Origin of the sequence: Desulfobaculum bizertense DSM 18034, from assembly GCF_900167065.1 — a bacterium.
GTDB classification, from domain to species: domain Bacteria; phylum Desulfobacterota; class Desulfovibrionia; order Desulfovibrionales; family Desulfovibrionaceae; genus Desulfobaculum; species Desulfobaculum bizertense.
This window is the reverse complement of record NZ_FUYA01000008.1, coordinates 77489-135159: the sequence shown is the minus strand read 5'-3', so window position 1 is coordinate 135159 and position 57671 is coordinate 77489. Positions and strand designations below refer to the sequence as shown.

Below are 57671 nucleotides of genomic sequence, written 5' to 3'. Positions count from 1 at the left end.
GACTCCCGAAGCTCGGAAACAAGCTCTTCGGGCGGGGCGCCGCTTTGCAGTTTTTTCACGGTTTCGTCGCCAAGATTCACGACCTCGCCAGTGCGGCGATGGTACAAAAGTTTCACTTCGGACAAAAGCGCAGCAGATTCTGTCAGCGCAAGCTTAAGCCGCCTGCGGTACGGGGTACTGACGATCTCCTCCTGCCGCCGTGATATTTCGACGAAGGCTGCATCGCTAAAATTCTTTTTTTCGATGATTTCCCGAAACAGCTCATGAATACAGCATTTTTGGTCATCAGTAAGCGCATCGTTGTATTCAAGGCTTCGCATGTAAAAAAACAGGGAATACCATCGTGGCTCGACCGGAACACCAGCCTCAGCCAGCAGTTCACACAGCTTCCTTTGCGTGGGAACAAGACATTCCATGCTCGTGAGTGTCTCCATGTGAAGCACTCCGTGGCTGTGGTTCTGACACTGTTGCAGCACCGTGCAGGTTGCTGCGTTGCGGGAATACAATACAGAACAAGTCGCATTCCATCCAGCTTTTTAACGCGGTCCCGTGCGCGCAAGCACACAGGCCTCCAGCTGGCGAACTCCGGCCCGCAGCAACGCCTTGCCTGCGGCCTCAAGAGTTCCTCCCGTGGTCATCACATCATCCACAAGAAGCACCCGTTTGCCCATCACCTGCGACGCATCCGCAGCAAAGGCACCGCGCAGATTTGTGCGACGCTCTCCTGCCGAAAGCTCCAGCTGGGGGCGAGTTTTAATAATTCGCTCCAGCGCTCCGCTACACACGGAAACACCAAAAGCACCAAGTCCCCGGGCCAGCTCCAGACTCTGGTTAAATCCTCGCCACGCAAGGCGGCTTGCATGAAGCGGCACAGGCACAACAATCCAGTCATCGCCATCTGGCCAGCCATCCCTCAGGCAGGCCATAACAAGACAGTGCTGTAAAACACGACCAAGCCCAAGCCGTCCAGAAAATTTATAGTCCAAAATAAGCTGACGCAGCACATCATCATACGCCGCAAAAAAATGTAGCGCGGACCACGGCCGAGGGCTTCGCCGACACGCTCCGCAACTCCACGGCTCGCGTTCGGCATCGGCATACATTTCACCACACACGGGGCAGTAGCCCCCAAGTCGAATACGTAGCCGGGCCTGACACTCAGAGCACAGCAGTCCTCCCCAAAGCTGGGAAAAACTCGGTGCAGCTTCAGTCGCAGAGGCCCCAAATCCCTCCGATGTCAGGACAAGCGGAGAACGCCCCTGCACTCTGCCGGGCCATTGCCCAGCCAGCTCGGTACAGTCTTTCCACCCGTCAGTTGTCTCCAGTGTTTTTTCCAGAGTCTGCCACAGGTGGAGTGCAGGAGATTCGTCAGTATTTCGAAAAAAAACACCAGTCTCTCCTGCCCTCTCCCCACAATATCGTTTTTTGACAGAGTACACAGCATGCGCAAGGCGTCTGATCCCATTTCTCTGGGCCAGTTCCTGACGCAGCACAGAACAGCAGTGAGGCTCTCGTGGAAGCACGCTCCCACAAAGCACGCAACGGGTACCAATAAAGTCCCGCAGCCCCTGCCCTATGCGCTGGAACACTGTTTTTCCAGTCTCCGTCTACAAAGACTCCTGCCAGGCTCTTTCCCCAAGTGCCTGCATCTCCTGCCGAATCGTATCCGCCAGCTCAGGGTCTCCTGCATCACTTCCGCGATACAAATACGGTTCCTGAAGTTCAAAGTTAAAAATTCGCAAAAAGTATTTCAGGGTCAGCAAAGTCCCCTCAAAGAGCTTTTCCCCATCCTTTCGCCCCGCACAAAGTGAAACATACGCCTTGCGACGAGGCAACGCGTTCAGGGTCTCATCACCGTCTTCCTTGCGGAGGAAATAGCACTGGCTTCGATCTATCCATGCCTTAAAGTGGGCAGGGACATGATAGAAATAAATCGGGGCAGAAAAGAACGCAAAAGGGGCGTCGTACAAACGCTGAAACAGGCTGTCACTGTGGTCTATCTTGGTCAGATAACACGCACGGTTTCGGTCATGTTTGCAGCGGTAACACCCCTGACACGGTTCAATCTTGTAACGCCGGAGAAAATCTCCCCGAAGCGCCCCACCAGCAGCCTGCACTCCCTGAGCAAAATTATCGGCAGCAATGTCACAACACCCATGAGCGCTTGGGCTACAGGAAAAAATGGCGCTCTGTCGAAGAGATTCAGAAGTATCAGTCATCATGCTCCTTTGCTCTTGCGCGTAAAAATAGCCCGAAGAAACTCCCCCTCTTCCGTCAGCGTCATTGACCACGCCGGATTCATCTCCGCCTGATCAACAATGGACGGCTGAAGTTTCTTCTGGACCACAACCTCAAGCGTTGAGGCACGCGATAAACGGAGGTACCAACCTACCTCCTGTCCCACGCCTCAACACTTGTCCCGAAGGTCCAGAACACTATGCTCTGGAGTCTGCATACTTAGAATCCCCGGATTCCAAACCCAGACTGAAAGTAGGGATTATGCAGCTTTTCGTTTCCAATGGTCGTGGAACCACCATGTCCGGGAAAGACCTTGGTCTGCTCCGGCAGGGTAAAAAGCTGCGTTTTGATGGACGTCAGCAGAGTCTGCATGTTGCCACCAGTAAAGTCTGTACGGCCAATAGCGCCATCAAAAAGGGCGTCTCCCACAAACACACTGTCAATTTCCGGGAAGTACAGAGACATGCCACCCGGAGTATGCCCAGGAGTCAAAAGCACCCGGCATTTCAGGCCCGCAAACACTGTCTTGCCCGGCTTCAGAAGTTCATACTCGAACTCAGGCACTTTGGGCAGTCCCATTTCAAGACCAGAAACCAGCTCTTCGTCAAAGAGACAAAGGTCGCCTTCCGGAACCAGAATAGTGGCTCCAGTCTGACGTGCCAGCTCTGCGCAGCCAAGCATGTGGTCAAAGTGCACATGGGTCACAATAATATGTTCAAGCTTCAACCCTTCACTTTTGACCAGCTCTGCGACCTCGTGCGGAGAGCCGCCCGGATCAACAAACACGGCTTTGTCATCATGTGAAATCAGGTATCCGTTGGTCTGATAGGGACCAAGTACAAACTGCCGAATCTTCATTAAAAATCCTCCAGCATCAGCTCTTCCAAAGGCTTGCGGACGCATTTCCCTGCCTCGGCAGGCTGCCCCACAGCCAGAAAAGCCATCAATTCATATTTCGAGTCGTCAACCCCAAGCACAGAGCACACATCCTCTGGCCTGTTGACGATTTCACCTAGCCACACGGCTCCAAGATCCTGAGCATGAGCAGCCAGCCACATATTCTGGAGGCAGGCACCAGCGGCCTGATAATCCTTCATCTCTGAATACTTGGACGCCCGATCCAAAAACACACCGAGCATCACTGAACAGGATTTCACAATCCTGGAGTAATGCGTGCACTCAGCCAGCTTTTCCATGCGCGGGTCATCGGCACCGACGCAAAGAAAACGAAACGGCTGGTTATTCTTTCCACTGGGAGCACAGCGCCCAGCTTCCAGCATACGCAGGATTTTCTCCCGCGGCACCGCTTCGCCAGTGTATTTTCGAATGCTTCGACGGGTCGAAATCAGCTCAAGCAATCCGCCGTCGTTCATATCAACAGTTTTTTCTGCCATTGCTGCGTTCTCCTCTTCTTTTGCGTCAGGCATTCATGGCGTAAGAGCATACATCTGTAAACCCTTGGCAGGAGTTCCCTGCACAAGTCACAAAGAGACTTGCCCCACACCTCCCAAGCACGTACCATCTTTATAAAATGAGGAAAAGACTTTACAAATAAACACCACAAACAATTGCATATACAGGAAAAGCCATGCACAAGCCTGCAAGCTCCCCCTTGCGCCGACTCATACTAAAGGCCACACTTATACTGCCTTTCCTTGTCGGCATTCCACAAAAAATCTTTGCATCACTTCAAAAACGTTTTCCAACCCGGACAGTGGATGACCACGTCCCTTCCTTTTCTCCTGAAACTGGAAATCTCCGCACCAGAGACGGAAAAAGCTTTCCCTATGAACTGCTCCTTGACGGTCTGGTCAAAACTTCTGTCACCTTCAGATATTCTGAACTTCTTTCGCTTCCCCAGCACGAACAGACCTCGGATTTTCACTGCGTCGAAGGCTGGTCTGTTGAGGATGTCATCTGGCAGGGAATAACTCCAGCCGAACTGTTTTCACACCTTGAAATTTTGCCCGAAGCGCAATTCTGTGTCTTTCATTCTCTTGGGGCAACTCCCAACGGTCCCGGCGGTCTCAAGTATTACATAGAATCGCTCCCCCTGAGCACACTTTTGGACCCCAAACAGGAATGTCTTTTTGCGCTCAAAATTGACGGAGAGCCTCTGCTCCCGGAGCGTGGCGCCCCCCTTCGTGTTATTGCCCCATATCAGCTGGCCTATAAAAGCAGTAAATTTGTGCACCGCATAAGTTTTAGCGAAAAGAAGCAGGACGGGTGGTGGACTGTTGCCAATCCCATTTATCCATGGGATGCCCCTGTGCCCAAAAGCAGGCTTCGAAAACGCAATCCAGCATGATTCTTGAACTCCTCAGGCGCACAGGATATATCTGATTCATGAGTGAACACACGACCCTGTTGCCAGAAAACAGCCCGGAACTGACCCGGCGCGACCTGATCACCTTTGAGCATCTTTTGCAGGAACAGATCGCTGCCTTTCTCCCCTTCTCTTCATACAGCCTGTTTTTTCCCCGCTCTCTCGAAGGCGACGGGGCTTTTGCAGGACTTCGCGGCGGGCTTGCCGTCCATCTGCCCGATGAAGAAAAGGTCTTTCTCCCCCTCGCCTTTCATGGCCGGATGCTTGGCGTCTTTTCGGCCAGAGGCGTTGACCTTGAAGCCTCAGACTCTTTGCCCGGCTATCTTGCGGCCATGTCTGGGGCCTGCATGGAAAAACTCGCGCTCTACAAGGCCAGCATCACAGATCCGCTCACCCACTGCGCCAACCTCACCCATTTCTCCCGCACCATTGCCAGCGAGATACGCGCCATTCGTGACTGCATTCTTCCCGGCTCCAGCTCCTGCCTCAAAAACGGCAGCCCGGCCCAGAGTGCAGGCTTCGGCATTTTGCACATTGAACTGGCCAGCATGAAAAAATGGCAGCAGCGTTTTGGGTTCAGTTTTGGTGATCGCGCCCTCTGTCATGCGGCAAAAGTGCTCCAGGAACTGGCCCCGGAAGAAAGTGTCTGCGCCGCGCTCTCGGACCACTCTCTCGCCCTTTTTTGGCCCGGTGGAAGCAGTGTGGCCTGTCGCGAACTTGCCAGCACCCTTGCCTCCCGCCTCGCCTCTTTCAACATCACAGATACAATTTTAGAGCAGGAAGTCACCATCAGCGCCAGCGTTGGCTTCATTCAGTATCCAACCGACATGACCGGCAATGTTTTGCGTCAGACGGTTCGCGAACAAACAGGAATTTTGCTCACCCACGCCCGGCATGCCGCTGCGCACGCCACTCCCGGCGCCCCCTTTGCCTTCCCCCAGATTGTCAGTGAAGGTGGTCGAGTTCGCGCCTCTCTGCCCCTCAACCGGATTCAGACCAGCCTTGGTGCCGCTGTCGGCGCGCTCGAAGGCCAGCGTTTTCTTGTCTGGTCCAGTGACCACGGCGGTGAACCCGGCACTCCGTCCATGTACAAAGGCGAGATCATGCTCGTCGAAGTTCGCTCAGATTTTTCCATTGCCGACATCATGAACCTTTCCGACCCCGCATGGAGCATTGCCCCCGGCGACAGGCTTACTCTCGCCCCAGAACCGGAAGCAAGCCCCGCCCCACGTTCCGAAGACGGGCAGCCCCACACAGATGTTTTGACTGGTCTCCTCCAGTACAGGGACTTTCTCGATGCCTTCACGCAGCAGCGGGACGAGCATGACAAATTTGCCCTTCTCGTTTTACGTCTCCCTGACCCGCCAGAAGGCATTGCCACGGACAACACGGAAACCCAGCTTCGGGAACTCTCCGCTGTCTGTTCAGAAGTTTTTGGCGACAAAGGCCTTGGTGGACGTTTCACTGTCGGCAGTCTTATCTGGTTTCTCCCGGATTTCACCAATCGCCGCGCCCTTTCTCTCGCAAAAAAGCTTCACGAGCGTCTCTCTCACACGGATTTGCCCCTTCCCGCCATTGGCATCAGCGCATTCCCCTATTTAACTTTTTCCCGCGCCGACGCTCTGGAGAATGTGCAAAAGGCCCTGCATTACGCCCAGCTTCTCCCGGACCCGCATCGTGCCGTTCTCGACTCTGTTGGTCTCAACATTTCTGCGGACCGGCTTTTTGCCCAAGGACGCCTTTTCGACGCCATCGAAGAGTACAAGCTCGCCCTTCTCTCCGACCGCACCAACACCACCGCCCGAAATTCTCTCGGTATTTGTCTCGCCCGCATTGGTGAGCGGTCCAAGGCAAAACGACAGTTTCAGACCGTTATCAAGCGCGACAGCAAAGACCTTTTCGCGCAGTACAACTTTGGCTACGTCTGCCAAAAAATGCGCCAATTCCCCGCGGCTCACGACGCCTATCTCGCCTGCATCAGCATTGACCCCAAGCACATCTTCTCGCACATTCGCCTCGGTGAACTCGCACAGCGTGAAGGCAAGTACAAAAGCGCCCGGTCCTGGTTCAAGAAAGCCTCCCAGATCGCTGGCGGTGAGAAGCTCACCCGGCGCTATCTCGCCCGCCTCGCCCTCGCTCAGGGAAAACCCGACGAGGCCCGCGAGCATTTACATCAGGCTCTTATTCACGACCCCAAAGATGCCGTCTCTCTCCATCTCATGGCCAGACTCTATCTCGACAACGGCGAAGACCCGCAGATCGCCGAGGCTCTCGCGCGGCAATCCGCTGCACTCGCACCGCAGCAGCCCGCCTTCTGGAAGGAACTCGCCCGCGCACTCACCGCTCAAGGAAAAGCAGAAGAAGCTCACGTCGCTCTCGGACGCGCTCGCGCTATTGGATAGTGGGGAGAGAGGGCTTACGAGACTCCGTCTCGTGCTCTGCAAGGGGCGCGAGGGCGGGCGGGTGTTGTTTTATTGGGGCGCTGCCCCAAACCCTGCAAGGGGCGCTGCCCCTTGACCCCGCCCAAGGACGAGGCCCTTGGGAATCCCGCTATCGCCCAAAATTTAAGGGCCGGATGTGTGAAAGCCGCTGGCTTTCCCTTACATCCGGCCCTTAAATTTTGGCCTAGTGGGCGTCCCGTGTGTTCTTTTTCTTTGCGCCTCAACCCTTTCTTTCTGAACGCTCGCGTTCAGAAAGAAAATGGTGGCAACACGCAGAAGAGAAAGAAGCCGCTTTAGGCAGCCCCAACAAGTTTAAAAGCCGTGCAAGCGAAGCTTGCACGGCTTTTAAACTCGATGAGGATACGTAAGGGAATCATTCCCTTGGGCGGGGGTTTGGGGGCGGCGCCCCCAATTTTCTCCCTCCCATCCATCCAGCACTTCCGTGCTGAGGCTGGTCCCGGTTCTCTCCCCTCCCACCAATCCAGCCCTCGCGGGCTGGGGCAGGCCACAATCTTCTATAATTACTCAGTAGGAGCTTCCATCCACTGATTCACTTTGCGCAGCAGGAATTCATTCTGCTGCAAATCAGGGAGGATAGCGAGGATAAGACGCATGGGGTTAACATACTTCACACGCCAGTCAAAACGGAGAACGAGGGTTGTCGGAGCTGGTGACTCAAAACGGCCAACGATCTTCCTGATGTCGACAGTGCGTGGGCCTTTCTTGGTCTCGCGAGTCCACAAGATTTCGTCCTGCTCCATAGCCTTGTTCCACTGCTGAATCCACTGCGAGGCTTTCTCAGCATTGAGGAAATTCAAAACAAAGTCCTCGACAACGGGCTGAGGCTGCTTCTTGCCGAGAGAGAGCGGCTCAATACGAACAACATCAAAGCCTGCGGGCAACTCGGAAGAGAGACGGCGAGCAAGCTCACCAGCTTCCATAGGCTCACGCAGGAAGAGGTTGAACCACTCCTGCTCACTCTCGACGCCAACGGGGAGCGCCATGCCAAACGACATACGCGGAAGCGGATGGAACCCAGCAGAAAAACTCACTGGAATACGAGCACGACGCATCACACGCTCAAGCATGAGCTGCATTTCGACCTGCGAAACAAAACGGGAAAGTCCGAGCTTGGTGTGCCAGATGCGATAATGCGCTGCTTTTTCAGCGAGCTTTCCAAGAGACGGCGGCTTGGGCTTGCCACCCTTCTTGGACTGCTGCTGCACAGGCACCTCGTCGCGAACCGGCTCAACGCCATGAGGAGAAACCTGCGTTGTCGCATGCGTGTTGGACTCGGCAGTAGCGTCACACTGGTCACGATCCTTAAACACGACGCGCGGGTGAATTTCTTTCAGCTTGCCCTGACGCTCCAGCTCAGTCTTGCGGCCGTCCATGTTGCAGACGCCACAGTTTCGGCAGGCGTGATAGCGACAGTCAGGAGTCAGGCGAACTTCCCTGGCGCGCTTGAGTTCAGTCTGGAGATACTTCTTGCGTACACCGGAATGGAGATGATCCCACGGAAGCGGAGCGTTCTCGTCGCGAGCAGCAAGGAAATCCAAAGGCTCAAGCCCTGCGTCTTCCATTGCTTCAAGCCACGGCTCAAGGCGGAGCTTGTCCGTCCAGCTCGCAAACAGAGCACCCTTGCGATACGCAGCCTCAACAACCGGAGCGAGACGACGGTCACCACGAGAGAAAATACCTTCGAGGAAGCTCATTTCTGGCATGTGCCAACGCAGCTTGATGCGCTTGGTGCTGGCGATCTTGTCGCGCAGGTACTGCACACGCTCACGGACTTCGTCCATAGTCAGCTGCCGTTCCCACTGGAACGCGGTGTGCGGCTTGGGCACAAACGGAGAAACAGCGGCAGTCACCTGGAGGCGCTTCATATCCTTGCCTGCAACGTCACGAACCTTTTCACACAGCTCAACAATCGCGTCGAGATCTTCAAAGGTTTCTGTGGGAAGGCCAAGCATGAAGTACAGCTTGATGTTCTGCCAGCCGTTGTCGAAAAGTTTCTTGGCGTGAGTCAGAAGGCCCTCTTCGGTAACGCCCTTGTTGATGACGTCACGAAGGCGCTGGCTTCCTGCCTCTGGCGCAACAGTGGCACCAGTGCGGCGAATGCTTGCCATCAGCTCCATGATGCGCTCACTCACGGAACCAACGCGTAGGGACGGAAGGGAAATAGCGATCTGCTCACGGCGACAGCGGCTAAAACTCTGCTCGAACAAATGCTCAAGAGCAGAGTAGTCACCAGTAGAGAGTGACAGGAAAGAAAGATCTTCAAAACCAGTGGAGGCAAGGCCTTCCTGAATCAGGGCATCCAGAGTGTGCGGGTCGCGCTCACGTGCGGGACGGTACAGCACACCAGCCTGACAGAAACGGCAGCCACGGGTACAGCCACGAGCAATTTCAATAGCAAATCGGTCATGGATAGGCTGAGCAAAAGGCACAATGTGCTTTGTTGGGAATGGTGTTTTTTCCATATCCTCAACGATAGCCTTCTCCACAAAAGTATAGTCCTCAAAAAGAGGCTTTGGCTCAGTGTCTCCGCCCGGGCTTTCAAAGAAAGCAGGGACGTACACGCCCGGGATGTGGCGCATTTCTTCCAGCACTTCGCGACGGCTCATGCCCTGTCGCTTGGCTTTGCCCACGAAGTCCAGAACAGACATCTGCACTTCTTCACCATCACCAAGGATCATGAAGTCCATGAAATCTGCAATTGGCTCAGCATTGAAGGTACAGCCACCACCAGCCATAACAAGCGGAGCCTCGGAAAGCGGCAGCTCTGCGCGCTCGGCAGCCTTAATCGGAATGCCTCCAAGCTCCAGCATGAACAGGATATTGGTGTAGCACAGCTCGTGCGTCACGTGAAAACCAACAACGTCCATGTCTTTCAGAGGAGTATCGGACTCCATTGTACACAGCGGTTCGTCGTGATCGCGCAGGATCTGTGCAACGTCCTCGGACGGGGTAAAGACGCGCTCGGCCCAGAACTCTTTACGGTCATTGATAATACCGTACAGAATTTTCTGTCCAAGGTAAGACATGCCAACCTCATAAAGGTCAGGGAATGCCAGCGCCATACGCACCTCGACCAGCTCCGGCTTTTTATGAACAGAACCGGGTTCGGAACCAAGGTAGCGGCTAGGGCCGTTAAACAGTGGGAGTAAAGCTCGCATGAATTGCGCCTCCGGCAAAGAAATCGTCATCCCCGCAGAGTACCTGCCAAGGACAGCATTTCGTGGCTTTGCCACATAAAATATAAAAGAAAAAGGGCGACCTCAAGGTCGCCCCACATGCTTTCAGCTCAGGGCTGCTACTTTTTCAGCAGCTGAGAAAGATCGCTGACGTTGCCGCCACCCAGACCATTCAGGTCGCCGGGCTTTGCGAGTGTCAGGCTGGAAGTTGCCTCAATGTATTTGTTCTTCAAATCTTCGGGGCAATTCTTGTATTCGTAAATGACGTGATCCAGAGAAATCTCTGCATCAATCTCGTTATCAAAAGGATAACCGAACGGCAGAAGCATCATCTGAACGCCCTGCTGTGCAGGAACGGTCTGCAATACAGCAGCGTCTTTCAGAATGTTTGCCTCGGCATCGTATTTGCCGATAATCATCTCGCCGCTGATAATCTTCATAAGTCGGATATCATATGCCATGGGGAATATCTCCTTGGTGAAATTTCATGTGGAAAGTAGGGACTGCCCCCTACCCTGTCAAGAGCAGGAAATGAATCACTGCCAGTGCTCTGCCTTTCGCCCCGGCAAGCGCGACAGTTTATTCCGCTTTTGCCGCAAGCTGGTGCAGAAGCCTTTTTGCCAGCACAAGGTGCTCATCGCACTCAAGCGCCTTTTCCGCGCATTCACGCGCCCTGGCCTCATCCTTGGCCGCCGCGTAAAGTCGCGCCTCTCCAAGAAGTACCTGCGCCGTATCTCCAGACTCCCGCTGCACGCGTTCAAAGTATTTCATACCGCGTTTCACGTCTTTTGTCTGAACTGCCGCATCAAACAGCAACTCACTCGCTCGGCGGCTATTGGGATCAACCTCAAACGCCTTGCGCAGGTGTTCGAAGGACTCTGAATAGTACCCAGCACCCTGCAAGCGCTCCGCGATCAGCATAAACAGCGCGTCTTCATCAACATGCACGCTCACCGCCTCACGGAACAGCTCCTGCGCCTCCGCAATCTTTCCGTGCTCAAGTGCGTTGCTCCCGTTTATAAGCGCCCGGTCAATCTTCAACCGACGCTCTCGCGTCGCTTCAAAATCTTCCTTCTCTCGCTCATCACGCAAGGTCTTGAGCAATGGAAGAACCGCCATCAGCAGCTCCTTCTCTTGCCCCGCACTCCACGTCAGCGGCGAAGGATGAATCGTATTCACTTCACCTAGGCGGTTCAGCGTCGCTAAATTCTCGCGCAGCATGTTCCCTATCCGCTGCATATCAACAGAATGGATCTTATGCTGCATCATCACTTTTACACCTGCAACAAGTGCAGAAAGCCCCGCCAGCACTTCGTTTTTGCGCAGCGCTACCCGACAACGATTTAAATTCTGCTCAACAAGCTTCGAAGCCTTTGTCATCTCTCACCCTTTTTCGTCCATTCACCGCGCTCCGAATATCGGCCCGCTATCTGTTCGTATCTCCGCTCCATATCAACTTTACTCTATGTTTTACAAGTCATGGGTTACGAGACTCCGTCTCGTGCTCTGCAAGGGGCGCGAGGGTGGGCGGGGTGTTGTTTTATTGGGGCGCTGCCCCAAACCCTGCAAGGGGCGCTGCCCCTTGACCCCGCCCAAGGACGAGGCCCTTGGGAATCCCTTTTTTTTCGGCCTAATTAACTGGGTGTGTATTCTTTTTCTTTGCGCCTCAACCCTTTCTTTCTGAACGCTCGCGTTCAGAAAGAAAATGGTGGCAACACGCAGAAGAGAAAGAGGCTCTCGACGCTAGCCCCAACAAGTTTAAAAGCCGTGCAAGCGAAGCTTGCACGGCTTTTAAACTCGATGAGGATACGTAAGGGAATCATTCCCTTACGCGGGGTCCGGGGCTGGCCCCGGTTCTCTCCCCTCCCACCCATCCAGCACTAACGTGCTGGGGCTGACCCCCAATTTCCCGCTCTCATCACCAGTTCGCACGACACAAAAAAAGGCGCTTTGTGAAGCACAAAGCGCCGTAGGAAAATTTAAGGTCAAGGAATCCGGTGCAGCGGATCTAAAGGAGAGAGCTAGATTTTAGATTCTCTCATTTCGAGGATGTGATTGCACAACGTGTTGAGCATGCGAACGAGTTCGCGCTGGTCATCGTCCGAAAGACACGAGAAAGCGCGATCTGCGAGGTCCATGACAAAGGGCATAATTTCGCCACGAAGGGCGCGGCCTTTGGGCGTCAAAAAGATTTTGTACGTCCGGCGGTCTGCGGGATCTTTTTCTCGATGGACAATCCCCTTTCCTTCGAGCACATCGATCATGCGGGTAATGTTGGCAGTATCCTTAAAAGAAAGTTCTGCAAGTTCTTTCTGAGAGCGCCCCTCCTGCTCCCAGAGGTGACAGAGCAATGCCCACTGCTCACTTGTCACGTCAATGCCAGCTTCGCGCAGATAGCGTCGCAACTCAAATTTGATTGCCTTTCCAGTTCTGGCAATCACATACCCTGGATAATTCGCCAAAAAATATTTTTCATCGGCAGACATCATAGCTTTGCCCCCTACAGTGAGTGCTCACCCGTTTCCCGTGCAGAAACGGAAGAAGCTCCAACGCTCTGGCGGAGCTTTGCGCACTCTTTCTTCTTTAAAAAATGTGGAATGCTCGACAGATATGTTCTTGTGAGCAGAATAAAAATCCCCAAATTCTCCTAAGAAAGTCTCTCTATCAAATAATTATTGCGCTAACAACTGTAATAAACATACTTTATAAGGTCCTACCAAAACAGATACTTAGCTCACAAAGAGTAAAAATCTCTAGTAAACTGATATAGCTTCAACGTATCCATTGGCAAAAAAGAAAAAAGAAGACGTAGGAAAAAAAAATTCCGTGTTTGCAGAGCACTTCTCATTTAGAAGAGGCCCCAAAAAAGACGGCAATACAATAAAATGAAGTCATACTGCGGTGGGAAAAGGAAAAAGAAGAGAAAAACACGAGAACTGAGGAGTTACTCAAAAGCTCAAAAATTCTTCACCATTCAAAAAAATTCTTAATATTTTACACCAAGGTCCTCATTTTTTTTCATTCTCTTGACAGCAGCGCTTTGAGAATTAGTTAGTTTTCAAAATTTGTGTTGCTTTTGGAGGAGATAATGGCAAGTCAGGAAACAACTCATAGCTTTAAAGCTGAAATCACTCAGCTTCTCGACATCATCACCAACTCTATTTACACGAACCGCGACATTTTCCTTCGGGAACTCATTTCCAACGCATCCGATGCAATGGATAAGGTTCGTTTTCTCAGCTCCAAGGGCACCGAGCTGCTTGCTCCCGAAAAGGAGCTGCGGATCGATGTTGCCTGTGACAAAGACGCTCACAAAATTACCATTACAGATTCCGGCATCGGCATGAACGCCGAGGAGCTGGTCGCAAATATTGGCACCATCGCCCACTCCGGTTCTGCGGCCTTTATGAAGGAAGCAGCCGAGGGCGGCGAGCAGGCGGACTCTATCATTGGCCGCTTTGGTGTCGGCTTCTACTCTGTGTTCATGGTGGCAAAAAATGTTGTGCTGACAACGCGCTCCGCGACTCCCGGTTCCAAGACCATTGTCTGGGAATCCACGGGCACGGGTGAATATTCCATCACCGATGCTGGAGATGAGATGGACCGCGGCACCAAGATTGAGATTGAACTGAAGGAAAGCGCCTTTGAGTTCGCCAATCCAGAACGGCTCCAGAGCATCGTCCGCGAACATTCGAATTTTGTATCCTTCCCGATCTACGTGGACGGCGAGCAGGTGAATACCCAGCCTGCCCTGTGGCGCGAGCCAAAATTCCAGATCACTAAGGAACAGTATGCTGATTTCTACAAGTTCCTGACCTATGACAGCAAAGAGCCTCAGGACACCCTGCATATCAATGTTGATGCACCTGTGCAGTTCAACGCTCTGCTGTTCATCCCTGATTCCGAATCTGGACAGATGTTCTTTAATGATCCGGAAGCCTACGGTCTGGACCTGTACTCTCGCCGTGTACTGATTGACCGCCGTCACCGCGAACTTCTGCCACAGTACCTCGGATTCATCCGAGGCGTTGTAGACACCGAAGACCTTCCGCTGAACATCTCCCGCGAGACCTTGCAGGAAAATCTGCTCATCGGAAAAATCAGAACCACCATCACGAAGCAGATTCTTTCCCGCCTCGAAAAGATGGCCAAGGACGAGGCAGAGAAGTACACCACTCTGTGGAAGAACCATCACCGAGTCTTTAAGCTGGGCTACAGCGACTTTATGAACCGCGACCGCTTTGCAGGCCTGCTGCGCTTCAATTCTTCCGTGCATGAAGATGCTGAGGGCCTGTGCTCCCTGGAAGAGTACATTTCCCGCATGAAGGAAGGCCAGAAAGAGATTTATTATCTCTCTGGCAACAGCCGCGAAGCAATCCGCCTGAACCCGCACGGCGAAATTTTCCGCCGCAAGGGCATCGAAGTGCTGTACCTGTACGAGCCGACCGATGAGTTCATCATGGATTCACTGCGAGAGTTCAAGGAATGCAAACTTGTCTGCGCAGAACAGGCAGACCTGAAAAAGCTGGGTGAATTTGCTGACGCAGAAACGGCAGAGAGCGCACCAGAGGCTCTGTCTGACGACGACGCCAAGAACTTTGATGATCTGCTGAAAGCCATCAAGGATATTCTCGGTGAACGCGTCAAGGACGTCCGCGTCTCCGAGCGCCTGAACGATAGCCCGGCCTGCCTTGTCAGCCCAGACGGTTCCATCAGCTCCCAGATGCAGAAAATGATGCAGTACATGGCGCAGGACAGCACTCCGCCGGTCAAGGACTTTGAAATCAACCGTGACCACCCGCTGTGCCGCAACCTGCTGAAGATTTTCAAGGGCAACAGCTCTGACGACTTCCTGCAAAAAACAGTTGAGCAGCTTTTTGAGTCTGCACTTCTGCAGGAAGGCTACCTGAGTGACCCACATGCTCTGGTATCCAGAATGAATGAGATTCTGGAAAAGTCGAGCGACTGGTACACCGAAATCAAGCACCTCTAAGTTCTCTATAATGCATACAAAAGAGTCCCCAGCATCATATCTGGGGACTTTTTTTTGATCTTTAACGGCCGAAAGTGCGCACCAGTTCTTGATCTTCTGCTCTTTTTCGACAAAAGATAAAAAAAATTGACCTCCGTCTCTTCCCTCTGAACCATTTCGGACTTATAATATCGGAAATATTTTTGTTGCTGAGGAATCAACCTCAGAACCAAGCTCATCCGGGAGGTACTCCCATGTGGGATTACACCGATAAAGTGAAAGAATACTTCCTGGAGCCCAAGAACGCTGGGGCTCTTGAAGACGCGAATGCTATTGGTGAAGTGGGGAGTCTCGCTTGCGGCGATGCTCTCAAGCTTTACCTCAAAATAAATGACGAAGGTGTCATCGAAGACGCCTCTTTCCAGACTTTTGGTTGCGCAAGTGCCATTGCATCCAGCTCCGCTCTGACCGAGCTGCTCAAAGGCAAAACCGTTGCGGAAGTCGAACACCTGACCAACAAAGACATTGCAGAATTCCTCGGCGGCCTGCCCAAGGAAAAAATGCACTGTTCTGTCATGGGTGAAGAAGCCCTTCAGGCCGCCCTCGCCAACTATCGTGGCGAAAAAGCCCCAGAAAAAGAAAACGAAGGCGAAATCGTCTGTCACTGTTTCGGTGTTACAGACGTAACAATCCGTCGCGCCATCATGGAAAATGACATCAAGACAGTTGAAGACATCACCAACTTTACCAAGGCTGGTGGTGGCTGTGGCGAATGCCAGGGCCGTCTTGCTGAAATTCTTCAGGAAGTCCGCGGCGACATGGCAGCCTGCACAATGCCCGCAAGCGACGAGCCAAAAGCTCTGAGCAACGTGGAACGCATGCAGCGTGTGCTCATGGTCATCGAAGAAGAAATTCGCCCCAGCCTCAAGCAGGACGGCGGCGATATTCAGCTCGTTGACATTGTTGGTTCTGTGGTCAAAGTTTCCCTTCGCGGCGCATGCAGCAACTGCCCTGCCAGCAAGCTGACCCTGAGCGATTTTGTTGAGCGCACTCTGCGCGATCAGGTTGATTCTGAAATTACCGTTGAGGAGGTCTCCGCATGAGTGCCCCAAAAACCATTTACCTCGACAACAATGCAACATCTCAGGTCGCTCCCGAAGTCCTCGAAGAAATGCTTCCGTACTTCTCCGAGTTCTACGGCAACCCCTCCTCCATGCACCACTTTGGTGGACAGGTCGGCAGCAAGCTCGACGAAGCTCGCCAGCGTGTAGCTGACGCTCTGGGCTGCGAACCCGGTGAAATTATTTTTAATGCCTGCGGCACAGAAGGCGATAACACCGCCATCTATTCCGCACTGGAAGCCAATCCAGACAAGCGCCACATCATCACGACCCGTGTTGAGCATCCCGCAGTTCTGAACGTGGCTCAGCACTACGAGAAAAAGGGCTACGACGTCACCTATCTTGGCGTCGACGAGTATGGCCGTCTTGACCTTGACGAACTCAAGGCCAGCCTGCGCCCAGACACCGCCCTTGTTTCCGTTATGTTTGCCAACAACGAGACTGGCAACATTTACCCCATTCAGGAAATCGCTGAGATCGTCAAAGCCAACGGCTCCCTCATGCACACTGACGCCGTTCAGGCTATTGGCAAGGTCGACATCGACCTCAAAAAAATCCCCGTCGATTTTCTCGTGCTTTCCGGCCACAAGGTCCATGCTCCCAAGGGTATTGGTGTCCTGTTTGTCCGCCGTGGGACCCCGTTCCGCCCCTTCATGCTTGGAGGCCATCAGGAACGCGGTCGTCGCGCTGGTACAGAAAACGCCGCCAGCATCATCGGTCTGGGCAAGGCGCTTCAGATTGCCAAGGACAACATCGAGCTTGAAAATACTCGAGTAAAGGCTCTGCGCGACAAACTCGCCAATGGTCTGCTTGAGAGCATTCCTGACTCCCGTCTGAACGGCGACCCGGAAAACCGTCTGCCCAACACTGCGAACATTTCGTTCAAGTATGTTGAAGGTGAAGCTATCCTTCTGCTCATGGACCGCCTCGGTATCTGCGCCAGCTCCGGCTCCGCATGTACCTCCGGCAGCCTTGAGCCTTCTCACGTCCTCCGCGCACTCGGTGTTCCGTTCACCTTTGCGCACGGCTCCATCCGTTTTTCTCTCTCCCGCTACACAACAGAGGAAGAGGTCGACACGGTTCTGCGTGAGATGCCCGCCATCATTGAACGCCTTAGAAAACTTAGCCCATTCAAGAGCGACGACGACACGCTGCTGCCGCCCTGCACTTGCTAAAAAGGTACTCAGCTCATGAAGATCGCGAATGACGTGACAGAACTCGTGGGCAACACCCCTCTCGTCTTTCTCAACAAGGTGACAGAGGGCTGTGTTGCGCGGGTTGCTGCAAAGCTGGAATTTTTCAACCCCTGCGGCTCGGTCAAAGACCGAATCGGGGTCAATATGATTTTGACTGCCGAACAGCAGGGGAAAATTGGCCCCGGTGCCACCATTATTGAGCCAACAAGCGGCAACACCGGAATCGGTCTTGCCTGCATGTGTGCCGTTCGTGGCTACAAACTCATTCTCACCATGCCAGAAAGCATGAGCATTGAACGTCGGAAGCTTCTCGCAGGCTTTGGCGCAGAAATCGTGCTCACCAAGGCCTCTGGTGGTATGAGCAGCGCTATTGAAGAAGCGCACCGCCTCGCCGCAGAAATTCCCGGCTCGTTCATTCCGCTTCAGTTTGATAACCCGGCTAACCCAGCCATTCATGAATGCACTACGGCTCACGAAATCCTTGCGGATACCGACGAGTCCGTCGACATTTTCGTGGCTGGCGTCGGCACCGGAGGCACGCTCTCCGGAACCGGGAAAACTTTGAAAAAGCACATCCCTTCTGTGCGCATCGTTGCCGTTGAACCCTCCGACTCTCCCGTCATAAGTGGCGGAGCCGCAGGCCCTCACGGCATTCAGGGCATCGGTGCTGGCTTTGTCCCCAAAAACCTCGATGTCGACATCATTGACGAAGTCACAAAAATCGAGACTGAGGACGCACTTGCCATGGCCCGAAAACTCATGCACCAAGAAGGCATCTTATGTGGAATATCCGCGGGTGCAGCCGTTGCTGCCTCCGTGGAACAGGCCCGTCGGCCAGAAAACGCCGACAAACTTATTGTCACTATTATCCCCGATACCGGTGAACGGTATCTGAGCACCGCGCTGTTCACTCAGGACAGCTAGGTGAAAAGAGAGGAATTCATGGGCTTCATGGACAATGTCATTGACCAGCTCTGCATACCGAGCTCCTATGAGGGCGTATATCACAGCTCAAAGCGTCACGCCCCCATGCCTTCGGTCGAGACCCTGTCCGAGATTGTCAGCCGACTCCGCGCTGTCCTCTTTCCCGGCTATTTCGGCCACGCCGAAATCGAACCCGGAACCATGCGCTATCACATCGGCACCAACTTGGACAAAATTCACCGACTTCTTACCGAGCAGATCAACAGAGGACACTGTTTTCTCTGTACGCTCGATGACATGGACTGTGATGCCTGTGAACAGGAAGCCCAAGACATCTGTCGACGCTTCATCGATTCCCTCCCAGAACTTCGTCGCCTGCTCGTGACTGACGTTATGGCCGCCTTCGAAGGCGACCCCGCTGCCGTCGGTCCCGGTGAAACCATTTTCTGCTACCCAAGCATTACCGCTGTGACCAATTATCGCATTGCTCACCAGCTCCAGAATCTTGGCGTTAAACTGATTCCCAGAATCATCACAGAAATGGCACACTCCGTCACAGGTATCGATATTCACCCCGGTGCAACCATCGGCGAGCACTTCTTTATCGACCACGGTACCGGTACCGTCATCGGAGAAACCTGCATCATCGGAAACAACGTCCGCCTCTATCAGGGCGTTACACTCGGTGCAAAAAGCTTCCCCAAAGACGAAGAAGGCGTCCTCGTTAAAGGCATCGCCCGGCACCCCATCGTCGAAGACAACGTCATTATCTACTCTGGCGCAACCATCCTCGGACGCGTCACCATCGGTAAGGACGCCGTCATCGGCGGTAACGTCTGGCTCACCAGAGACGTCGCTCCCGGCTCCAGGGTTCTTCAGAACCCCGCCGACAATCACTAGGCTTCAAGCCCCCCGCTTCGGGGGGCTTTTTTTTATTGGGGCGCTGCCTCAAACCCGGCAAGGGCGCCGGGAGGGTGGGTTACGAGACTCTGTCTCGTGCTCTGCAAGGGGCGCTGCCCCTTGACCCCGCCCAAGGACGAGGCCCTTGGGAATCCCGCTATCGCCCAAAATTAAGGGCCGGATGTGTGAAAGCCGTTGGCTTTCCCTTACATCCGGCCCTTAATTTTGGCCTAGTGGCGTTTCCCGATTGCGTGTTCTTTTGCCTTTCCCAGAGCGCACTTCTTTTCTTTCTGAACGCTCGCGTTCAGAAAGAAAATGGTGGCAACGCACGGGAAAGAGAACGACTTTCTTTTCGTTTTCTCACCCAAGTTTGAATTTCATTCACGCGAAGCGTGGAGGGAATTCAAACTCGCTGAGGATACGTAAGGGAATCATTCCCTTACGCGGGGGTTTGGGGGCTGGCCCCCAATCTTCCCCCCCCATCCATCCATCCAGCGCTACAGCGCTGGGGCTGGCCCCCAATCTTCTCCACCCACCGGCCTCAACTTATTCCTCTTCCTCTGCCTCAGCCACAGACACAGCAATCTCGACGCGATTGCGACCATTCTGCTTTGCTTCATAGAGGGCAGCGTCGGCAGTAGCGATAAGATGCTCTTCGTCGTGGGCACAACAGGGGTAGCCACTGACGCCAATGGAAATTTTCACTTGAAGCCGCTGATTGGCACTGCGAACATGCATCCGATGCTCGACGAGACCGCGCAATTCTTCAGCGCGCCGAGCGGTAGCATCAAGAGAGGCACCGGGGAGGATCAGGACAAATTCCTCACCGCCAAATCGGCAGGCAATATCTTCGCGCCGACAAAAGGTACGAAGCGTTTCGCCGAGCTTCCGAAGCACCTCATCCCCAAGCTCATGCCCATAGGTATCGTTAAAAAACTTAAAATGGTCGACATCGAGAAGCATAATGCCGAGGGGGTCGCCATGCCGCTGTGCGCGGCTAAACTCACGGATAAGAGACGCTTCCATGTGCCGACGGTTGAAAAGACCTGTCAAAGGGTCCCGAATGGCCTGCTCCCGCAGAGAGTCTGCCATGCGTAAGTTGGACACAGTGAGGGCGGTATGACGGGCAACAATAGTGAATCGAATGCGCACTTCGTCAATGTATCGCTGTAACTCCAAATCTGACATCAGCTCTGTGCGGGGACTCAATTCAATAGTCACCCCCCCAAGGGTCTCCCCCGAGGCAATGAGCGGCAAACAGATGTACCCATACTTGGGTGCACGCTGAAAATGGCTGCAAATCCCGGACGGAGTGGCAAGCCGAGAAACCACATAAGGCGAGCCACTCTGTATAGCGCGGCAGGAATCTTTCTCATACAAATCCTGCTGACATTTCTCTTCTCCCCAGACGCTCACACACTCAAAAAGCTGAGACGAAGGGTTCAGGAGATGCACACAGCCGGAGGTGCCTGGGAAAAGATCCTTGGCAATCTTTGGGATATGCTCAAAAACCTGATGCTCGTGCTCGACGACGCGAAGCGAATCCATGAAATTAGCTAAACGCTCAGTGGCGGCAACACGCGTGTTGAGGGTGTCCAACGTATCCTGAAGCACTTTGTTGGAATCACGCAAACGCTCCCGAAAAGCGATACGCTTCCGGTTCACCTGAGCGGTGACGAGAGATGCGATTCCAACAATGACAATCACCATAATAACGGCAAGGACGTAAGACCTGTGAACTTTCCGTAAGAGAGAATTTTCTTCATTCTCGGAAAGGACAGAGAGAAGATACCAACGATGCTGATGCCCTTTGACGCCGAGCACTTCGATGTTGCGGGCAGTTGCGACCTTCTCAAGCTGCATCAAAATATCTTTTCTGGGGTCAATTGTCTGAAACGTGATAAACGCATCAGCTCCAATGAAGTGCCCGGCCTTGCGGTCCTGAATGTGCTCCCAGACCTCGGGATACTGCTGCGCAAAAGTCTGATGAGACTTCCCCGGATCCTGAGCATGAGCCATCCACTGGTGCGAATGCCCAGCTCCATAGAGCCAGTCGCCCTTGTCATTGAGCATGCAGAGTTCGCCGAGATAGTTCCCACTTCTTGCAGAAATTTCTTTGTAAATCTCCGAAGCAAAAACGTTTACCGCGAGATAGCCCGCACGAGTACCGTTCTTGCCGACAATGGGAACAATGAGCCGAAAAACAGGCTTAAACGGGACCTCAATTCCTCCAAACTCAACGTTAAAATCTACTGGGGAGAAAAAGAGTCCGTTATTCTTCAAGAGCTTTGAATACTGGAAATAATAGCGGGAGCTTTTGTCCTGTAACTCGTGAGGCGGAACAGCACGCGAAATACCTTTCGCAGAATTCACCCGAATGACTTCCTGCCCTGTGAGGCTCAAAATACGAATTTGATCGTAGCGGGTATTCACACGAGAAAAGTCGAGGAAGTGCCTAAGAAGCGGCTCATAATTAAACGCCAGCGCTCCGGACTGATCTCTTACGAGAGCAGTCTGGGCAACGTACTTCAAAAAAAGCACATCAGAAACAGTATCATTAATCTGAGCAGTCACACCATCCGCAGCGTCTTCAAGCCGGGCAGTTTCCCGGTCGTGAATTTGCTGCTTCATGAGCGACACATCGACCCAGCCAAGAATCAGCGTCGCAACAACGAGCAGAACTCCCATGAGGACAAAAAGCCACGGGTAATGCTCGACCAGCAACGTGAATGGCCCGTGGTCTTGATCTTGTGCTGTATCTTTTTTTTGATGGGAGTCAGTCATAGAGAACCCCAACCCTGCTGCATTTACAATAAAAAAAACGGAACCCCTGTTTTAAAGGATGAACTTCGCTCTTTTAAAAGTCAACGGCTTACTCCTCTCTCGCCTACATATTCCATATAATTTGTCATGATATTGCGTGAAGTTCCCTCTGCCTTGAGACAGCTTAGCTGTCACTTTACACAAATATTTATACTGTGATATTTTATACTCAGCTTTATATGCACACAGAGATGACAGCGAGCAGAGGCTTACACGGGAGAGATATGACACAGCACGACAAAAAACAGCTCACCTTGCGCATCCCTCACGAAATACACAAAAAAATGCGTATTCTCGCAGCTCTGAGCGACATGAACATGACGGAATACTTTATTGAGCTTGTCGACAGGGAATTTTCCCAACAGGTCAAAAAAACAGGACAGGAGCAGTTCACCCTGCCCCGTTGAGGTTTTATGCCACTCAAACTTGTGCACTCAAAGGAGCACACCGCAAAGCAGAGTCACATCACACTCAAAAGCTCAGTCGGTCCCGACCTGAGTTTCTCTGGCATCCTCTTTGCCAAGGCATCGTCATACGATGAAAAGACCCAGACCTTCACTTCCCAGAAAATCTTTCGCACCAGCGGTGGTGCTCATGCTATTTCCATCCTTTCCATCGGAGCAAAAGACAAAAGCTACCGAGCGTATTTCATAGACCGCCGAGGAGACACATGCCGCCTCTCAGACGGCATTACATCACTCACATTGCCTTTTGACAGCCTGATGCAACTGACCCAGGCACTCGCAAATTTTGAATTTTCTCGAGTAGACCACCAAAAAAGCCTCGCACGCACCTCGTTTGCACGCTGACTCGAAATCGTCACCAGAACGCCCTCAGCCGACAATACAGGCCGGGCATACCTTCTTTAACGAAAATAAAGGAGAAAAAAACATGACGATTATGACACCAGAAAACTACCAGTCCAGTGGAGACAGCATTGAGGTTCGCTGCCCTGTCTGTGGAGAAAAGCTTGCGGTTCCATTTGTTGCCTGCAAGCGCTACTCAGACATCTGCTTGAGCTGCTCCAGCCGCTATTCTATTCACATTTTTCAGGACGGAATGATTGTTGTGGAATAGCCCCTGAATGCAGTAATCGGGATTGCCTTCCGAAACAAAGCGGCTTACACAACTCCGGTCATGCAAACCCGTATTCTGAAAGCCAATATACTGCTTCTGCTTACAGCAGCCATCTGGGGTTCTGGTTTTGTTGCCCAGCGCTCCGGTATGGATTACGTCGGCCCAATGACCTACAGCGCATTGCGCTTTGGCATTGGGGCCTTGTCCCTCACTCCACTTTTGTGGCTCAACTCCCGAAAAGGCATTCCTGTCCTGAGTCAGGGTGTTGATAAAAAATTCATCTTCCTCGCGCCATGCCTCACGGGGCTGGCCCTTTTTGTTGGTATCAGTCTCCAGCAGATTGGTCTGCTCCACACCACCGCAGGAAAAGCAGGCTTTATTACAGGTCTGTATGTCGCACTCGTCCCCATCCTCGGCCTTTTTGTAGGTCTTCGCCCCGGTTTTGGTGGCCTTTTTGGACCACTCATCTGTGCCGCAGGACTCTATTTTATTTCTGTCACCAAAGACTTTACTCTCGCGACCAGCGACGCCCTGATTATTATCAGCGCCTTTGCCTGGGCTATTCAGGTTCTGCTACTCGGCTGGCTTTCCCCAAAAATCGACGGAATCCGCCTTGCCTTTGGGCAATTTCTGGTGTGCTCGGTGCTCAGTCTTTTCTGCGCTCTCGCCTTTGAGACTCTCCCCATCCAGGGCATTCTCGATGGCTGGTTCCCCATTGTCTACGGTGGTGTCATGCCCGTGGGTGTCGCCTTCACACTTCAGGTCATCGCCCAGAAAGATTCCCCGCCCGCACACGCCGCGACAATCCTCAGCATGGAAGCGGTATTTGCTGCCGTCGGCGGCTGGCTTATTCTTGGCGAAACCCTGTCCTCCAGAGCACTTCTCGGTTGTTCACTTATGCTCGCAGGTATGCTCATTGCCCAGCTTTGGCCAAAAGCAGACAAGGCACGTTAACACCTCGCACAGGTCGCTTTTTTCAGCTACCATGACGGGACATCGCACAAAATCAAAGGGCTTTTCATCCTGCAAAAAAACAGGGTAAAAAGCCCAGTACACAAGGCGTTCAGCCCCGTGCACGTTTGACCAGTTCCTGAATTTTCCGTATCACGAGCTACTCGCAGAGTATGCCACGTTCTTTTCACGCTATGCCGTGGCTCCTGCGACTCTTTTTATAAAAATTTCGGGGTATGAACCCCGCCAACGAATTGTATATACAGAGGAAAGAACATGGCAGAGCCAGAAAACAACGAAACCGGACGCGTTAAGCATTTTATCCGGGCTATCATTGACGAGGACCTTGCAGCAGGAAAAGTGAAGCACATCGCAACACGTTTTCCTCCGGAGCCTAACGGCTACCTGCACCTTGGACATGCAAAATCCATTTGCCTCAACTTCGGCCTCGCCCAAGAATACAATGGCACCTGCAACCTGCGCTTTGACGACACAAACCCCGTCAAAGAGGATGTCGAATACGTCGAATCCATCAAGCAGGATGTCCACTGGCTCGGCTTCGACTGGGCTGATCGCCAGTTCTTTGCTTCTGACTATTTCGAGAAGCTCTACGCCTTTGCTGTTGAGCTGATTAAAAAAGGAAAAGCCTACGTAGACGAGCTGTCTGCCGAGGAGATTCGCGAGTATCGCGGCACCCTCACCAAACCCGGCAAGAACAGCCCGTACCGCGACCGCTCTGTCGAAGAAAATCTCGACCTCTTTGAGCGCATGCGTGCTGGTGAATTCGAGGAAGGTTCCCACGTTCTCCGCGCAAAAATCGACATGGAGAACCCCAATCTCGTCCTCCGCGACCCAACCCTGTATCGCATTCGAAAAGTCAACCATCACCGCACTGGTGATGCATGGTGCATTTATCCCATGTATGACTTTGCGCACTGCCTCTCCGACGCCATCGAAGGCATTACGCATTCTGTCTGCACCCTCGAATTCGTGAACAACCGCCCGCTGTATGACTGGGTTCTCGATACTCTGGAGCTGGCCCCCCGCCCGCATCAGTACGAGTTCGCCCGCCTCAACCTGAACTACACCGTGCTCTCCAAGCGCAAGCTCATCCAGCTCGTGCAGGACAAGCACGTCTCTGGCTGGGACGACCCGCGCATGCCAACCATTAGCGGCATCCGCCGTCGTGGCTATCCCGCCGCAGCAGTTCGCGAATTCTGCGAACGCATCAGCGTTTCAAAAGCTGACAGCACTGTCGACATCGCCCTTTTGGAGCACTGCGTCCGCGAAAGCCTCAATGAGACTGCGCCCCGCGTTCTCGGCGTCCTCAATCCCCTCAAGGTCGTTATCACCAACTACCCCGAGGATCAGGAAGACGTCTTTGAGATGCCGTTCATGCCTGACAACGAAGAAATGGGCACCAGAAAGGTCCCCTTCTCTCGCGAAATTTACATCGAACGTGACGACTTCATGGAAGACGCTCCCAAAAAGTTCTTCCGTCTTGCACCCGGCAAGGAAGTTCGTCTGCGTTTTGCCTATTACATCACCTGCGACGAGGTCATTAAGGACGAAAACGGCGAAGTTATTGAGCTTCACTGCTCCTACGACCCCGCAACAAAGGGCGGCTGGTCCAACGACGGCCGCAAGGTCAAAGGCACTCTGCACTGGGTCAGCGTCAAGCATTCCCTGCCAGCAGAAGTCCGCCTTTATGACCACCTCTTTAGCGCTGAGGACCCCATGAAAGTCGAAGAAGGTCAGGACTTCACCTCGAACCTGAACCCAGACTCCCTCACCGTCCTCACAGACTGCCGCGTCGAGCCTGCCGTTAAAGAATTTACTCCCGGTATGGTTTGCCAGTTCGAACGCAAAGGCTACTTCTGCGCCGACATCAAGGAATCTACTCCCGATCACCTCGTGTTTAACCGCACCTCCAGCCTTCGTGACTCCTGGGCTCGCATTCAGAAGAACATGAAGAAGTAAGAACTATTGGGACGCGGTCCCAAGCTCTGCAAGGGGCGCGGGGCGGGTGATGTTGTTTTATTGGGACTCCGTCCCAAACCCTGCAAGGGGCGCTGCCCCTTGACCCCGCCCAAGGACGAGGCCCTTGGGAATCCCGATTTCGCCCGAAATAAAAGGGGCCGGATGAGTGAAAGCCGTTGGCTTTCCCCTTCATCCGGCCCCTTTTTTTCGGCCTAATTAACTGCACGTATGTTCTTTTTCTTTGCGCTCCAGCCCTTTCTTTCTGAACGCTCGCGTTCAGAAAGAAAATGGTGGCAACGCACGGGAAAGAGAAAGAGCTTCTTTACGCCATTCTCACCCAAGTTTGAATTTCATTCACGCGAAGCGTGGATGGAATTCAAACTCGATGAGGATACGTAAGGGAATCATTCCCTTACGCGGGGGTTTGGGGGCTGGCCCCCAACTTCCCTCTCCCACCCATCCAGCCCTCACGGGCTGGGCAGGCCCCCAATTATCTCCACTCATCCAGTCCTCATTTTCCTCACCTGCCAGCCACGACTTGACAGTTCAGAAAACCCTCCATAATGAACATATGAACAACTGTTCACATGTTCATCAAAGGACAAACACATGTCGAAAGACGAATGCGAAGTATTCTGTGTACACGATGACGTCGTGGCGCACGTCGCGAAAAAAATGCCTGAAGCGGAGACGTTTGAAGGGCTAGCGAACCTGTTCAAGGCACTGGGCGATCCAACGCGTGCTCGAATCCTGTACGCACTTTCAGTGCAGGAGCTGTGCGTGTGCGACATCGCAAACATCCTTGAAATGAGTTCGTCGGCGGTATCTCACCAGCTCCGCCTGCTGCGACACGCCAAGCTCATAAAAAACAGAAGGGCGGGTAAATCCGTTTTCTATACACTTGATGATAACCACGTACGCCACCTCTTTGACCAGGGCCTGTCCCATGTCATGGAAGAGCGCAACAGCACGACACGGAGGAATGACTCTGAATGGCTTTTCTAACAACATTTGCTCATGACACCTGGGTAATACTGAACGAATCCGCGCCATACGTCCTGCTCGGATTCTTTGTTGCGGCGCTGGTAAAGACCTTTGTCCCTGACGACTTTGTTGTGCGCCACCTTGGCAAAGAATCCTGGAGTTCAGTGTTCAAGGCTTCGATACTTGGCGTTCCGCTTCCGCTGTGCTCCTGTGGTGTTATCCCCGCAGCAACGGGACTCAGAAAACAGGGTGCAAGCCGAGGTGCAACAACGGCGTTCCTGATTTCAACGCCAGAAACCGGGGCCGATTCCATCGCGGTAACATGGGCACTGCTTGACCCTGTCATGACCATTATGCGTCCGCTGGCAGCCTTTGTGACAGCCTCTGTCGCAGGCCTGCTTGCGAATGTCATCCCGGAAAAAAAGAGCGAGGCGCCAGCCTTTGAAACTATTTTCCCAATGGCGGAAAAGCCTGCGCCCCATACCCATGACAGCCACGACAACTGCTCGTGCTCCGATTCTGACGCAGGATGCGGATGCAGCTCTGGCTGCGGCTGCCATAGCACCACCGAAGAGATGAAAAGCACACCGCTCGCCAAACGCTTTAAGGGGGGAATGGAATTCGCATTTGGCGAAATGCTCTCTGATATCGGCGTTTGGCTGCTGGGCGGCATCCTCGTCGCGGGCCTGATTGGAGCACTTATTCCTGATGGCTTCTTTACAGAAATGCTCGGCGGCGAATGGACATCTCTGCTTGTCATGCTCGTCTTTGGCGTTCCACTCTATGTCTGCGCCACTGCGTCCACTCCCATCGCAGCGTCACTTGCACTCAAAGGCCTGTCACCGGGAGCAGCACTCGTCTTCCTGCTGGCGGGGCCTGCAACAAATGCCGCAACTATCGCTGTTGTCTCGCGAGTGCTCGGCAAAAAAGCCGTCAGTATTTACCTTGGGTCCATTGCCATATGCTCACTGGGACTTGGCTGGCTCACCAACAAAATTTACGCATCACTGGGAATGGACATAACCTCGTGGGTGCGCGAAACACATATCGATGAAGTCACGCCATTCAGTATTGTCTGCGTTGTTGTACTTCTAGCTCTTGTGTTCCGAAGCCTCAGAAAAAAACATGTACACTAAGCACGTTCGGACGGGGACTCTCCAGGGAGTTCCCGTCTTTTTTTCGTCCAGCATCTTTTTTTGCAGGGAATAATTGACATCGGGAAAAGAGGTCTTAGTTATAGATGTACGACAGGAGCAATCCTGATAGCATACAAGGACCAAGAACTTCACCGGAGGGTATGTGCGACACGAGGACAAAGCCCATAACAGGCGTACTGAGACGCCCTTTCGGAACCCTGCCGCGCAAGGTTACCCGCCGGACTGACAGCATGTGACTGGTCCGAGGACCGCTGGAGCACCAGCATAGCGCATGAAACGGCGGGTTCTTTTTTGTTCTGTAGACAGCGATGATTCGCTGTTTTTTTTTGCCCAAAATTCACGCCCGGCACACGCGTCCAGCCACGAAGGGCGCAGGCTCCATGTGGATTCTGGCCCGCTTTTCGTGTACCACATTTCAAGGACACGTCTCTGCAACGGAAACCGGGAAAACATAATGCTCAGCTTTATTCACGCCGCAGACATTCACCTCGACAGCCCGCTTCGAGGTCTTGAGCGCTACGAAGGCGCTCCTGTGGACGCTATCCGCAACGCATCACGCCGCGCACTCGAAAACCTTGTCGACTATAGTATTAGCGAAGCCATTCCGCTTCTTGTCATCTCTGGTGATGTGTACGATGGCGAATGGAAGGACTACCAGACAGGACTCTTTTTTGCGAAACAGATGGTCAGGCTCCGCGACGCGGGGACGCGCGTGGTCATGATCCACGGCAATCACGATGCCCAGAGCATCATCAGTAAAAAACTCCACCTGCCAGACAATGTTCGGGTTCTGTCATCGCGAAAACCAGAGTCCTTTGACATTGGGGAGCTGGGCGTCACGGTCCACGGCCAAAGCTTCCCCAAGCAGGCCGTTACGGAAAACATTGTCCGCAACTACCCCCCTGCCATTCCCGGCCGCTTCAACATTGGTCTGCTGCATACTGCTCTTGGTGGTGCAGAAGGTCACGCCAACTACGCGCCCTGTACTCTGCATGATCTCAAAAGCATGGGCTACCAGTACTGGGCCTTGGGTCACGTCCATGACTACAAGGAACTGAACGCCGAACCTCCGGTGCTTTTTTGCGGCACCCTACAGGGACGCCACATTCACGAAACAGGAGCCAAAGGCTGCGTTCGCGTCGACGTCGACGAAAGCGGAGAGGTTTCGCACAGCTTTATCCCGCTGGATGTCATGCGCTGGGCACAGGTCGAACTCGATGCCACAGACGCCGCCAACAGTGACGAAATTTGCGAACGCCTCGGAGACATGCTGCTTCCGGAAATCGACAATGCCGAAGACCGCCTTCTTGCGGTCCGTGTCTTCATCACCGGCACCTGCCCGGCCCATGCCGAACTCATGCGCGATGAACACGCGCTGCTCAATGCCCTGCGTGCAAAAGTCATGGACACGGCCTTTGAGCAGGTCTGGCTGGAAAAGGTCAAACTCAAAACCCACGCCCCGGTTGATCTTGATGCCCTGCGCGATGCTCCAACCCCGCAAGGCGCACTGCTCAGAACGCTTGAAGCCGCGCGCGAGGATGCTGACCAGCTCCCCGAACTCAACCCGGATGTGCAAAACCTGCTCGACAAGCTCAAGGCCGAAGGTATTCCCGTCCCAGACATAGAAGACCCAGCCGAACGCGCCGCACTGCTTGCTGACGTCCAAGACCTGCTTGTTCCCTTCATCGCTTCTGCCAAGGAGTCCGAGGCATGAAATTTCAGAAACTGAACCTCCTCGCATACGGTCCCTTCACGGACCACGCACTTGACCTGAGCCACGACAGCTTTGGCCTGCACGTTGTATACGGCCCGAACGAAGCAGGCAAAAGCTCTGCGCTTCGAGCCATTGAAAATTTCCTTTTTGGCTTTCCGCACATCACCACGGACAACTTTCTGCACCCCAACACAAAGCTACGTATTGAGGCGACGCTTACGGACGAAACCGGAGCGAACCATATTTTTTCCAGAAAAAAGGCTCGCAAAAACAGCCTGCTGGATGAAGAAAACTCTCCAGTTCAGGACGAGCGCTTTGCAGAGATGCTCGGCGGGCTGACGCCAGAGACTTTCCGTGCGCTGTTTGGTCTCGACTTCAAAACTCTTTCCGAGGGCGGCGAAGAACTTCTGCTTTCTGGTGGTGGACTTGGCCAAAGCCTTTTTGCCGCAGGTTCAGGCATTTCTGGCCTGCGAAACATCGTGGAAAAGCTCAAAAACGATCAGGAAGACCTCTACAAGCGCAACGGCAAAAACCCACAGCTCAACAGCTCGCTCAAGGCTCTCCGCGACCTGAAGAAACAGCTTCGGGAGCAGTCCACAAAACCGCAGGACGTGCTCGACATTGAGCGGCAGATTCAGGACATCAGCACCCAGAAAGAGCGTGTCACGGAGAAGCTCCGGGAGTTGCGCAAAAACCGCAATCGTCTTGAACGCATCAGCTCCGCCCTCAAGACCGTACAGGACCGCCAGCGCCTGCACGCTGAGCTTGCGCCTCTTGCCGAAGTTCCTTCGCTTTCCGAAGCCTTTCGGGAAAACCTTGCCACCAATCGCATTGCCCTCGCCTCCGAGGAACGGAGCCTTGCCGAGCAGCACAAAGAACAGGACAGGCTTCTCGCTCTGCGTTCTGCCGTGAATACTCCGGATGAGCTTTTGGCTGAATCGCAATATATTTTGAATCTTGATGAGCGCAGGCAGCGCCTTGTTGCCGCCGAAGAAGAGCGCCCCCGCCTCGCGGCACAGCAGGAGCACAGCACTCGCAGTGCGCAGGAGATGCTTTCCCGTCTTGGCAGTTCTGCATCGCTGGATGAAGCACGCGCCCTCTGCCCCAATCGTCAGGACCGGGTACGCATTCACGAGCTGGGAGGAAAGCTTACCGAGCTTGATGCCCGCATCGAAAAGACCCAAAGCGACCTGAACGAAATCACCATGCGTCGGGATGCGGCGCTCCAGTCTGCAAAAGCTCTGCCCCAGCCCTTCTCTCTTGGTGCCTTGGCCGCAAGTGTTGAGGCCGCAAGCTGTCAGGGCAATCTGGTTCAGCAGTATCAGGACGCCACGCTTCGCCTGAAAAGCAAAGAGCAGCGTTTTGAAGAAGAATTACAGCGCCTGCCCCTCTGGGCTGGGAGCGACCCCGCCGAGCTATTCCAGCTCACCCTTCCACTCCCGGAGCAGATTCAGCAGCATCACAAGATTCAGGAGCAGCACAGCACAGAATCGGACAAGCTCAACGACCGTCTCCATCAGGTGACCGAGAATATTACCAACAAGAAGCATCGTCTGGCTGAGTTACAGGGGGAAGGTAAAACTCCAGATAGTGCCGATCTTCAGCAGGCCCGCACCGAGCGAGACCAAAGCTGGCAGCGTATCCGCTCTGCGCTCGATCACAGCGCACCACTCTCTCCCGAAGAAAGCACACCTCTCGCCTCGGGATTTGAGCAGCAGCTTTTGCGCACGGACGAGATGGCAGACCGCCGCTTTGAGCATGCAGATCTTGTGTCTCAAAAAGCCGCGCTTGATCGCGAAATCACCCTGCTGACCAAGCAGGAAGAAGAAATTCTTGCCCGTCTTACCCAGCAGCAGGATCAGCAGATTCTTGAAGCCCGTGCCTGGAATGCCCTCTGGGAGCACTGCCCCTTTACCCCGCTCTCTCCCGCAGAGATGCAGGACTGGCTCAAGCATCTTGGCAACCTCTCGCAGCTTTATGCTGATGTGCAGGAACAGCTGCGCATTCAGCAAAGCATTTCTGAGCGTGCCACGCGCTTCAAAGAAGAAATTCGCGCCTGTTTTTCCTCTGTAGAGTCCTGCTCTCAGCCGGGAAGCACAGACAATCTCGACACGCTCCTTTCCCTCGCCCACAATCTCCTAAACGAGAACAAAGAACGGGAGCATCAGCAGCAACACGTTCAGCTCAGCATACAGCAACTTGAGCAGGAGCAGAGCAAGGTGACGCGTCTTCTCAAAGAGGATCAGTCGCAGCGCGAGGCGCTCGCGGCACAGTGGAGTGACGCGCTCACGCATCTTGGGCTTTCTCCTGTCAGCACGCCTGCGCAGGCCATTGCCGCGCTTGAGGATTACACAGATCTGGAGCGGCGACTTGCCGAGTTACAGGATGCAAAGGCAAAGCTTTCTGCTCAGGATGAGCAACGCAAGGAATTTGTGGCCACCGCTGGCGCGCTTTGTCGGCGTTTTTTCCCTGAGCCACAGCATATGGGGAACGGCTTTGACGCCGTCCTCAAGGATTTTGGGAAGCTTGTGCACCAGCTTCGGACCATTGAAGATGCCTCTCAGCAGCTCAAAGTGCTTGGGCTAAGCATGCAGGAGCGTCATGAATCTGTGCAGAAGCTGAGAGACGAGCGAGCTGCATTTTGCGAAGAAGCCCGCGTCGATTCGCCCGAGCAGCTCCAGGGGGCGCTTGAAAAAGGTCTGCAAAAGGCACAGCTCACCCTTGAACTCAAGGGTGTCGAAGAGCAGTTCTCCGAAAAATGCGGAACGGACGATCCCGCCGAATTCACTGCGGCCGTGCTCTCCGCCAACAACGACGAGCTTCACACAGAGCTTTTGGAGCTGGGGCATCAGCTCACCGAGCTTGAAGCACAGCGCAGCAATTGCGAGCAGGAACTCGGTGGACTTAAAGAAAAACGCCGCGCCTTTGACGGTGGCTCGCAGGCTGCCGAGCTTGCCGAGCAAGCTGAGCAGGCTCGCGCCCGGATTCAGGCACAGGCTGAGCGCTACATCAAGCTCAGTCTCGCCTCGTCCATCCTGCAACACGAAATCGAAGAATATCGCCGCACGCATCAGGGACCTGTTCTCAACAAGGCAAGTGAAATTTTTGCGAGCCTCACCCTCTCTGCATTTTCTGGAGTTCAGGCGGACATCAACGCCGACGGCGATCCCGTTATCACCGGTCGCCGAGCCTCCGGCGATCTGCTCGACGTCAGCGCCATGAGTGACGGCACTCGCGATCAGCTCTTTCTCAGTCTGCGCCTCGCCGCGCTCTGGCACTATCTTGAGCAGAACCCGCCCGTCCCACTCATCGTTGACGATATTCTCGTCCACTTTGACGACCAGCGCTCGCAGGCAACACTCAAGGAACTCGCCAAGCTCGCGGAAAAAACGCAGGTCATCTTTTTCACCCATCATCAGCGCCTTTGCCAACTCGCTAAGGACGCCGTTTCACCTCAGCTCTTGCGCCAGCACGAACTCTAGCTGCAAGTTTTTTGGGGTGGGTGGGGTACGAGACTCCGTCTCGTACTCTGCAAGGGGCGCTAGGGTGGGCGGGGACTCTGTCCCCGCACCTCTGCAAGGGGCGCCGGGAGGGTGGGTTACGAGACTCTGTCTCGTGCTCTGCAAGGGGCGCTGCCCCTTGACCCCGCCCAAGGACGAGGCCCTTGGGAATCCCGATTTCGCCCGAAAAAAAAGGGGGCCGGATGAGTGAATGCCTTTGGCTTTCCCCTTCATCCGGCCCCCTTTTTTTCGGCCTAATTAACTGGGCGTGTGTTCTTTTCTTTGCGCCTCACCCCTTTCTTTCTGAACGCTCGCGTTCAGAAAGAAAATGGTGGCAACTCGCAGAGGAGGAAGACTTTGTTTTCGGCTTCTCCCCCAAGTTTAAAAGCCGTGCAAGCGAAGCTTGCACGGCTTTTAAACTCGATGAGGATACGTAAGGGAATCATTCCCTTACGCGGGGGTTTGGGGGCTGGCCCCCAAAAAAAGACCATGCCCGCACCTCAATCCCCATTCAAACAAAGAGAGAATTATTTCTCTGCTTTTTTCTTTCGTGCTTCCTTGCGTTTTTCCCAAAGCTTCATGTCTTTCATTTTCTTACGGCGTTCTCTCTGAAGGGCCTTGCAGATAAGGGGAGTACCTTTCTTGTAGCCCCACTTTTCACGATACTCATCTGGAGTAATGCCGTATTTAGCAAGGTTTTTTTTCGTCAAAATCTTATATGGCTTGCCGTCTTCGAGATTGATAATGGATTTTTCACGGATGGCCTTTTTGGGGTCAACAGGCGGAACGGGAGCTTCCTCTGGTTCAGGCTTTCCTTCTGCGAACTGCCGAATACCTTCGGAGAGTTTCCTCACCATCGATGTAATTTCATCTTCTGTCAGGGTTCTCACACTAGCCTGAGCTTTGACAATCTCTAGCGCTTCTTTCAGATAATCGTCCATATAACGTCTCCTTTTTCGTCTGCTTCGCAAAAAACCCACATTGCGAAGAAGACCGTTCCCACATCACCACATAAACACCATACCTCACCAATGATTACGTATATGTCTCATATTTAGATTATCTAATCAAGGCACTTTCAAAAGAAAAGCGCCCGCTCACTACAGACGAAATAAACATTTAACAGTGACAACAACTGCATAATCAGCGTCTTTAAATAAGAAAGACAAATTTTTAGCGCAATTCATTATGCGACAAGGCTTCTCGGACTATCAGGAAAAGATACTCATAAGACACACAACACAAAACAAGGTGAAAAGAGACACAGAGAGAGAGGGGAATTTCTCCGTGCTTCTGATTTACAAGCCGCTAGAATGCCTCTATAAGGGGGCAAGTCGAGTCCATTTTTTTCATCGATTTTTTTCATACACGGGCATCATTTGGTGCAACTGTGTACGGACTTGACTCCCCTCCACGGGAAAGAGAGAAAATGTCCCCCCGCTTTGGCGGGGGGAGCATTGTCCATCTTCCTTCCTTTTCCATACTCATCCACACACTTTTCTTTCAAAGTAAACTTGTGCAAATTCTGTACATTTGCAGTCTTTTCGCATGTGCTCCAACGCAGCACTAAAGACAGCCATCCTGATTGCCGCATTTGTATCGGTGTGCTAAACTTCTTTTTCCATCTAAGTCTTAACATTTCAGCAGACTGGAGGCAGCACATGGAAGAGAAACAGGCCCAACTCCTTAAAATGATACAAAGCCTTTACCCCGAAGCTGAGTCACATGGTGTTACGCTTCACGTAGAGCAAGAGGTAGATGGGGGTGACTGGCTCGTAACCATCAGAAAAGATGCTGACGAGCTTCGGACACACATCAGCGACCAGGAAGCAACGGACTGTCTTGAAGGCAAAAAGTGTGTGCATCTTGGAATGCAGATTGGGACATTCATCAAAAACTATTGCCTCGGTGGCGGCTCCTGCATCGTCTAACCGGGCAACTCCTCTTCCTTTTTCCACCGCAAAAAGGGCATGCTTTTGAGCGTGCCTTTTCCTGCCCTTACAGGTATCTCTTGTTGCACAGGGCAACACTGCCCCACTAAGGAATTTCTATTACGAGGAAAAAGGAGAGCGAAGGAGTGAAGCATGTTTCGCAAACTACTGTTTTTTTTGGGGGCGCTCTGTATGAGTGCCAGCATTAGCCTTAGTGGTGCGGCAGCGGCAGAACACGCACCAATACTCAAGACCCTCCCGAACGGTCTCCACGTACTCATTCAGCAGGACGAACGTTTTCCGCTTGTGTCACTGCGTTTGTACGTCCGTGCAGGTTCTGCATACGAAACCCCAAAGCAGGCTGGCATCAGCCATGTTTTGGAGCATATGGTCTTTAAGGGGACAAAGAAGCGCCAGCCCGGTGATGTTGCAAAAGACATCGAAAGCGCAGGCGGCTACCTTAATGCATCCACGAGTTTCGACAGCACCGTGTATAAACTGGACCTGCCCGCCGACAAACTGGAACTGGGCATGGATGTTCTTCAGGACATGATTTTTGGGGCAAAGATCGACCCCAAGGAGCTGGAGAGCGAAAAAAAAGTCATCATTGCAGAGCTGGAGCGAGGCGAAGACAGCCCCACAGGTCGCCAGTTCAAGTCCATCCTCAACCACATGTACAACGGGACCTCCTACCAGTGGTCTCCCATTGGCTACCGCGAGAGGATTAATGCGTTTACCAGCGAGGACATCAAGGACTACATCGCGACCTTTTATCAGCCTCAGTCCATGCTGCTCGTCCTCTGCGGCAATATCTCCCCGGATAACGCACTGGAACTGAGCGAAAAATATTTTGGTGATCTGAAAAATGATCGAGTCCTCACGCCCAAGAAACCTCTGCCTCTGCCATCGCATGGCGGCCCGCAGGTCGATGTGGAACAAGGCCCATGGAATAAAATCTATGTGCTGATGGCTCTTCCTGTCTCAGATCGTCATTCCGATGATGTTCCGGGCCTTGAACTCCTCACAGAGATTCTGGGTGGAGGGAGTAGCTCCCGACTCTACCGCAAGTTCAAGTACGAATCAGGACTTGTCGACAGCATTGGCACCGCCGTTATGCCTCTGGCTCAGGTTGGCATACTCTACATCTCCGCAGTCGTGGACCCGGCCAAATTCGATGAATTCTGGCCCAAATTCCAAAAATACCTCACGACATTCAAGGCAAGCTCCTTCACCAAGGCGGAACTTGACCGAGCAATCGTCAACACGGAAGACGGCCTGTACGCCAGCAAGGAAACCATTGGCGGCCTGACCTCCAAGCTGGGGTATTTCCAGTTCTTCGAAAATGGTCTCGATGCTGAAAAGCATTACGTGTCCCGCATCAATACGGTCACACCGGACGAGATGCAAAAGCTTCAGGACAAGTACTTCACGCCAGACTCGCTGAGCGTCTCCGTGCAGCTTCCTGACGACATGAAAAACGCGGACAAGGTCGCAAAAGAAATCAAGGACTCCGTAAAAAAAGCATGGCCAGTGGCAACAGCCGAGCAGAAAAAAGCTGCGGCCAAGGCAGAAAAGGCAAAAAAGCCAGAAAGCATCAAGCTTGGTGACAACCAAACGCTCATCCTGCTTCCTGACCACACCCTGCCCTATGCCTCGGTCAATCTGGTCTACAAGGGTGGCGACACCCTGCTTTCACCCAAGGAACAGGGTCTGGCGACTCTGACGGCAAATGCAATGGCTCGCGGCACCGCAGAAATGTCCTCCACGGAATTGCAGGACTACGTTGCCGACCGCGCCTCAAGCATCAACGTCAACTCCGGGCGCACAAGTTTCTCCATCTCGGCCCGCTATCCGATTCGCTTTGAGAAAGACATTCTTCCTGTTTTCATGGACATCCTGGAAACTCCAGCGTTCAAGAGTGAAGAAATTTCCAGAGCGATCACGGACCAGAAAACAGACATTAAACGTGCGGAAGATCAGCCTCTTGGGCTTGCTTTCCGTCACATCTTCCCGTTCCTCTACGCGGACAGCAGCTTTGGTTACTACCATCTGGGCATGGAAAGCCGCATTGATGATTTCAATGCCGGCGACATGAAAAGCTTCCTTGCCAAGCAGAAAAAACAGCCGTGGGTCATGGCCGTATGCGGTACCTATGACCGTGACGCAATCGTGGACATGGCAAAGCGCATCGCCAAGGCAGACAAGTCCTCTGCCCTTGAAGACGCCAAACCAAAGTGGAACAGCAAAAAAGAGCTTAAACTCAAGCTCGAAGACAGGAACCAGTCTCACCTGATGGTCGTCTTCCCTATTCCGGGTTCTGATGATCCAGACACCCCGGGACTCTACCTTCTGCGTCAGAGCCTCGCGGGTCAGGGCGGACTGCTTTTCCGCGAACTGCGCGACAAGCAGGGACTGGGCTACACCGTAACAGCCTTTGACTGGCAGGTGCCCAACAGTGGATTCCTGAGCTTCTACATCGGCACCTACCCTGATCGTGTTCCCGAAGCTCTCAAGGGCTTTGAAGACATGGTCAAACGCCTGCGAAGCGAGCAGCTTCCCGACGAAATCGTGGAGCGTTCCAAGAGCCTGCTGGTTGGCGAATACTATCGCGGACACCAGTCTCTGGCTTCCCGTGCGGTAGAAGCCGCCTCTCTCCAGCTGCGCAACCGGGACCTGAACTACAACCGCGAACTGATTGAAAAGGCCAAGGAGATCACTCCTGCCGACCTCAAAAAGCTCGCAGAAAAGTATCTGGTCTGGGACAAAGCCTACACACTGACTGTGGAGCCATAACAGCAGCCATACAAACACAAAGCCCCCGGCCAAAGGTCGGGGGCTTTTTTTTATTCAGGGAGAGAAAAGAGTTGGCATACGCCAGAAACGTATTTCGATTTCTTGGCAAGCCGAAAGGGCCAGAACCGGGAAATGCTGTCCGCCTCGCTGTCGTGCTCTCCTGCATATTTCAGCTCGACCACAGAGTCAGCAAGCGGGTTCCCCTGCCCTAGCGGGCCGCAACCCTTCCGAAGCTCTCGAGGGTGCTCGTAGCAGAGCCGTGTATCAACGGTCACGCGAAACAGGCCATCACCCGAAAGGTAATACTTTCGATAGTACCGATTATAGAGCACTGGCTGCACAAGCTGAGGGACCATTTCGCGAATCTCTGGAGCCTCTTGTGCAAGCAGGTCAAAGCTGCGCGGCTCCCACAGAGCCTTTGCCTCATGCAAAGGCAACACATCCTTTGTTCCAACCAGCCCATTCCGATGTTTCAGTTCAAGGCGTGGGGACTGAATACCGTCCTCGCCGTACCAGCGCACCCGCACCTTTTCCCGGTACGGATAGCCTTGCCGATTCTCCTGAAAAAACCGAAAACCCGGCGTATCAAAATAGACGTTGTTCACGACTCGGCCGTGATAGATTTCCCGAAAACCCTGCGGGGCACTCAGGATCACATCCGCAAGCCGAGGCTGCAAATGTCGCGAAACCAAAAACTTTCGCTCATAGCGATATGAATCGCGTCCATCAGTACAACTGCTCATATCAGCACCTAGCTCAGGCCCCGGGTCTGAACAATGTTCATATCCATATCCGGGAACTGTGCCTTAAAGCGCTCACCAAAACCCGCGCACACAGCCACGCTCTCCAGCTCAGCCAAAAGGCTCACATGCAAAGATTCTCCACTGCGCTCAAAACGGGTCAGCTCATACTCACCCAGTTCCTTTTGCATGAAGGCTTCAAAGTCACCTGCATTCGTGTCGCCACTTCCCCAAAAACTCAACAGATAGGCGTTGTCCATTTTCTGAGCCGGAGTCAAACGACGGAAAGCAATGTAGCCAAGGCTTACGGTCCAGAACCCAATCAGGGTGTAATCAAAACGGGCCGCGCCAAAACCAAGGCCAATGGCGATGGTAAAAAACAGAAAAGCCAGCTCTTCCGGTTCCTTCACTGCGGTACGAAAACGAACGATAGACAATGCACCAACAAGACCAAGAGACAGAGCCAGTGAGGATTTCACCACGCTAATGACCATCATGGTCGTGACGGCAAGCATCACAAAATTTCCCGCAAATCGACGGCGGTTGGAGAGCGAAGCGCCAAAGACTGTATAAATAGCCCCAATGAGTCGCGCGCATCCTGCCGCAAGCACCAGTCCCACGACAAAGTTGCTGTATTGCGCTTCTACAGGCAAAAGCAGTGCAAAAATGCCAAGCACACTCCAGTTAAACCACATCAGTCCACGACTGAGTTCCTGGCTATTTCGTCCACCAGCAGCAGGCAGCAAGCGGCGCATGACAAAGCAGTAAACAAGTCCAGCCACAAGGCCCGCAGCAAGCGCAACTGGCACCTGCGTCATGAGCGGGCTGATGTCGGAGCGGTACAGGGCCTTGAGCACAACATAGACCGTAGCGGCACTCATACACGCAACAGCACAGCTCGCCCCAAAGAAGCGGACAAGCTTGGTCTGGTCTTTCATATTCTTCATTCCTTATTCATCTTTTTTTCAAAAACTGGATGCAGCGCTGTGTGCATTCCAGCCTGAATGAACTGATTCTGTGCCGGAGAATTTTCTCCACCTTCCCAGCGCACAAAACGGTACCCCTTTTGGGGCACGGCGCGCAGCGTCAGTGTAATTCCCTTGAGCACGCCCCCTTTAATCTCTTCTGTCGGAACGGGCACTCCAGAAAGCTCTACATGGCCACCAGAAACAGCGCCAATATGAACTTCTGTCTCAACAGAAGGCCCATACCCGAAATGCTTTTGCAAAAGCCCGTACATTGCCTTTGGCCGTTTTCGACAGAAGTCCCGGATTGGGTCGATGGAATCTTTCCAGCGTTCCATATTCATCCGGGGGCGTTTCCACTTCCATCGGGCAATGTGTAGCGGCATTTCTGGCGTAATCTGATCCACAATGGAATCTGTAATCTCAAGCATGCGCTCAACGGTGAATGTCGTCAGCATATGCGCATTCATCCGTGTCACAAAGTCGCGCACAAATTCAGGGTCAGTCGACAGCATGCCCAAACGCAAATTTTGTCTCCACGGGTGCCCCTTGAGCCATGCCAGTGTATCAAAATCTGGCGAGCGTTTTCCACTCAGACCGTAATCCAGATCATAGGCAAACCACCGCCACTTCCTGTCGTCAACGCGGGGCCGCCATGCCTTAATATTGTTCCCCACCCAGTCTGTGTTGTTTACGAACAGCTCAAGGCAAAGGTAATCCAAATAGCTTTCAATATCCCAGTGGGCCAAAGCCTGCTTGTAGGAGCCAGTCTTTCGGAACTGCTCCGTCACGCCCTTCCATGGTCCATTTTTATCGCGTGAAATTTGAGTATTTTCTATGTCGTCAATTTTCTGCAAGGGCAGGCCATATTCCCAGAGGACATTTCGGCGGTTAAACCGATTCCGCAAGCCCATCAATCCCCAATAATTTCCGTTCAGGTACACACGCACAGGCCGATACGCCATGCGCCCCGTTTTCATCTGACCCGCTGCGAGACTATGCCCGATGCCGTCAATGACCTGATTTTTAAGCCACCAGTCGCCACCATTTCTTAGGCCAAAACCAGAGAAATGTGTCAGTTGCGGCTCTCTAGGATAGAGCTGATGCACAATGGGATATGGATTTTCCTTTGTCCCCATATAAAACGACATGGATTTTTGGACGCGTTTTCGTGACGCTCCACCATAAACACGGAATTCACCATCAACCGAAAAGCCCTTCTTTCCTCTTTCCGGACTTTCAAAGAAATCCACATGCACAGGTCTGCGCCAGTTATAGCTCCAGTTTGGCCGCAAGCTTTTGCCGCTTTCAAATCCTTCACCATTGACCAGAATTCCGGTTTCAGCGTTCCACAAATTTTCAGGATCTGAAATCAGCGAAACAATCGCCAAATCAGTCTGAGGATTCATCACGTATGAATAGCTTGCAACCGCGCTTTGAGTTCCATCAGGACGAATTCGGCGCAGGCGAAGCACTGTGGTTTCATCGAGCTTCAGGTACTTTGGAAACAATGGGGACTTAAGCGTTGGGATTGAGCCATCACGCGTAAAGTGCACCTCTTCTCTCTCCCCCCCTGCAAGCCGGAGTTCTACGGCCTTATCATATCGGCCAGCCTCAAGGTTCAGCGCAGGAGCGGCAACGGTCTGCGACTCAAGTCCAAATGGGGTACGGATACCACCATTCGGTCGACCATAGCTTGGCTCATCAAAGTAGAACCAGCTCTCTCCGCCGTCAGGGTAGCGCCCAATAGAATGCAGTCGTTTAGTTTTGGCGTAGGTCAAGAAATCCACGAGCGTTCCGTCCGGTGCAAACAGGCACACATCTCCACCGCCAGAGCTTAAGCGGAAATTCGTGTGGTCGTAGGAGTCTTTTTTGTCGCACACAAAGACGCGCATCTCGCCCGGACCAAGCACGAAGTTCGGCTTTATCTCCCAACGTGGATAATCCAGGTCGTCCGAGAGGAAGTAGCCCTGCAGCGACGCCGCCTCGTCCCCCCCGTTATAGATTTCTATCCAGTCCGGGAAGTTAGACGCGCCTTCACAGAAAAATTCATTGATACACAGTCTTGCCGCAGCTTCGGCCTTGTATGGTAGCACAAGGACCATCAGCAGCATCAGAGCCATCAGGAAGCCCCTGCAAAGACTTTGCATTTGCCTCTTTTTTATTCGTAAATACACTCTTTTTCTCTTCTCGTTACTCGTCTGCAACTCGTGCAAATTCTCGCTAGCCAATACATGATTTCGACTCAGAAAGGAAATCTCTGCCTGCTCTGCAAGGGCTTTGGATGGGGGGGGTATTGGGACGCTGTCCCAAACTCTGCAAGGGGCGCTGCCCCTTGACCCCGCCCAAGGACGAGGCCCTTGGGAATCCCGCTTTCGCTGTTTTGAACAGGTTGGCGGGATGAGAGCTTTGCTCTCCTCTCCGCCAACCTGTTCAAAACAGCTAGTGGCATTTCCCGATTGCGTGTTCTTTTCCCTTTTTTGCCGCACTTATTTTCTTTTTGAACGCTCGCGTTCAAAAAGAAAATGGTGACAACGCACAGGAAAGAGGAAGAAGCTCTTTACACCTTCTCACCCAAGTTTGAATTTCATTCACGCGAAGCGTGGAGGGAATTCAAACTCGATGAGGATACGTAAGGGAATCATTCCCTTACGCGGGGGGTTGGGGGCTGGCCCCCAACTTCTCCCACCCACCCATCCAGCGCTACCGCGCTGGGGCTGGCCCCCAATTTCTCCCTCCCACTCATTCATAATGGCACCCCTTGACCAAGTCTCAAAAAACATAGAGGGTTTGGGCATCATTTATTCAGGAGATTTTATGTCATCAACACGGTTTATGGATCTTGTGCTCGTGCGTGCCGAACTGAAGGGCCGCCACCAGGCATAGACCTCTCTTTTCTGCATCCTGCGGAAAACATTCCGGCGTCTTTGCCTGTGCGTTTGGCATTATAAATAATGCTGGTCTTTTGGTGTACCCTTCTTTCTGCACCACATTCATCCCGATTGACGCCTATCCGTGAAAAATCACGGAGTTTTGCATTCTTTGCTGCACACTGCAGCCCATACATAACGGTGATGAACCATGACCAATCCCTGTGCAACACATCCACAGCGCCGAAATCCTCTCGACCACCTTTTTCAGCTTGGCTGGAAAAAAAATACAGTCCTTTTCCTTGAAGACATGGCCACGGAGCCACATTGTGTGGCCCGAGTCATCAGTGTTCAAAGAAACCTTTTCCTCGTTTCGAATGCACAAGAGGAATGGCTGTGCTCGGCAGCGGGAAAACTCCTACACGCCAAAAACGCTGATTTTCCTGTCACGGGCGACTGGGTCCTGACCCACGACAAACATATTACAGCAGTACTGCCCCGGCAAAACATGCTGTCACGAGGTGAGGCAGGATCTCATGACAGGCACTCTGGCATTGCGCAAAAAACGCAGCCCATCGCAGCAAATCTGGACACGGTTTTTATTGTCAGCGGTCTGGACCGCGACTTTAATCTTCGCCGTCTGGAGCGCTACCTGACGCTGGTCTATAACTGCGGGATAAATCCCGTCATAATCCTGACCAAAGCAGATTTGCAAAATGCCCCAGAAAACTTCCAGATGGAGGTCGAAAGCATCGCGTTTGGAGTTCCAGTCATCCTCTGCTCGGCAAAAAACATGCAGGGAAAAGAAGAGGTGGAACAGTACATCCAAAGGGGACAAACCGTTGCCATGATCGGCTCTTCTGGAGCGGGTAAGTCTACACTGGCAAATATGCTGTATGGAAAAGACATCCAGATAACAGCTCACGTGAGTGAAAGCGTTGGCAAAGGCCGTCATGCAACAACACACCGCGAACTCCTCAAAATGCCACAGGGGGGAATGCTCATAGATAATCCCGGCATTCGCGAAATCGCATTTTCGGAAGGCGGGGAAGGCATCCAGCGAAGCTTCGAAGACATCGAACAACTGGCAGAATACTGCCGCTTTGCAGACTGCACACACCAGACCGAACCGGGATGCGCAGTACTCCGAGCTGTTCAAAATGGAGAACTGCCAGCCGAACGGCTGGAAAGCTACCATAAGATGCAACGAGAGCTGGATTACCTCGAAAGCCGAAGTACCAAGAGTGCTGACCGAATAGAAAAAGAACGCTGGAAAGATGTGGCTCTGCGTATCAAAGATCTAAAACGCCGACGCCGCTAATTCCACTTCACTCAATATCCAAAAGGCCCAGACAGAGGACAAACTCTGCCGGGGCCTTTTTTTGTTCTCTTTTTTTACGCTGTCGCAAAGCTTAGGGGAAAGCTGCCGAAAGCTGGTGTGACCAGAGAACCTGAAAAATATGCGTATAGACCATGTCGACTGCGACCCAAACAAGGGCAATCCCCATAGCCCTGTTGAACCATAAAAAATAGACTGGTTTCTCAACAAACTGGGAGAGATTTGAACCAAGGTAGGCGTAAAGAAGTGGAGCACCAAAGCCAAGACAGGCGAGGCCCAAAGACCACAGGGCTATTCCTGTTCCATCTATGCCCGCAGCAGGGAACTGGACAGCCGTCACCGGGAGAACCGCAAGAAACGATTTAGGGTTCAGAAGCTGCATCACAAGCCCATCTCGAAAGCTCAAGACATAGGCCTTGCCCTCGCCCTTGAACTCCAGCTGTGCGGAAGCCAAGACCTTACAGGCCAGATATACAATAAAGCCAGCACCAAAGGCAGAGATCACAGGCATTGCAGTCCTGCCCAAAAGGGCACTGCCCGCATAGCCAATCAAAAGAAACCAAAAAAACAGGGCAACGCCCACACCACAGCAAAAGGGTATATGCAGAGTGTACCGGGCCTGCACACCACGGTTCAGGCTCAGGATATTCACGGGGCCGGGGGTGTACATAATGCCAAGACTGTAGAGCAAAATTCCAAGCATCTTCCTGACCTCACTTTAACAGCTGAATTTGATACTGCTTCGGTGTGATCCCATAAATACGCTTGAAATGCCTGTTCAAATGGCTTCCGTCAAAAAAACCAAAATCCTGAGCGACATCTGACGGACGTCCGCCTTTGGTCAACGCTTCCCTCGCCCTGTTCACCCGCTGGTTCAGAATAAACTGATGAGGAGTCAGACCAAACTGCGTTCGGAAGAGGCGAATGAAATGAAACTTCGACATGTGCACAAGGGAGCTCAACTCTTCAACAGAGATATCCTCGCCAAGCATCTCGTGCACATAGTCCATCACTTTGACGAAAAGCGAATCCTTTCGTCGCAGCCAGAGTTCCGGGCGGACCAGCCCCTGCCGCCACGCCAAACGCTCTGCAATTTTGAACACAGCGTGTTCATATTCTAGGGGAAAGCGCTCAGCATTGGGAGCAAGCTGCGATGCCTCCAGAATAAGGAAGCGTAAAAACGCGTCATGAAAATGTGTCTCAGGGACCCAGACATCCGAAACATGATGAGTTGCAACGCTTCCCATAAAATTCCGAATGTCCTCAGGCTCAAGATAGAGCATCACGTATTTCAAAGGGTCACAATCCCCGGGGTTGCCGTTATGAACCTCACCGGGATTGAAGCAAATAATGTCACCAGAAGCACTACGAAACAGCTGACCATTGCAGGAAAATTCCTGAATACCATGAAGGGTGACGCCAAGAGCCAGCTCATCGTGCGCATGTTTGACGTAGGAGAAGTCAGACATAACAGCGCGCAAGACAGTCATGTGGACATCACTTGTGCTTTGCATAAAGCGAAATGAATTAGACTGTGCTGCTGCCATACCGTGACCTCACTTCTCCTTTTTCTTTGTATCGCATAACGCCAAAGCAAAAACTTGGACAAAATTGCTCAATGAGACACGATCATCTCAAAGAATACACATTTCAGAAGAGAGTGAAAATATGGGCGGAGGGCAGATGCGACCAAAACAAGACAGGCCCAGAGCACACTGTGCCCCAGGCCCGTCCTTATACGATGAAAAGCTCAAGTAAGAATGGCTATGGATTCTCTGTGAAAACGGCTTTAAGCTCCATCATGAGTCCCTTGAAATGCGGCAGGAGTTGAGACATTTCCGGGGACTTTGGGTTGGAAAGAAGAGCGCTGCCAAGGGTCTTCACACCCACAATCAGGGCGGCGCGGGTGTCCTCGTCAAGGGCGTCATTTCCACTCAGACGTTCCAGAATCGCAAAGACATCGTCATGGCTTCCGAACTCGAACTGAAGAGACCTGCCAGCTCCTTTCTGGGACAAAGCCAGCTCCTTCAAGGCGACACGATATGTATGCTTCATAATTTCACCTTTCCTCTGTTGCGCGAGAGGACAACTCACTCAACGCGTGGTCAAACGCACCACAATGGCGCTCATTCTTTGCTCCCACTATTCCAAAATGCGTGCCAGATAAAATATTCATTAAAATCGATAAGTTAAAAATTTATTTCGATGACGGCAGTCTCATTCTGTTAAATAAAACGAAGCGTGCTGTTTAATATAATGCTTCATTTGTTGTATTTAACACATCAACCAATCTCGCCCCTCTTTCCTCAGATCCGACACAAAAGGGCGTGGAGACTTATGCCTCCACGCCCTTCTTTTTTGTTTGGAATACAGCGCGAGAGTGTGCTCTAGTTCTCGCTCAGGGTATTCTTGTAAATCGTTCCATCCTTCATGATGAGATCAATATTTTCTTCTGGATTGAGAAGAAGTTTGATGTCTTCAAGAGGATTCCCCTGAATGAGCAGGAGATCAGCAAGTGCTCCCTCTTCAATGACTCCGAGCTTTCCCGGATACGGGTTACGAGGGCCACTCAGAGCAAGAATTTCACCATTCACAGAAGTAGCCTGGCGCAAAATCTCCGCATTTGAGAACCACTTTGTTCGATTCGTGAACTCCGTGCTCTGCATCTTTTTCAGTTCAATAGAGCCAATCATATCTGAACCGAAACCAATCTTGGCCTTATGCTTTTTCGCCATCTTCATCATATGATCCAAACCGTCTGCCACCAGCTTTTGCCGTGCCTTCTGGGCAGGAGTGAAGCTTTCGGGCGGCGGGCTTAAAAACACACCTGTCTGCGCGCTTATGTACGCACCTTTTTTCACGGCGAGTTTTATCGTGTCCTCACTGACCAAATTCGCGTGCTCAATGGTCATGGCTCCAGCTTCAAGCGCGTCCCGAACAGACTTGTCGGTATACGCATGCACAGCAACATACGTGTTCCAGCGTTTTGCCTCGCCAACCGCGGCCTCAAGTTCCTCCTTGGAATATTCCCCGATGTCCACGGGGTCATACATGCCAGACACCGCACCACCAGCAAAAACCTTGATAAAATCAGCACCATTTCGGAACTGCACTCGACAGGCTGTCAGAACCTCAGGAACGCCATCTGCAAAAATGCACATCCCGATGCGTTCCACCTCAGACTCGACACCACCAAAAAGTCGGGGCAAAGAATTCACTGTTCGCATATCACCATGCCCCGCGGTCATTGTCAGCGCGGCACCACCAGAATAAATGCGAGGTCCAGGGAATATGCCCTCATCAATAGACCGCTTCACGCCAAAAACAGAACCAGCAACATCACGAATAGTGGTAAAGCCACGCATCAGCGTATTTTTTGCCTCCAGCAAAGACAGCGCAGCCTGATAATCAATCGGCGCAGCAAACTGCTCAAACACTCCAAGATTCCACTGCAAATGCGTATGCGCATCAATGAACCCCGGAGTCAGAGTCCGTCCCCCACCATCAAGCACGCGCGCGCCGTCTGGTGCCGAAAGCTTTTTCCCAATCTTTTCAATGTGATTTCCCTTTACGAGTACATCCAGATCAGGACGCAACGCATCACTCTTGCCATCAAAAACTCGTACATTCTGAAGAAGAATCATAGACTGTTCCTCTGCTGTTTCCTGAGAAAAGCACTCTCCAGTCCCCACAAGCGCCGCGCAAAAAAACGCAGCAACAGCAAATCCCAATGCAGCAAATGACCTCATAGACAAGACCTCCATAAATTGCGCACAAAGTAACATAGCATTATCACTCGAACAATACGCTCAATAGGATTCTCTCGGTCTTTTTTTAAAAAGAGGTACAGAAAAGAGAGAGGCAAGACTTTCAACAAGGAGGAAAGATACGGAAAGGATGCAGATTCTTTGCACAAAATCAGGACATAAAAAAAGAACCACCCACACAGCAGATGGTTCCCTATTGGTGAGCTTCGCGCCTTCAACAGGCTAAAGCCCACAAAAAAGGGTTTAGACCAAAAAGTCTAAACCCTGTGATTTCTCTGGTGGAGCTGAGGAGAATTGAACTCCTGACCTCTTGAATGCCATTCAAGCGCTCTCCCAACTGAGCTACAGCCCCAGATGCGGGTTCTTAATTGCAACAAATCTAAACCATTGTCAAAGAAAAATTCATGAGTTTTTCATTTTTTCCAAACAGTCGGGCGCGTCCCGAGGCATGTGTCTCTTCTGGTCTGCATCACTCCTGCATTGATTCAACGCGCAACATGCCATACAAAAAACACATGCCAGCACTCTTAAAGCGACTGCTCACAAAAACCCTTTGGGTCATCGTCATTTTCCTTGGAATAACTGTCATCAGTTTCACAGTTATCCATCTTGCTCCCGGCTCTCCAACGGACCTGCAAACCACGCTCAACCCAGAAGTCTCTGCTCAGGCCAGGCAACAGCTCGAAGCCCTGTATGGACTCGACAAGCCTTTGCACGAACAGTATTTCACCTGGCTCTCCCGGCTGGTGCAGTTCGACTTCGGAAATTCCATGAGTGGCGACCATCGCCCCGTCTGGGACAAAATCCGGGAACGACTCCCCCTCACCGTTGGGATGAACCTTATTTCCATCATTCTGACCCTGTGCATTGCCATTCCCATTGGCGTTGCCTCGGCATGGTGGCAAGGACGATGGTTTGACCGAGCCAGCACAGTCCTTGTCTTTATTGGCTTTGCCATGCCGGGCTTCTGGCTGGCACTGCTCCTCATGTATGCCCTGGGCATCTACTGGCCCATCCTGCCTATTTCCGGTGTCACCTCCATGAACTTTGTCTCACTCACGCCTTTGGGAAAATTCATGGATGTTGTCGAGCACCTTGCGCTGCCCATCTTTATCTATACCTTTGGCAGCCTTGCTGGCATGTCCCGCTTTATGCGCTCAAGCATGCTCGAAGTCCTTCGTCAGGACTACATTCTGACAGCACGGGCAAAGGGTCTCCCCCTGCACACCGTCGTGTTCAAGCACGCCCTCAGAAACGCCCTGCTCCCGGTCATCACCATTCTGGGACTTTCCGTACCCGGTCTCATTGGCGGAAGCGTTATCATCGAATCCATCTTTGCCCTGCCCGGACTCGGACAGCTTTTTTACCAAGGCGTCATGGCCCGAGACTACCCGCTCATCATGGGCAACCTCGTACTTGGTGCCCTGCTCACACTCGCAGGCAATCTGCTTGCCGACATAGCCTATGGCCTTGCTGACCCCAGAATCCGCGCAACAAGGAACTCCCGATAATGACAAACGCACGCTCTTTTTCCCACTTCTGGAACCGCTACGGCATGCTCAGCATCGGACTGAGCATTGTTCTTGTCATGTCACTGGGGGCAATCCTTGCCCCGCTCATCGCGCCTTTTGACCCCACAGCTATTGACGTCAACAACATCCTCCAGCCCCCCTCTACGGTCCATCTCCTTGGGACAGACGCCCTTGGCCGCGACATCCTGTCCCGCATGCTCTATGGTGGCAGAGTCTCACTCTGGGTCGGATTTGTTGCTGTCGGCCTCTCCGTAAGCATCGGCCTTGTCCTTGGCCTCGTTGCTGGCTACTTTGGCGGACTCACAGACGAAGTCATCATGCGCGGCGTGGACGTCATGCTCTGCTTCCCGTCCTTCTTTCTGATCCTTGCGGTTATCGCCTTTCTGGAACCGAGCCTCGTCAATATCATGATCGTTATCGGCCTGACCTCATGGATGGGCGTCGCCCGACTGGTCCGGGCTGAGGCTCTCGCCCTGCGAAAGCGCGACTATGTGCTGGCAGCACGCGCCGCAGGAGCAGGCCCGGTGCGCATCATCTTTACGCATATCCTGCCCAACACTCTTGCCCCTGTTCTGGTCTCGGCTACCCTTGGCGTCGCCGGAGCCATCCTCACAGAATCCTCTCTGTCTTTTCTTGGTCTTGGCGTTCAGCCGCCCATGCCAAGCTGGGGAAATATCCTCATGGAAGGCAAGGACGTGTTGCGCTTTGCACCGTGGATTTCTTTTTATCCCGGATTCGCCATTCTGCTCACAGTTCTTGGTTACAATCTGGCCGGGGAAGCCCTGCGAGACTTGCTCGACCCTCGCCTCAGGCAATAACTCCTTTGCAAAACAAACAATTCCATGTTTGCACACACGCCAAACACAGAGTATACACAAGAGAGGTCGCCTCAGATAAATTATAGATTCACCTTTTCCACCTTTGGAGAGACCTATGGTCCAGAAAAAGGAGAAAACCGTGTTTACCCCTCCGATGCCGCCCTCTCCGCCGATTTCGTATCAGCAGACAGAGCACGAGTTTATGCTCATGGAGCGCCCGGTAAGCATGCTGCTCTTTGCGTCCATTTTGGGAGTCGTCACGCTCTTTGCTCCAGCACAGATCGACGTTGAAACGCACCCTGTTTTTCGAGCAAGCCTGCTTCTCCCTTTCCTCGCCTCTCTCTATTGTCTTGTCCGAGGTCTCACCCTTACAGTGCTCCGCTGTGACAAAAACCGTAACAGCCTCTGCCTGTCCCAGCGCATCGTCCCAAGCTGCTGTGGACGGCAGGCCAAATGCCTGCTCACCGATGTTCAGGCCATTGTCTATGAGTATTCCCCTCCCTATTACGGACTTTATGCGCAGATCAAAGGCGAATTGCGCCCCATAGCCAGCTTTTGCAGCATAACGCTTCCGCCGCCACCGATCGCCGAGGATCTTGCCCAGTTTATTGGTGTTCCTGTGCGAAAAAAAAGTTCTGCCTAAAAAAAAGCTCTCCCGGCTTTTCCTCATGCTCCCCGTGGTGTATTGTTGTCGCCGAAGTGGGTGTTCTGCGCTGCTCTCAAATTTTGCTCTATGAAAAGGCATGTTCTTTCAACATGTTACGCTATGAGTCAAAAAACAGAGAAAGCCAGCCCCACGAAATCCCAGAACATCACACATTTCAGCCCGGAGGAAATGAATGAGGCAACACGTTTCACCTGTTCGAGTCCCTCACTTCCGTTCCTTCCCACTTGGGACACGATTTCAGGCGCTTCTGGTTTCTGGAATCGTTATTGGCCTTGTACTCGCCAGCTTTGAAAGCCGACTCTGGCTTCTGTGCTCGGCCCTTTCCGGTTCAATTCTTCTTTTTACAGCTTTGGCACACTATCTTGCGCCACGCCGTGGCCCAGGTTCAAAAAGACTATAAAAAGACACTGCCCCTCAAAAAAAAATGTCAGAGTTCACAAAACAGGCTCTTTTCTTTGCATCTTGAGGCCTGCGCCCTTCTTTTTTGCACATCAAAAAGGCACCACAGGCCCGGATTCAGCTCTTGCCGCGATTGCCTTCTGCGTCGGTGTAGGCTACTTAACGCGCGTCACTGCTATGCAGTGAGGAGCCATCTCACGCCCGAATCCAGTTGCGACGGGCCGTTTCCCTCGCAGCGCGGTTTCGGGACAAAGTACGTCTTCTTGGTAGAGAGCGACTACCAATGCCCAAAAGGAGGACACCTTGCGGATACTCATCGTTGGATCCGGCGGCCGCGAACATGCGCTGGCCTGGAAACTTTCCAATAGCCCACTCGTCGAAAAACTGTTTATTGCCCCTGGCAATGGTGGAACAGCATCTCTTGGCGAAAACGTCGACATCAAAGACGACGACCTTCCCCGCCTTACCTCCTTTGCCCGTGATAACGAGATTGACCTCGTCGTCATCGGTCCAGAACTCCCGCTGGTGCTTGGCCTGAGCGAGGCCCTTGCCACCGCAAACATTCCCTGTTTTGGACCCAATGCCTATGCAGCCCAGCTTGAAGGCTCCAAGGCGTTTGCAAAGACAGTCATGCAGCGTGCAGGCGTTCCCACAGCAGACTTCAAAGTCTTTGATGACCCCGAAGCTGCCAAAATTTACCTGAAACATCGCGATTACCCCTGCGTAGTCAAGGCTGATGGCCTTGCTGCTGGCAAGGGTGTTGTGGTGGCAAAAGAACCAGCAGAAGCCCTCGAAGCCATTGATCAAATGATGATCAAGCAGGTCTTTGGTGCTGCTGGCGAGCGCGTCGTCATCGAAGACGCACTTATTGGCGAAGAAGCCTCTTTCCTGGCCTTTAGCGATGGCGAACACATTGTGTGCATGCCCTCCTCCCAGGACCACAAAGCCATCGGTGAAGGCGACACAGGCCCGAACACCGGCGGCATGGGCGCATACTCACCTGCACCCATCCTCCCCCCATCTGATTACGAAAAAACCACAGAGCTGGTTATCCGTCCCATCATCGAAGACATGGCAGCCAATGGCCGCCCCTTTGTTGGCGTCCTTTACGCTGGCCTGATGTTTACGGATGAAGGCCCCAAGGTTTTGGAGTACAATGTCCGCTTTGGCGATCCAGAGTGCCAGCCACTTTTGTCCCGTCTGGATACAGACCTCGCAGAAATTATGCAGGCCTGCCTTGATGGCAAACTCGATGCACTCGACATTCGCTGGAAAGAAGAAACTGCATGCTGTGTTGTCATGGCAGCAGAAGGATACCCCGGAGCCTACCCCAAAGGCATGGAAATCACCGGACTCGAAGAAGCAAACGCACTCGACACCGTGACCGTTTTCCATGCAGGCACCAAAGCCGAGGACGGAAAAATCCTCAGCTCTGGCGGCCGTATTCTGGGTGTAACTGCTCTCGGTGCTGACCTGGGCGAAGCCCGGAAACGTGCGTATGAGGGAGTGGAGAAAGTCCACTTTGACAAGTCCTACTTCCGTCACGACATTGGTGACAAGGGCCTGAGGAGGCAGAACTAGATGAGTACCGTTGCAATTTTCATGGGCAGCCTGTCCGATGAAGAAACCGTCCGCCCATGCGCGGATGTGCTTGATGACCTTGGCATTGACTACACCTTTACGGTGACCAGTGCACACCGTACACCAGAGCGCACAGCCCGTCTGATTCAGGAAATGGAAGACAGCGGCTGCCAGGTTTTTATCTGCGCTGCTGGCATGGCCGCACACCTTGCTGGTGCTGTTGCCGCAAAAACCATTCGCCCCGTCATCGGCATTCCGGTGACTGCATCCGCCCTTGGCGGCATGGACGCCCTGCTCGCAACCGTGCAGATGCCTCCGGGATTCCCAGTCGGTACCGTTGCACTGGACCGCGCAGGCGCACGTAACGCCGCATGGATGGCGGCCCAGATTCTCGCCCTGCACGACACCGAGCTTGCGCAAAAGCTCCGTGAAGTCCGCGAAGACTTTAAAGAAGGCGTCGAGCTTGCTGCAAAAGAACTACAGCGCCACGGCTAACGCCTGCCCCCAAGCATATACAGCCCCTGTCTCACTTTGAGGCGGGGGCTTTTTTATGGCCAACAGCACCACGTCTCGCGATTTTGCAATCCACATATCTGTGCTAGAATTCTCTGTGCGCTTTTTTCGCCCCATTCTTCTCCACTGGCTCTGCTGCCCTTCGGCCATTTCGCATCCCGTCCCCAAGTCATCTTGCGCACCACGTTTCGTCCACAACCTTGTAGCAGGAGAAAAGGAATGCTCTATCGCCGCATCACCCTTTGGCTCGTCTGCTGCGGCCTGTTTCTTGCCCCACTCACGGGCATGGCCGCACAGGACCCTCCCGGAGCAAAGGATGCAACAGAAGTCACCGTCAAAGCCAACGACGCAGTAAAACAGCTCCTCAACTTTGGGGACACCAAGGACTTTGAGAACGCCCAAAAGGGATTCATCAGGGCCTTGCCCGAAGGCGGACAGGTTCAGGGAGAGCACGGACTTGTCTGGGACATGAAGAAATATGCCTTCATCAACAACAAAATGGCGCCTCCGCGCACAGTGAATCCCTCCCTGTGGCGGCAGTCTCAGCTCGTGATGATTGGCGGCCTGTTCAAGGTTACGGACCGTCTCTATCAGGTACGAAATGCTGACCTGTCGAACATGACTATTTACGAGGGTGACACCGGGCTTATCGTCGCAGACCCGCTTATCTGCGAAGAAACAGCCCGCTACGCCATGGACCTGTACAATTCCGAGCGTAATCCGGACGGGGCCAAGAAAATCGTCGCCGTCATCTACTCGCACAGCCACGTTGACCACTTTGGTGGCGTTCGCGGCATCATCGACGAAAAAGACGTCATCGACGGCAAAATTAAGATTTACGCCCCGGCTGGCTTCATGGAAGCCGCAGTTTCCGAAAACGTCTACGCAGGCAACGCCATGTCCCGCCGTGCAGGCTACATGTATGGCAACCTGCTTCCTCCCGGACCAAAGGGACAGATTGGTGCGGGCCTTGGCATGACCACATCCACCGGGCACGTAGGACTCATTGCTCCGACCAACGTCATCACCAAAGACATTCAAAAAGAGGTCATTGACGGCCTGCATTTTGAATTTCTCCTCACCCCGCACACCGAAGCCCCTGCAGAAATGCACTGGTACATTTCCGAGCTTCGCGCCCTGACCGCAGCCGAGAACTGCTCGCACACCATGCACAACACCTACTCTCTGCGCGGCGCAAAGATTCGCGATCCTCTGGCCTGGTCAAAGTACATGAACCAGACCATTCAGCTTTGGGCCGACAAGGCAGACGTGCTGTATGGCATGCATCACTGGCCGGACTGGGGCAAGGAAGACATTCTTCGCACCCTGCGTCTCACCCGTGATGGCTACCGCTTTATCAACGACCAGACCTTGCATTTTGCAAACATGGGCTACACGCTCAACGAAATTCCGGAAATGGTGCATTTTCCCAAAGAGCTTGAGCATTTTTGGGCCATGCGTGGCTATTATGGAACGCTGTATCACAACGTCAAAGCGACCTACGTCCTTCATCTCGGCTGGTTTGACGGCAACCCATGCACCCTGCACATCTTGCAGCAAAAAGACGCAGACCCGCTTTACGTCAAGTACATGGGCGGTGCAGCCAAGATCATTGAACAGGCAAAGCAGGACTTTGACGCAGGGCACTATCGCTGGGTTGCGCAGGTGCTCAAGCACGTCATTTTTGCCGAACCTAAAAACATGGACGCCCGCAACCTTGCCGCAGACGCTCTTGAGCAGCTTGGCTATCAGGCCGAATCCGGCCCGTGGCGCAACTTCTATCTCTCTGGCGCGCAAGACCTGCGCAGTGACAAGCAGATTCAGGAAGCAGCCCCGGAAACAGCAAGCCCAGACATCATTCGAGCCATGACTCCGTCCATGCTGTTTGATTTCACCAGCATTCGCATCAATCCCGAGAAATTCGGAGACTCTGCCTACAGTTTCTACGTCACGATTCGGCATCCGGAGAACTCAGAACTTAAAGACGAAAACTTCATTCTTGACGCCAAGAACAATGTTCTGAATCACCTTCAGGTCGCCAAAAAGCCCGACGCTGAATTTGACAGCAGCATTGCCATTGATCGCGAAGCCCTCGACAGGCTTGTTCTTGGCGAAAGCAAGATTGCCGAAGAGATCAAGAACGGCACGCTCACAGTTGAAGGAGCGCAAGGGAAGTTTGCCGAATTCTTAAAGACCATGACCACCTTTACCCCCGACTTCCCGATTGTCCTTCCCTAAAAAAACAAAGGCCCGGAGCGCTCTGCCCCGGGCCATTTTTAACCACAAAATTAGTCATGTTCTGGTTTCAGCACCAGTTGCTGCGCTTTTCCAAAGCACATCTTTCTCGCCAGAAACACCACCAGAATTGACGATATTGCTGTTGACGCCGTCAGCATCAGCATCACCACAATCTGATATTTACACGCTTCTGCCGGGTCCGCCCCCGCTATGATCTGGCCTGTCATCATGCCTGGAATCGACACCAGCCCCACGCCCATCATCGCGTTGATTGAGGGGATCATGCCAGCCCGGATGGCCTCACGGGCAATATCATTACTCGCCTCGCGGTAATCTGCCCCCAATGTAAGCTTCATCTCGACTTCTTCTCTTCGCTGTCGCAAATTCGAAAAAAGTCGTTCCAGAGAAATTGCCAGAGCATTCATAGAGTTCCCCGCAATCATGCCGCCCAGCGTCAGGAAGTATTGCGGTTCCCACCACGGTTTTGCCCCTACCACAAAGCTCGTCACTCCAACGGTCACAACGATGTAGCTTCCCAGCATCGCCCCAAAGACAGGCAGGCCATAAGCAACATCTTTTTCCGGAACTCGCCCGTGGACAATATGTGCGGCTGCCGCGATCATCAGCGCCAGCACACCCACAACAGGCAGCCCCATATCAAGCTGAAAAATGTATTTCAGGGCATAGCCCATCAGGAAAAGCTGGGCGAATGTTCGCACTGTACCTACAAACAGGGTCTTGGACAGCCCCAGCTGGTATGCAATGGAAATTCCCCCTGCGATACACACAAAAACAAGAGATATCGCCAGCTGCATCGGCCCAATAACATGAGGTCCGGCTATCACTTCATTCATGATCGGCACTCCAGTTTTCCGCCCTCAAGGTGCAGCAGCATCGGTCGGATTTTTTCCAGTTCAAACAGCAAATGCGTCACCATAACAACGGTCGTTCCCTGCTCTCTACACAGCCCCTCAGCTGTCTTCTCCACGATCTGTCGGCTCTCTGGATCAAGCGCGCTCGTCGGCTCGTCCATCAGCATCACCTTTGGCTCAAGCAGCAGTGTTCGAATCAGGCACAGCCTCTGGCGCTGCCCCACGGACAGGCTCGACGCCTTATCTGTCAGCTTCACACCCCGGAGAAGCAAGCGCTCCATCCAGTGCAGCAGCTTCGCATCATCAGGTTTCGCCAATCCGGAATTCGCCCGGAATGCAAACGGCAACAGCAAATTGTCCCGCACTGTACCAGGAACCAGCGCCGGTATTTGCCCAACCGTCACAACCTCCCGGCGGAGTGTCGTCGGGCTATATTCGCCAAGCGCTTTGCCCTCGTAGTATATCGCACCGTACTGCGGCTCCAGCAGTCTGTTGAACAGCCGAAGCATTGTTGATTTGCCAGAACCCGACGGGCCACCTATCAGTACAAAGCTCCCACGCTCCAGCTCAAGAGAGGCGTGAAGCAGTGTCGGGTGGCTCTCTGGAAATGCAAACGACACATCTTCAAATCGAAACTGTATGTTCTCTTTCATTCCTTCGTCCCACGTCTATAAATTCAAGCCCACAAATTACTCGCCACACCCCTCAAGAGCAAGCTGTTGCATGTGGGTGCAAGGAACACGTGGGTCGGCGGGGGGGGTATTGGGGCGCTGCCCCAAACCCTGCAAGGGGCGCTGCCCCTTGCCCCGCCCAAGGACGAGGCCCTTGGGAATCCCGCTATCGCCCAAAATTAAGGGCCGGATGTGTGAAAGCCGTTGGCTTTCCCTTACATCCGGCCCTTAATTTTGGCCTAGTGGGCATTTCCCGAACGCGTGTTCTTCTGCCTTTTCTGCCGCACTTATTTTCTTTTTGAACGCAAGCGTTCAGAAAGAAAATGGTGGCAACGCACGGGAAAGAGAAAGAAGCCGCTTTAGGCAGCCCCAACAAGTTTAAAAGCCGTCCAAGCGAAGCTTGAACGGCTTTTAAACTCGATGAGGATACGTAAGGGAATCATTCCCTTACGCGGGGGTTTGGGGGCTGGCCCC

At 53.0% G+C, this 57671-nt stretch carries 48 protein-coding genes and 1 tRNA gene (1 of these 49 cut by a window edge); 27 read left to right on the top strand and 22 right to left on the bottom strand.

Annotated elements, in window-relative coordinates:
• From B5D23_RS12040 to B5D23_RS12015, 5 genes are all read right to left on the bottom strand, one after another.
• Positions 1-434, bottom strand: partial view of a GGDEF domain-containing protein gene (locus B5D23_RS12040; RefSeq protein ID WP_078685695.1) — the 5' end (the start) only. The gene continues 583 nt to the left of window position 1, outside the view; only the first 434 of its 1017 coding nucleotides appear in the window; its start codon is at positions 432-434; the stop codon falls past the left edge of the window.
• A 102-nt stretch (positions 435-536) separates the two neighbouring features.
• Positions 537-1589, bottom strand: a complete 1053-nt coding sequence (locus B5D23_RS12035; RefSeq protein WP_078685694.1) for a ComF family protein — start codon at positions 1587-1589, stop codon at positions 537-539.
• A gap of 18 nt (positions 1590-1607) precedes the next feature.
• On the bottom strand, positions 1608-2222 hold the full coding sequence (locus B5D23_RS12030) for a flavodoxin family protein (RefSeq protein ID WP_144012614.1): 615 nt from the start codon (positions 2220-2222) through the stop codon (positions 1608-1610).
• Between the two features lie 235 nt (positions 2223-2457).
• Positions 2458-3096 (bottom strand): MBL fold metallo-hydrolase, encoded by a 639-nt coding sequence (locus tag B5D23_RS12020; RefSeq protein WP_078685691.1) that lies wholly within the window; start codon positions 3094-3096, stop codon positions 2458-2460.
• The gene (locus B5D23_RS12015) at positions 3096-3632 is read right to left on the bottom strand and encodes a nitroreductase family protein (protein ID WP_234985091.1); all 537 of its coding nucleotides are present in this window, start codon (positions 3630-3632) and stop codon (positions 3096-3098) included. Before B5D23_RS12015 ends, B5D23_RS12020 begins: the two co-directional genes overlap by 1 nt.
• Positions 3633-3826: 194 nt before the next feature.
• Between B5D23_RS12015 and B5D23_RS12010 the strand changes: the two genes are divergently transcribed.
• Together B5D23_RS12010 and B5D23_RS12005 are read left to right on the top strand one after the other, a co-directional pair.
• The gene (locus tag B5D23_RS12010; protein ID WP_078685690.1) at positions 3827-4546 is read left to right on the top strand and encodes a molybdopterin-dependent oxidoreductase; all 720 of its coding nucleotides are present in this window, start codon (positions 3827-3829) and stop codon (positions 4544-4546) included.
• A gap of 38 nt (positions 4547-4584) precedes the next feature.
• Positions 4585-6966 carry a tetratricopeptide repeat protein gene (locus B5D23_RS12005; RefSeq protein WP_078685689.1) on the top strand — a complete coding sequence of 794 codons (2382 nt, stop codon included), beginning with the start codon at positions 4585-4587 and terminating at the stop codon, positions 6964-6966.
• A 560-nt stretch (positions 6967-7526) separates the two neighbouring features.
• Here B5D23_RS12005 and B5D23_RS12000 read toward each other — a convergent pair.
• The 4 genes from B5D23_RS12000 to B5D23_RS11985 all read right to left on the bottom strand — a co-directional run bounded on the left by B5D23_RS12000 (position 7527) and on the right by B5D23_RS11985 (position 12691).
• On the bottom strand, positions 7527-10184 hold the full coding sequence (locus B5D23_RS12000) for a TIGR03960 family B12-binding radical SAM protein (RefSeq protein ID WP_078685688.1): 2658 nt from the start codon (positions 10182-10184) through the stop codon (positions 7527-7529).
• Between the two features lie 137 nt (positions 10185-10321).
• Positions 10322-10663, bottom strand: coding sequence for a hypothetical protein (locus tag B5D23_RS11995; RefSeq protein WP_078685687.1), 342 nt, complete (start codon positions 10661-10663; stop codon positions 10322-10324).
• A 118-nt stretch (positions 10664-10781) separates the two neighbouring features.
• Positions 10782-11582 carry a tetratricopeptide repeat protein gene (locus B5D23_RS11990; RefSeq protein WP_078685686.1) on the bottom strand — a complete coding sequence of 267 codons (801 nt, stop codon included), beginning with the start codon at positions 11580-11582 and terminating at the stop codon, positions 10782-10784.
• A 641-nt stretch (positions 11583-12223) separates the two neighbouring features.
• Entirely contained in the window at positions 12224-12691 is a 468-nt protein-coding gene (locus tag B5D23_RS11985) for a MarR family winged helix-turn-helix transcriptional regulator (RefSeq protein WP_078685685.1), read from the bottom strand.
• A 599-nt stretch (positions 12692-13290) separates the two neighbouring features.
• On the opposite strand from B5D23_RS11985, the gene htpG reads away from it, so the two are divergent.
• The 5 genes from htpG (at position 13291) to epsC (ending at position 19315) form a co-directional block, all read left to right on the top strand.
• The gene (gene htpG / locus B5D23_RS11980) at positions 13291-15195 is read left to right on the top strand and encodes a molecular chaperone HtpG (protein ID WP_078685684.1); all 1905 of its coding nucleotides are present in this window, start codon (positions 13291-13293) and stop codon (positions 15193-15195) included.
• A 233-nt stretch (positions 15196-15428) separates the two neighbouring features.
• Complete coding sequence (gene nifU, locus B5D23_RS11970) at positions 15429-16277, top strand: Fe-S cluster assembly protein NifU (RefSeq protein ID WP_078685682.1); 849 nt, start codon at positions 15429-15431, stop codon at positions 16275-16277.
• Complete coding sequence (nifS, locus tag B5D23_RS11965; RefSeq protein WP_078685681.1) at positions 16274-17470, top strand: cysteine desulfurase NifS; 1197 nt, start codon at positions 16274-16276, stop codon at positions 17468-17470. Before nifU ends, nifS begins: the two co-directional genes overlap by 4 nt.
• A 15-nt stretch (positions 17471-17485) precedes the next feature.
• Entirely contained in the window at positions 17486-18415 is a 930-nt protein-coding gene (cysK, locus tag B5D23_RS11960; RefSeq protein WP_078685680.1) for a cysteine synthase A, read from the top strand.
• A gap of 18 nt (positions 18416-18433) precedes the next feature.
• Positions 18434-19315 (top strand): serine O-acetyltransferase EpsC, encoded by an 882-nt coding sequence (epsC, locus tag B5D23_RS11955; protein WP_078685679.1) that lies wholly within the window; start codon positions 18434-18436, stop codon positions 19313-19315.
• Between the two features lie 546 nt (positions 19316-19861).
• Here the strand turns inward: epsC and B5D23_RS11945 are convergent.
• A complete protein-coding gene (locus B5D23_RS11945; RefSeq protein WP_078685677.1) occupies positions 19862-22099 on the bottom strand; it encodes a sensor domain-containing diguanylate cyclase in 2238 nt (745 codons plus the stop codon).
• A gap of 263 nt (positions 22100-22362) precedes the next feature.
• Here B5D23_RS11945 and B5D23_RS11940 point away from each other — a divergent pair, with 263 nt between their 5' ends.
• The 7 genes from B5D23_RS11940 to B5D23_RS11910 all read left to right on the top strand — a co-directional run bounded on the left by B5D23_RS11940 (position 22363) and on the right by B5D23_RS11910 (position 28266).
• Positions 22363-22545 (top strand): hypothetical protein, encoded by a 183-nt coding sequence (locus B5D23_RS11940; RefSeq protein ID WP_078685676.1) that lies wholly within the window; start codon positions 22363-22365, stop codon positions 22543-22545.
• Positions 22546-22551: 6 nt separating this feature from the next.
• Positions 22552-22947, top strand: a complete 396-nt coding sequence (locus B5D23_RS11935; protein ID WP_078685675.1) for a hypothetical protein — start codon at positions 22552-22554, stop codon at positions 22945-22947.
• A gap of 82 nt (positions 22948-23029) precedes the next feature.
• Positions 23030-23215: a hypothetical protein gene (locus B5D23_RS11930; RefSeq protein WP_078685674.1), complete on the top strand. Its 186-nt coding sequence runs from the start codon at positions 23030-23032 to the stop codon at positions 23213-23215.
• 60 nt (positions 23216-23275) lie between these two features.
• Positions 23276-24169: a DMT family transporter gene (locus B5D23_RS11925; protein ID WP_078685673.1), complete on the top strand. Its 894-nt coding sequence runs from the start codon at positions 23276-23278 to the stop codon at positions 24167-24169.
• A gap of 273 nt (positions 24170-24442) precedes the next feature.
• A complete protein-coding gene (locus tag B5D23_RS11920) occupies positions 24443-26146 on the top strand; it encodes a glutamine--tRNA ligase/YqeY domain fusion protein (RefSeq protein ID WP_078685672.1) in 1704 nt (567 codons plus the stop codon).
• A 609-nt stretch (positions 26147-26755) separates the two neighbouring features.
• A complete protein-coding gene (locus B5D23_RS11915) occupies positions 26756-27151 on the top strand; it encodes an ArsR/SmtB family transcription factor (RefSeq protein WP_078685671.1) in 396 nt (131 codons plus the stop codon).
• Positions 27139-28266, top strand: coding sequence for an SO_0444 family Cu/Zn efflux transporter (locus B5D23_RS11910; RefSeq protein ID WP_078685670.1), 1128 nt, complete (start codon positions 27139-27141; stop codon positions 28264-28266). The genes B5D23_RS11915 and B5D23_RS11910 overlap by 13 nt, the downstream gene beginning before the upstream one ends.
• Positions 28267-28497: 231 nt before the next feature.
• On the opposite strand, the gene B5D23_RS15080 is transcribed toward B5D23_RS11910, so the two are convergent.
• Positions 28498-28701 (bottom strand): hypothetical protein, encoded by a 204-nt coding sequence (locus B5D23_RS15080; protein ID WP_159445991.1) that lies wholly within the window; start codon positions 28699-28701, stop codon positions 28498-28500.
• 40 nt (positions 28702-28741) lie between these two features.
• On the opposite strand from B5D23_RS15080, the gene B5D23_RS11905 reads away from it, so the two are divergent.
• The 3 genes from B5D23_RS11905 (at position 28742) to B5D23_RS11895 (ending at position 33938) form a co-directional block, all read left to right on the top strand.
• Positions 28742-30001, top strand: coding sequence for a metallophosphoesterase family protein (locus B5D23_RS11905; protein ID WP_159445990.1), 1260 nt, complete (start codon positions 28742-28744; stop codon positions 29999-30001).
• Complete coding sequence (locus tag B5D23_RS11900; protein WP_078685668.1) at positions 29998-33483, top strand: YhaN family protein; 3486 nt, start codon at positions 29998-30000, stop codon at positions 33481-33483. The genes B5D23_RS11905 and B5D23_RS11900 overlap by 4 nt, the downstream gene beginning before the upstream one ends.
• 221 nt (positions 33484-33704) lie before the next feature.
• A complete protein-coding gene (locus tag B5D23_RS11895) occupies positions 33705-33938 on the top strand; it encodes a hypothetical protein (protein ID WP_078685667.1) in 234 nt (77 codons plus the stop codon).
• Between the two features lie 90 nt (positions 33939-34028).
• On the opposite strand, the gene B5D23_RS11890 is transcribed toward B5D23_RS11895, so the two are convergent.
• Positions 34029-34442 carry a Ros/MucR family transcriptional regulator gene (locus B5D23_RS11890; RefSeq protein WP_078685666.1) on the bottom strand — a complete coding sequence of 138 codons (414 nt, stop codon included), beginning with the start codon at positions 34440-34442 and terminating at the stop codon, positions 34029-34031.
• 720 nt (positions 34443-35162) lie between these two features.
• Here B5D23_RS11890 and B5D23_RS11885 point away from each other — a divergent pair.
• Together B5D23_RS11885 and B5D23_RS11880 are read left to right on the top strand one after the other, a co-directional pair.
• On the top strand, positions 35163-35432 hold the full coding sequence (locus B5D23_RS11885) for a hypothetical protein (protein ID WP_078685665.1): 270 nt from the start codon (positions 35163-35165) through the stop codon (positions 35430-35432).
• Positions 35433-35585: 153 nt separating this feature from the next.
• On the top strand, positions 35586-38225 hold the full coding sequence (locus B5D23_RS11880) for a M16 family metallopeptidase (protein ID WP_078685664.1): 2640 nt from the start codon (positions 35586-35588) through the stop codon (positions 38223-38225).
• A 50-nt stretch (positions 38226-38275) separates the two neighbouring features.
• Here the strand turns inward: B5D23_RS11880 and B5D23_RS11875 are convergent, their stop codons facing one another.
• From B5D23_RS11875 to B5D23_RS11865, 3 genes are read right to left on the bottom strand one after another with little or no spacing between them, the layout of a single operon-like run.
• Entirely contained in the window at positions 38276-38968 is a 693-nt protein-coding gene (locus tag B5D23_RS11875) for a polyphosphate polymerase domain-containing protein (protein WP_078685663.1), read from the bottom strand.
• An 8-nt stretch (positions 38969-38976) separates the two neighbouring features.
• A complete protein-coding gene (locus B5D23_RS11870; RefSeq protein ID WP_233813038.1) occupies positions 38977-39912 on the bottom strand; it encodes a DUF4956 domain-containing protein in 936 nt (311 codons plus the stop codon).
• Positions 39909-42053 carry a CotH kinase family protein gene (locus B5D23_RS11865; RefSeq protein ID WP_159445989.1) on the bottom strand — a complete coding sequence of 715 codons (2145 nt, stop codon included), beginning with the start codon at positions 42051-42053 and terminating at the stop codon, positions 39909-39911. Before B5D23_RS11865 ends, B5D23_RS11870 begins: the two co-directional genes overlap by 4 nt.
• Before the next feature lie 958 nt (positions 42054-43011).
• On the opposite strand from B5D23_RS11865, the gene rsgA reads away from it, so the two are divergent.
• Positions 43012-44121: a ribosome small subunit-dependent GTPase A gene (rsgA, locus tag B5D23_RS11860; RefSeq protein WP_078685661.1), complete on the top strand. Its 1110-nt coding sequence runs from the start codon at positions 43012-43014 to the stop codon at positions 44119-44121.
• Between the two features lie 91 nt (positions 44122-44212).
• Here the strand turns inward: rsgA and B5D23_RS11855 are convergent, their stop codons facing one another.
• From B5D23_RS11855 to B5D23_RS11835, 5 genes are all read right to left on the bottom strand, one after another.
• Positions 44213-44842, bottom strand: coding sequence for a LysE family translocator (locus B5D23_RS11855; RefSeq protein ID WP_078685660.1), 630 nt, complete (start codon positions 44840-44842; stop codon positions 44213-44215).
• Between the two features lie 10 nt (positions 44843-44852).
• Entirely contained in the window at positions 44853-45686 is an 834-nt protein-coding gene (locus B5D23_RS11850; protein WP_078685659.1) for an AraC family transcriptional regulator, read from the bottom strand.
• A 217-nt stretch (positions 45687-45903) separates the two neighbouring features.
• Entirely contained in the window at positions 45904-46194 is a 291-nt protein-coding gene (locus tag B5D23_RS11845; RefSeq protein WP_078685658.1) for a DUF3861 family protein, read from the bottom strand.
• Positions 46195-46526: 332 nt separating this feature from the next.
• Complete coding sequence (locus tag B5D23_RS11840) at positions 46527-47888, bottom strand: metal-dependent hydrolase family protein (RefSeq protein WP_159445988.1); 1362 nt, start codon at positions 47886-47888, stop codon at positions 46527-46529.
• Between the two features lie 294 nt (positions 47889-48182).
• Positions 48183-48258, bottom strand: a tRNA-Ala gene (locus B5D23_RS11835).
• 163 nt (positions 48259-48421) lie between these two features.
• On the opposite strand from B5D23_RS11835, the gene B5D23_RS11830 reads away from it, so the two are divergent.
• From B5D23_RS11830 to B5D23_RS11795, 7 genes are all read left to right on the top strand, one after another.
• On the top strand, positions 48422-49417 hold the full coding sequence (locus B5D23_RS11830; protein WP_078685712.1) for an ABC transporter permease: 996 nt from the start codon (positions 48422-48424) through the stop codon (positions 49415-49417).
• A complete protein-coding gene (locus B5D23_RS11825) occupies positions 49417-50256 on the top strand; it encodes an ABC transporter permease (RefSeq protein ID WP_078685656.1) in 840 nt (279 codons plus the stop codon). The genes B5D23_RS11830 and B5D23_RS11825 overlap by 1 nt, the downstream gene beginning before the upstream one ends.
• 115 nt (positions 50257-50371) lie before the next feature.
• A complete protein-coding gene (locus B5D23_RS11820) occupies positions 50372-50899 on the top strand; it encodes a hypothetical protein (protein ID WP_078685655.1) in 528 nt (175 codons plus the stop codon).
• A gap of 196 nt (positions 50900-51095) precedes the next feature.
• Positions 51096-51323 (top strand): hypothetical protein, encoded by a 228-nt coding sequence (locus B5D23_RS11815; protein ID WP_078685654.1) that lies wholly within the window; start codon positions 51096-51098, stop codon positions 51321-51323.
• 302 nt (positions 51324-51625) lie between these two features.
• Positions 51626-52903 (top strand): phosphoribosylamine--glycine ligase, encoded by a 1278-nt coding sequence (gene purD, locus B5D23_RS11810; RefSeq protein WP_078685653.1) that lies wholly within the window; start codon positions 51626-51628, stop codon positions 52901-52903.
• Positions 52904-53398, top strand: a complete 495-nt coding sequence (gene purE, locus B5D23_RS11805) for a 5-(carboxyamino)imidazole ribonucleotide mutase (RefSeq protein ID WP_078685652.1) — start codon at positions 52904-52906, stop codon at positions 53396-53398. It begins immediately after the preceding gene.
• 237 nt (positions 53399-53635) lie between these two features.
• Positions 53636-55654 (top strand): alkyl/aryl-sulfatase, encoded by a 2019-nt coding sequence (locus tag B5D23_RS11795; RefSeq protein WP_078685650.1) that lies wholly within the window; start codon positions 53636-53638, stop codon positions 55652-55654.
• Between the two features lie 50 nt (positions 55655-55704).
• On the opposite strand, the gene B5D23_RS11790 is transcribed toward B5D23_RS11795, so the two are convergent.
• Positions 55705-56508 (bottom strand): ABC transporter permease, encoded by an 804-nt coding sequence (locus B5D23_RS11790; RefSeq protein WP_078685649.1) that lies wholly within the window; start codon positions 56506-56508, stop codon positions 55705-55707.
• On the bottom strand, positions 56505-57179 hold the full coding sequence (locus tag B5D23_RS11785; protein ID WP_078685648.1) for an ABC transporter ATP-binding protein: 675 nt from the start codon (positions 57177-57179) through the stop codon (positions 56505-56507). Before B5D23_RS11785 ends, B5D23_RS11790 begins: the two co-directional genes overlap by 4 nt.
• Between the last annotated feature and the right edge of the window lie 492 nt (positions 57180-57671).

Coding starts and splice junctions, on each gene's coding strand:
- cysK (WP_078685680.1), top strand. CDS start 17,486: ATGAAGATCGCGAATGACGTGACAGAACTCGTGGGCAACACCCCTCTC.
- B5D23_RS11910 (WP_078685670.1), top strand. CDS start 27,139: ATGGCTTTTCTAACAACATTTGCTCATGACACCTGGGTAATACTGAAC.
- B5D23_RS11930 (WP_078685674.1), top strand. CDS start 23,030: ATGACGATTATGACACCAGAAAACTACCAGTCCAGTGGAGACAGCATT.
- B5D23_RS11995 (WP_078685687.1), bottom strand. CDS start 10,663: ATGGCATATGATATCCGACTTATGAAGATTATCAGCGGCGAGATGATT.
- nifU (WP_078685682.1), top strand. CDS start 15,429: ATGTGGGATTACACCGATAAAGTGAAAGAATACTTCCTGGAGCCCAAG.
- B5D23_RS11935 (WP_078685675.1), top strand. CDS start 22,552: ATGCCACTCAAACTTGTGCACTCAAAGGAGCACACCGCAAAGCAGAGT.
- B5D23_RS11985 (WP_078685685.1), bottom strand. CDS start 12,691: ATGATGTCTGCCGATGAAAAATATTTTTTGGCGAATTATCCAGGGTAT.
- B5D23_RS12030 (WP_144012614.1), bottom strand. CDS start 2,222: ATGATGACTGATACTTCTGAATCTCTTCGACAGAGCGCCATTTTTTCC.
- B5D23_RS11880 (WP_078685664.1), top strand. CDS start 35,586: ATGTTTCGCAAACTACTGTTTTTTTTGGGGGCGCTCTGTATGAGTGCC.
- B5D23_RS11890 (WP_078685666.1), bottom strand. CDS start 34,442: ATGGACGATTATCTGAAAGAAGCGCTAGAGATTGTCAAAGCTCAGGCT.
- B5D23_RS15080 (WP_159445991.1), bottom strand. CDS start 28,701: ATGTGGTACACGAAAAGCGGGCCAGAATCCACATGGAGCCTGCGCCCT.
- B5D23_RS11925 (WP_078685673.1), top strand. CDS start 23,276: ATGCAAACCCGTATTCTGAAAGCCAATATACTGCTTCTGCTTACAGCA.
- epsC (WP_078685679.1), top strand. CDS start 18,434: ATGGGCTTCATGGACAATGTCATTGACCAGCTCTGCATACCGAGCTCC.
- B5D23_RS11795 (WP_078685650.1), top strand. CDS start 53,636: ATGCTCTATCGCCGCATCACCCTTTGGCTCGTCTGCTGCGGCCTGTTT.
- B5D23_RS11920 (WP_078685672.1), top strand. CDS start 24,443: ATGGCAGAGCCAGAAAACAACGAAACCGGACGCGTTAAGCATTTTATC.
- B5D23_RS11945 (WP_078685677.1), bottom strand. CDS start 22,099: ATGACTGACTCCCATCAAAAAAAAGATACAGCACAAGATCAAGACCAC.
- B5D23_RS12020 (WP_078685691.1), bottom strand. CDS start 3,096: ATGAAGATTCGGCAGTTTGTACTTGGTCCCTATCAGACCAACGGATAC.
- B5D23_RS12010 (WP_078685690.1), top strand. CDS start 3,827: ATGCACAAGCCTGCAAGCTCCCCCTTGCGCCGACTCATACTAAAGGCC.
- B5D23_RS11870 (WP_233813038.1), bottom strand. CDS start 39,912: ATGAAGAATATGAAAGACCAGACCAAGCTTGTCCGCTTCTTTGGGGCG.
- B5D23_RS11785 (WP_078685648.1), bottom strand. CDS start 57,179: ATGAAAGAGAACATACAGTTTCGATTTGAAGATGTGTCGTTTGCATTT.
- purE (WP_078685652.1), top strand. CDS start 52,904: ATGAGTACCGTTGCAATTTTCATGGGCAGCCTGTCCGATGAAGAAACC.
- B5D23_RS11905 (WP_159445990.1), top strand. CDS start 28,742: ATGCTCAGCTTTATTCACGCCGCAGACATTCACCTCGACAGCCCGCTT.
- B5D23_RS11865 (WP_159445989.1), bottom strand. CDS start 42,053: ATGGCTCTGATGCTGCTGATGGTCCTTGTGCTACCATACAAGGCCGAA.
- B5D23_RS11940 (WP_078685676.1), top strand. CDS start 22,363: ATGACACAGCACGACAAAAAACAGCTCACCTTGCGCATCCCTCACGAA.
- htpG (WP_078685684.1), top strand. CDS start 13,291: ATGGCAAGTCAGGAAACAACTCATAGCTTTAAAGCTGAAATCACTCAG.
- B5D23_RS12000 (WP_078685688.1), bottom strand. CDS start 10,184: ATGCGAGCTTTACTCCCACTGTTTAACGGCCCTAGCCGCTACCTTGGT.
- B5D23_RS12015 (WP_234985091.1), bottom strand. CDS start 3,632: ATGGCAGAAAAAACTGTTGATATGAACGACGGCGGATTGCTTGAGCTG.
- B5D23_RS11815 (WP_078685654.1), top strand. CDS start 51,096: ATGAGGCAACACGTTTCACCTGTTCGAGTCCCTCACTTCCGTTCCTTC.
- B5D23_RS11830 (WP_078685712.1), top strand. CDS start 48,422: ATGCCAGCACTCTTAAAGCGACTGCTCACAAAAACCCTTTGGGTCATC.
- B5D23_RS11840 (WP_159445988.1), bottom strand. CDS start 47,888: ATGAGGTCATTTGCTGCATTGGGATTTGCTGTTGCTGCGTTTTTTTGC.
- B5D23_RS12005 (WP_078685689.1), top strand. CDS start 4,585: ATGAGTGAACACACGACCCTGTTGCCAGAAAACAGCCCGGAACTGACC.
- B5D23_RS11990 (WP_078685686.1), bottom strand. CDS start 11,582: ATGACAAAGGCTTCGAAGCTTGTTGAGCAGAATTTAAATCGTTGTCGG.
- B5D23_RS11825 (WP_078685656.1), top strand. CDS start 49,417: ATGACAAACGCACGCTCTTTTTCCCACTTCTGGAACCGCTACGGCATG.
- B5D23_RS11820 (WP_078685655.1), top strand. CDS start 50,372: ATGGTCCAGAAAAAGGAGAAAACCGTGTTTACCCCTCCGATGCCGCCC.
- B5D23_RS11850 (WP_078685659.1), bottom strand. CDS start 45,686: ATGGCAGCAGCACAGTCTAATTCATTTCGCTTTATGCAAAGCACAAGT.
- rsgA (WP_078685661.1), top strand. CDS start 43,012: ATGACCAATCCCTGTGCAACACATCCACAGCGCCGAAATCCTCTCGAC.
- B5D23_RS11845 (WP_078685658.1), bottom strand. CDS start 46,194: ATGAAGCATACATATCGTGTCGCCTTGAAGGAGCTGGCTTTGTCCCAG.
- B5D23_RS11915 (WP_078685671.1), top strand. CDS start 26,756: ATGTCGAAAGACGAATGCGAAGTATTCTGTGTACACGATGACGTCGTG.
- B5D23_RS11875 (WP_078685663.1), bottom strand. CDS start 38,968: ATGAGCAGTTGTACTGATGGACGCGATTCATATCGCTATGAGCGAAAG.
- B5D23_RS11885 (WP_078685665.1), top strand. CDS start 35,163: ATGGAAGAGAAACAGGCCCAACTCCTTAAAATGATACAAAGCCTTTAC.
- B5D23_RS11900 (WP_078685668.1), top strand. CDS start 29,998: ATGAAATTTCAGAAACTGAACCTCCTCGCATACGGTCCCTTCACGGAC.
- B5D23_RS11855 (WP_078685660.1), bottom strand. CDS start 44,842: ATGCTTGGAATTTTGCTCTACAGTCTTGGCATTATGTACACCCCCGGC.
- B5D23_RS11790 (WP_078685649.1), bottom strand. CDS start 56,508: ATGAATGAAGTGATAGCCGGACCTCATGTTATTGGGCCGATGCAGCTG.
- nifS (WP_078685681.1), top strand. CDS start 16,274: ATGAGTGCCCCAAAAACCATTTACCTCGACAACAATGCAACATCTCAG.
- B5D23_RS11895 (WP_078685667.1), top strand. CDS start 33,705: ATGAGTGAATGCCTTTGGCTTTCCCCTTCATCCGGCCCCCTTTTTTTC.